Annotated in this window: 52 protein-coding genes and 1 tRNA gene (1 of these 53 running past the window's edge); 24 read left to right on the forward strand and 29 right to left on the reverse strand. The window is 41.2% G+C overall.

The window, feature by feature from the left end:
- Positions 1 to 508 precede the first annotated feature (508 nt).
- Genes gpmM through AN393_RS09260 form a run of 4 tightly spaced genes read left to right on the forward strand, consistent with a single transcriptional unit; the run spans position 509 to position 5294 of the window.
- Positions 509 to 2053, forward strand: coding sequence for a 2,3-bisphosphoglycerate-independent phosphoglycerate mutase (gene gpmM / locus AN393_RS09245; protein WP_055017926.1), 1545 nt, complete (start codon positions 509 to 511; stop codon positions 2051 to 2053).
- Between the two features lie 3 nt (positions 2054 to 2056).
- On the forward strand, positions 2057 to 3196 hold the full coding sequence (locus tag AN393_RS09250; RefSeq protein WP_055017927.1) for a murein hydrolase activator EnvC: 1140 nt from the start codon (positions 2057 to 2059) through the stop codon (positions 3194 to 3196).
- Between the two features lie 36 nt (positions 3197 to 3232).
- Entirely contained in the window at positions 3233 to 4498 is a 1266-nt protein-coding gene (locus tag AN393_RS09255; protein ID WP_055014735.1) for a S41 family peptidase, read from the forward strand.
- 40 nt (positions 4499 to 4538) lie between these two features.
- Positions 4539 to 5294, forward strand: a complete 756-nt coding sequence (locus AN393_RS09260) for a divergent polysaccharide deacetylase family protein (RefSeq protein ID WP_055017928.1) — start codon at positions 4539 to 4541, stop codon at positions 5292 to 5294.
- Positions 5295 to 5433: 139 nt separating this feature from the next.
- On the opposite strand, the gene rpoH is transcribed toward AN393_RS09260, so the two are convergent.
- From rpoH to ftsY, 4 genes are all read right to left on the reverse strand, one after another.
- On the reverse strand, positions 5434 to 6297 hold the full coding sequence (rpoH, locus tag AN393_RS09265) for an RNA polymerase sigma factor RpoH (protein ID WP_055014733.1): 864 nt from the start codon (positions 6295 to 6297) through the stop codon (positions 5434 to 5436).
- Between the two features lie 259 nt (positions 6298 to 6556).
- On the reverse strand, positions 6557 to 7543 hold the full coding sequence (gene ftsX, locus AN393_RS09270) for a permease-like cell division protein FtsX (protein WP_055014732.1): 987 nt from the start codon (positions 7541 to 7543) through the stop codon (positions 6557 to 6559).
- Positions 7540 to 8217, reverse strand: a complete 678-nt coding sequence (gene ftsE, locus AN393_RS09275) for a cell division ATP-binding protein FtsE (protein WP_055014731.1) — start codon at positions 8215 to 8217, stop codon at positions 7540 to 7542. Before ftsE ends, ftsX begins: the two co-directional genes overlap by 4 nt.
- A 75-nt stretch (positions 8218 to 8292) precedes the next feature.
- Positions 8293 to 10182, reverse strand: coding sequence for a signal recognition particle-docking protein FtsY (gene ftsY, locus AN393_RS09280; protein WP_055017929.1), 1890 nt, complete (start codon positions 10180 to 10182; stop codon positions 8293 to 8295).
- Positions 10183 to 10389: 207 nt separating this feature from the next.
- Between ftsY and rsmD the strand changes: the two genes are divergently transcribed.
- The 14 genes from rsmD (at position 10390) to AN393_RS09350 (ending at position 26381) form a co-directional block, all read left to right on the forward strand.
- Positions 10390 to 10995, forward strand: coding sequence for a 16S rRNA (guanine(966)-N(2))-methyltransferase RsmD (gene rsmD / locus AN393_RS09285; protein WP_055017930.1), 606 nt, complete (start codon positions 10390 to 10392; stop codon positions 10993 to 10995).
- Positions 10996 to 11140: 145 nt separating this feature from the next.
- Positions 11141 to 11356, forward strand: a complete 216-nt coding sequence (gene rpsU / locus AN393_RS09290) for a 30S ribosomal protein S21 (protein WP_002957797.1) — start codon at positions 11141 to 11143, stop codon at positions 11354 to 11356.
- Positions 11357 to 11376: 20 nt separating this feature from the next.
- A complete protein-coding gene (locus AN393_RS09295) occupies positions 11377 to 11823 on the forward strand; it encodes a GatB/YqeY domain-containing protein (protein ID WP_055017931.1) in 447 nt (148 codons plus the stop codon).
- Positions 11824 to 12002: 179 nt separating this feature from the next.
- Complete coding sequence (dnaG, locus tag AN393_RS09300) at positions 12003 to 13754, forward strand: DNA primase (protein ID WP_055014728.1); 1752 nt, start codon at positions 12003 to 12005, stop codon at positions 13752 to 13754.
- Positions 13755 to 13877: 123 nt separating this feature from the next.
- Positions 13878 to 15725: an RNA polymerase sigma factor RpoD gene (rpoD, locus tag AN393_RS09305; RefSeq protein ID WP_055014727.1), complete on the forward strand. Its 1848-nt coding sequence runs from the start codon at positions 13878 to 13880 to the stop codon at positions 15723 to 15725.
- A 66-nt stretch (positions 15726 to 15791) separates the two neighbouring features.
- Positions 15792 to 16673 (forward strand): 50S ribosomal protein L11 methyltransferase, encoded by an 882-nt coding sequence (prmA, locus tag AN393_RS09310; protein ID WP_055014726.1) that lies wholly within the window; start codon positions 15792 to 15794, stop codon positions 16671 to 16673.
- 282 nt (positions 16674 to 16955) lie between these two features.
- Entirely contained in the window at positions 16956 to 17927 is a 972-nt protein-coding gene (gene dusB / locus AN393_RS09315) for a tRNA dihydrouridine synthase DusB (RefSeq protein WP_171037620.1), read from the forward strand.
- Positions 17928 to 17946: 19 nt separating this feature from the next.
- The gene (gene fis, locus AN393_RS09320; RefSeq protein ID WP_002957804.1) at positions 17947 to 18237 is read left to right on the forward strand and encodes a DNA-binding transcriptional regulator Fis; all 291 of its coding nucleotides are present in this window, start codon (positions 17947 to 17949) and stop codon (positions 18235 to 18237) included.
- Between the two features lie 324 nt (positions 18238 to 18561).
- The gene (gene purH / locus AN393_RS09325; protein ID WP_055017932.1) at positions 18562 to 20148 is read left to right on the forward strand and encodes a bifunctional phosphoribosylaminoimidazolecarboxamide formyltransferase/IMP cyclohydrolase; all 1587 of its coding nucleotides are present in this window, start codon (positions 18562 to 18564) and stop codon (positions 20146 to 20148) included.
- Between the two features lie 97 nt (positions 20149 to 20245).
- Positions 20246 to 21067: a class I SAM-dependent methyltransferase gene (locus AN393_RS09330; protein ID WP_055014723.1), complete on the forward strand. Its 822-nt coding sequence runs from the start codon at positions 20246 to 20248 to the stop codon at positions 21065 to 21067.
- A 16-nt stretch (positions 21068 to 21083) separates the two neighbouring features.
- Positions 21084 to 22367: a phosphoribosylamine--glycine ligase gene (purD, locus tag AN393_RS09335; RefSeq protein WP_055017933.1), complete on the forward strand. Its 1284-nt coding sequence runs from the start codon at positions 21084 to 21086 to the stop codon at positions 22365 to 22367.
- Positions 22368 to 22706: 339 nt separating this feature from the next.
- Positions 22707 to 25247, forward strand: a complete 2541-nt coding sequence (locus AN393_RS09340) for an EAL domain-containing protein (RefSeq protein ID WP_055017934.1) — start codon at positions 22707 to 22709, stop codon at positions 25245 to 25247.
- A gap of 28 nt (positions 25248 to 25275) precedes the next feature.
- Entirely contained in the window at positions 25276 to 26085 is an 810-nt protein-coding gene (locus AN393_RS09345) for a DUF2797 domain-containing protein (protein WP_055014720.1), read from the forward strand.
- A gap of 2 nt (positions 26086 to 26087) precedes the next feature.
- Positions 26088 to 26381 (forward strand): hypothetical protein, encoded by a 294-nt coding sequence (locus tag AN393_RS09350; protein WP_055017935.1) that lies wholly within the window; start codon positions 26088 to 26090, stop codon positions 26379 to 26381.
- Positions 26382 to 26435: 54 nt separating this feature from the next.
- Here AN393_RS09350 and AN393_RS09355 read toward each other — a convergent pair whose 3' ends face one another.
- From AN393_RS09355 to AN393_RS09380, 6 genes are all read right to left on the reverse strand, one after another.
- Positions 26436 to 27353, reverse strand: coding sequence for a histone deacetylase family protein (locus AN393_RS09355; RefSeq protein WP_055014718.1), 918 nt, complete (start codon positions 27351 to 27353; stop codon positions 26436 to 26438).
- Between the two features lie 76 nt (positions 27354 to 27429).
- Positions 27430 to 28971 (reverse strand): serine hydrolase, encoded by a 1542-nt coding sequence (locus tag AN393_RS09360; protein WP_055017936.1) that lies wholly within the window; start codon positions 28969 to 28971, stop codon positions 27430 to 27432.
- Between the two features lie 11 nt (positions 28972 to 28982).
- Positions 28983 to 29477, reverse strand: coding sequence for a gamma-glutamylcyclotransferase family protein (locus AN393_RS09365; protein WP_055017937.1), 495 nt, complete (start codon positions 29475 to 29477; stop codon positions 28983 to 28985).
- 15 nt (positions 29478 to 29492) lie between these two features.
- Positions 29493 to 30119, reverse strand: a complete 627-nt coding sequence (locus AN393_RS09370) for a LysE family translocator (RefSeq protein WP_055014715.1) — start codon at positions 30117 to 30119, stop codon at positions 29493 to 29495.
- Positions 30120 to 30130: 11 nt separating this feature from the next.
- Positions 30131 to 30904: a hypothetical protein gene (locus AN393_RS09375; RefSeq protein ID WP_055014714.1), complete on the reverse strand. Its 774-nt coding sequence runs from the start codon at positions 30902 to 30904 to the stop codon at positions 30131 to 30133.
- A gap of 9 nt (positions 30905 to 30913) precedes the next feature.
- A complete protein-coding gene (locus tag AN393_RS09380; RefSeq protein WP_055014713.1) occupies positions 30914 to 31396 on the reverse strand; it encodes a CreA family protein in 483 nt (160 codons plus the stop codon).
- Between the two features lie 167 nt (positions 31397 to 31563).
- On the opposite strand from AN393_RS09380, the gene AN393_RS09385 reads away from it, so the two are divergent.
- The gene (locus AN393_RS09385) at positions 31564 to 31893 is read left to right on the forward strand and encodes a 5-carboxymethyl-2-hydroxymuconate Delta-isomerase (RefSeq protein ID WP_004588643.1); all 330 of its coding nucleotides are present in this window, start codon (positions 31564 to 31566) and stop codon (positions 31891 to 31893) included.
- 61 nt (positions 31894 to 31954) lie between these two features.
- On the opposite strand, the gene AN393_RS09390 is transcribed toward AN393_RS09385, so the two are convergent.
- Both AN393_RS09390 and AN393_RS09395 read right to left on the reverse strand, forming a co-directional pair.
- On the reverse strand, positions 31955 to 33835 hold the full coding sequence (locus tag AN393_RS09390) for a methyl-accepting chemotaxis protein (RefSeq protein ID WP_055017938.1): 1881 nt from the start codon (positions 33833 to 33835) through the stop codon (positions 31955 to 31957).
- A 197-nt stretch (positions 33836 to 34032) separates the two neighbouring features.
- Positions 34033 to 34986: a LysR family transcriptional regulator gene (locus tag AN393_RS09395; protein WP_055014711.1), complete on the reverse strand. Its 954-nt coding sequence runs from the start codon at positions 34984 to 34986 to the stop codon at positions 34033 to 34035.
- Positions 34987 to 35129: 143 nt separating this feature from the next.
- On the opposite strand from AN393_RS09395, the gene AN393_RS09400 reads away from it, so the two are divergent.
- On the forward strand, positions 35130 to 35951 hold the full coding sequence (locus AN393_RS09400) for a DUF4437 domain-containing protein (RefSeq protein ID WP_055014710.1): 822 nt from the start codon (positions 35130 to 35132) through the stop codon (positions 35949 to 35951).
- 296 nt (positions 35952 to 36247) lie between these two features.
- On the opposite strand, the gene AN393_RS09405 is transcribed toward AN393_RS09400, so the two are convergent.
- The 3 genes from AN393_RS09405 to AN393_RS09410 all read right to left on the reverse strand — a co-directional run bounded on the left by AN393_RS09405 (position 36248) and on the right by AN393_RS09410 (position 37383).
- Positions 36248 to 36324 (reverse strand) — tRNA-Ile (locus tag AN393_RS09405).
- Between the two features lie 269 nt (positions 36325 to 36593).
- Positions 36594 to 36752, reverse strand: coding sequence for a YqaE/Pmp3 family membrane protein (locus AN393_RS20055; protein WP_004587604.1), 159 nt, complete (start codon positions 36750 to 36752; stop codon positions 36594 to 36596).
- A 64-nt stretch (positions 36753 to 36816) separates the two neighbouring features.
- The gene (locus tag AN393_RS09410; RefSeq protein ID WP_055014709.1) at positions 36817 to 37383 is read right to left on the reverse strand and encodes a BON domain-containing protein; all 567 of its coding nucleotides are present in this window, start codon (positions 37381 to 37383) and stop codon (positions 36817 to 36819) included.
- Positions 37384 to 37700: 317 nt separating this feature from the next.
- On the opposite strand from AN393_RS09410, the gene AN393_RS09415 reads away from it, so the two are divergent.
- The gene (locus AN393_RS09415; RefSeq protein ID WP_055014708.1) at positions 37701 to 38357 is read left to right on the forward strand and encodes a LiaF domain-containing protein; all 657 of its coding nucleotides are present in this window, start codon (positions 37701 to 37703) and stop codon (positions 38355 to 38357) included.
- A 68-nt stretch (positions 38358 to 38425) separates the two neighbouring features.
- Here AN393_RS09415 and AN393_RS09420 read toward each other — a convergent pair whose 3' ends face one another.
- A complete protein-coding gene (locus AN393_RS09420) occupies positions 38426 to 38842 on the reverse strand; it encodes a VOC family protein (RefSeq protein ID WP_055014707.1) in 417 nt (138 codons plus the stop codon).
- Positions 38843 to 39274: 432 nt separating this feature from the next.
- On the opposite strand from AN393_RS09420, the gene suhB reads away from it, so the two are divergent.
- Positions 39275 to 40078, forward strand: a complete 804-nt coding sequence (gene suhB / locus AN393_RS09425; protein WP_055014760.1) for an inositol-1-monophosphatase — start codon at positions 39275 to 39277, stop codon at positions 40076 to 40078.
- A 51-nt stretch (positions 40079 to 40129) separates the two neighbouring features.
- Here suhB and AN393_RS09430 read toward each other — a convergent pair whose 3' ends face one another.
- The 7 genes from AN393_RS09430 to queA all read right to left on the reverse strand — a co-directional run bounded on the left by AN393_RS09430 (position 40130) and on the right by queA (position 48406).
- Positions 40130 to 40939 (reverse strand): ABC transporter substrate-binding protein, encoded by an 810-nt coding sequence (locus AN393_RS09430; RefSeq protein ID WP_055014706.1) that lies wholly within the window; start codon positions 40937 to 40939, stop codon positions 40130 to 40132.
- A 15-nt stretch (positions 40940 to 40954) separates the two neighbouring features.
- Positions 40955 to 42739: a bifunctional diguanylate cyclase/phosphodiesterase gene (locus AN393_RS09435; RefSeq protein ID WP_055017939.1), complete on the reverse strand. Its 1785-nt coding sequence runs from the start codon at positions 42737 to 42739 to the stop codon at positions 40955 to 40957.
- A gap of 138 nt (positions 42740 to 42877) precedes the next feature.
- Positions 42878 to 43825, reverse strand: coding sequence for a protein translocase subunit SecF (secF, locus tag AN393_RS09440; protein ID WP_055014704.1), 948 nt, complete (start codon positions 43823 to 43825; stop codon positions 42878 to 42880).
- Between the two features lie 9 nt (positions 43826 to 43834).
- Positions 43835 to 45694 carry a protein translocase subunit SecD gene (secD, locus tag AN393_RS09445; protein WP_055014759.1) on the reverse strand — a complete coding sequence of 620 codons (1860 nt, stop codon included), beginning with the start codon at positions 45692 to 45694 and terminating at the stop codon, positions 43835 to 43837.
- 19 nt (positions 45695 to 45713) lie between these two features.
- The gene (gene yajC / locus AN393_RS09450; protein WP_055014703.1) at positions 45714 to 46049 is read right to left on the reverse strand and encodes a preprotein translocase subunit YajC; all 336 of its coding nucleotides are present in this window, start codon (positions 46047 to 46049) and stop codon (positions 45714 to 45716) included.
- Between the two features lie 25 nt (positions 46050 to 46074).
- Entirely contained in the window at positions 46075 to 47199 is a 1125-nt protein-coding gene (gene tgt / locus AN393_RS09455; RefSeq protein WP_055014702.1) for a tRNA guanosine(34) transglycosylase Tgt, read from the reverse strand.
- 175 nt (positions 47200 to 47374) lie between these two features.
- Positions 47375 to 48406 (reverse strand): tRNA preQ1(34) S-adenosylmethionine ribosyltransferase-isomerase QueA, encoded by a 1032-nt coding sequence (gene queA, locus AN393_RS09460; RefSeq protein ID WP_055014701.1) that lies wholly within the window; start codon positions 48404 to 48406, stop codon positions 47375 to 47377.
- A gap of 201 nt (positions 48407 to 48607) precedes the next feature.
- On the opposite strand from queA, the gene AN393_RS09465 reads away from it, so the two are divergent.
- Positions 48608 to 51139, forward strand: a complete 2532-nt coding sequence (locus AN393_RS09465; RefSeq protein ID WP_055014700.1) for an EAL domain-containing protein — start codon at positions 48608 to 48610, stop codon at positions 51137 to 51139.
- A 187-nt stretch (positions 51140 to 51326) separates the two neighbouring features.
- Complete coding sequence (locus tag AN393_RS09470; RefSeq protein ID WP_024031438.1) at positions 51327 to 51539, forward strand: hypothetical protein; 213 nt, start codon at positions 51327 to 51329, stop codon at positions 51537 to 51539.
- A gap of 44 nt (positions 51540 to 51583) precedes the next feature.
- Here AN393_RS09470 and AN393_RS09475 read toward each other — a convergent pair whose 3' ends face one another.
- From AN393_RS09475 to pstA, 6 genes are all read right to left on the reverse strand, one after another.
- Entirely contained in the window at positions 51584 to 52504 is a 921-nt protein-coding gene (locus AN393_RS09475) for a hydrogen peroxide-inducible genes activator (protein WP_055014699.1), read from the reverse strand.
- An 82-nt stretch (positions 52505 to 52586) separates the two neighbouring features.
- Positions 52587 to 53855, reverse strand: a complete 1269-nt coding sequence (locus AN393_RS09480; RefSeq protein ID WP_055014698.1) for an inorganic phosphate transporter — start codon at positions 53853 to 53855, stop codon at positions 52587 to 52589.
- Positions 53856 to 53895: 40 nt separating this feature from the next.
- Entirely contained in the window at positions 53896 to 54573 is a 678-nt protein-coding gene (locus tag AN393_RS09485) for a TIGR00153 family protein (RefSeq protein WP_004587620.1), read from the reverse strand.
- Positions 54574 to 54723: 150 nt separating this feature from the next.
- Positions 54724 to 55425 (reverse strand): phosphate signaling complex protein PhoU, encoded by a 702-nt coding sequence (gene phoU, locus AN393_RS09490; RefSeq protein WP_055014697.1) that lies wholly within the window; start codon positions 55423 to 55425, stop codon positions 54724 to 54726.
- Positions 55426 to 55467: 42 nt separating this feature from the next.
- Positions 55468 to 56295: a phosphate ABC transporter ATP-binding protein PstB gene (gene pstB / locus AN393_RS09495; RefSeq protein WP_055014696.1), complete on the reverse strand. Its 828-nt coding sequence runs from the start codon at positions 56293 to 56295 to the stop codon at positions 55468 to 55470.
- A gap of 26 nt (positions 56296 to 56321) precedes the next feature.
- Positions 56322 to 57671, reverse strand: the 3' portion of a protein-coding gene (gene pstA, locus AN393_RS09500) for a phosphate ABC transporter permease PstA (RefSeq protein ID WP_055014695.1). It continues 300 nt past the right edge of the window; only the last 1350 of its 1650 coding nucleotides appear in the window; its start codon lies beyond the right edge, outside the window; the stop codon is at positions 56322 to 56324.

The following is a 57671-nucleotide window of genomic DNA, read 5'->3' on the forward strand; positions in this document are numbered from 1 at the left end:
ATCTAGGGGCGATTAAATCGCGGCGCGAGGTTTGTAACCTAGTGGGCTAAGTAAAAACCGAGCAAAGCTTCCGCGTCCTGCTCACGCCCTTACCTACATCCATGTAGGCAACAAAGAGCTAATAGTCCCTAGAAAGAACCCAACGGGCAGCGCATGTTTGGTATTTATGCTACGTTATCGCCTATTTATGGGAAATAACCACACTTCATAGGCTCTGCCTTACCTAAAAACCAAACATACTGCTGCAAATTCAGCCACCAAAGCGCAACACGCCCTAATATTCTAGGTATTTTGTACTTTAGCCACGCAAGTATACCCAAACCAAGTTAAAATGCGAGTTTGCTGCGGTTTAAAAACACATAAAGCGCCCCATATAAAATAGTATGTAAAAATTTAATATCTTGTTTTCAGTGCTGATCCTATCGCTAAAACACGGTATGCTAAAACTAACCAGATAACCTTTCGGCGCACAGTACCCATCAACAGGTGCTAATTTTCAGGAGCGATTATGACAGAGCATAAAAAACCACTGGTATTAATGATTTTAGACGGTTGGGGTTACCGCGAAGAAGAGCAAAGTAATGCAATTCTTGCAGCAAATACCCCCGTTTTAGACAACCTATGGGCAACCCGCCCACATACATTAATTTCAGGCTCAGGATTAGATGTAGGCTTACCTGAAGGGCAAATGGGTAACTCAGAAGTAGGCCATGTAAACCTAGGTGCTGGCCGCATTGTTTATCAAGACTTTACCCGTATTACCAAAGCGATTAACGATGGCGAGTTTGACTCAACACCTGCACTTGTTGAAAACATCGACAAAGCAATAAATGCAGGTAAAGCAGTACATATTATGGGTTTATTAAGCCCAGGAGGTGTGCACAGCCATGAAGATCATATTGTCGCCAGTATTGAATTAGCAGCTAAGCGTGGTGCAAAAGAAGTGTACTTCCATGGTTTTTTAGATGGCCGTGATACACCACCGCGCAGCGCTAAAGCCTCAATAGAACGTATAGAAGCCCTATTCGCCGATCTAAATTGTGGGCGCTTAGCATCGTTAGTGGGTCGCTATTACGCAATGGACAGAGACAACCGTTGGGACCGCGTAGAAAAAGCCTATAATGTAATGACACTAGGTGAAGGCGAGTTTAACTATGCTGATGGCGTATCGGCATTAGAAGCCGCTTATGAGCGCGACGAAAATGATGAGTTTGTAGCACCAACCACAATCACACCACAAGGTACTGAAGCTGCACAAATTAATGACGGTGACACCGTTATTTTTGCTAACTTTAGAGCCGACCGAGCCCGTGAAATTACCCGCGCTTTTGTAGAGCCTGACTTTGACGGGTTTGAAAAGAAAAAATCACCCCAGCTTAGCGCTTTTGTAATGATGACAGAATATGCAGCCGATATTAATGCCCCTGTCGCATTTGGTCCTACACCACTTGTAAACGTATTAGGCGAATGGCTTGAAAAGAATGGTAAAACGCAACTGCGAATATCGGAAACAGAAAAATACGCTCACGTTACTTTTTTCTTTAGTGGCGGACGCGAAGATGAATTTGAAGGCGAATCGCGTGAATTAATTCCTTCTCCACAGGTTGCAACTTACGACCTACAGCCAGAAATGAACTCAGAAATGTTAACCGATAAACTTATTGAAGCCATTAAAAGCGGTAAGTTTGATGCCATTATTTGTAATTACCCGAATGGCGATATGGTTGGCCACTCTGGCGTATTCGAAGCAGCCGTTAAAGCCTGTGAAGCCGTGGATGCTTGTATAGGTCGAGTAGTAGAGGCGCTAGATGAGTTTGGCGGTGAAGCGCTAATAACGGCCGATCACGGTAATGCTGAGCAAATGGCCAGCCCTACAACTGGGCAAGCACATACAGCACACACCAGCGAACCTGTGCCGTTTATTTATGTAGGACGCGATGCAACACCAAGTGAAGGTAAAGCATTAAGTGATGTTGCCCCTACCATGCTACATCTTATGGGTATGGAGCAACCAAGCGAAATGACTGGCACACCAATCATGACGTTGAAATAACACATGAACAAGCCAGTCAATTGGTTTAGTGTTTATACCTTGGTATTGGTTTCGTTAGTGGTTGCACCTGCATCCGCTAACGAAAACCGCACTAAAAAAGACCTATCCGAAGTGCAATCTGCCTTAGAACAAAGCCAAGCAGAATTTAAAGCACAACAAAAGAAAATTGCTGCACTGCAAAAAAACTTAAAAAAATACGAGCTAGAAATAGCTAAAAATGCCAAAGCCCTCAATATGGCTGAGCAATCGGTAAAAGAGACAGAGCAAAAACAACAAATACAGCAACAAAAAGCACAGCAATTAAAATCCCAGCAGGCAAAATTTCAAGCCGTTTTAGCTGCCCAACTAAAAAGTGCTTACATGGCTGGGGGCGACGACTATCCCAAAATGCTGTTAAACCAGCAAGACACAGCTAAATTTGAGCGTACCTTAAGCTATTACAACTATTTAAATAAAGCACGTATAGAGCAAATTGAAGAGCTTAAAGTACTGCAACAACACATTGCAGATAACCAAGCTGCGCTTGAAAAAACCAAACAAAAGTTAGCCGCTTTATTTGAAGAACAAAAAAGGCGCCAAAATGCGCTAGTAAACGCCCAAAGCGAGCGCCAAACTAATCTTAAAAACCTACAAGCACAGCTCAACAACACCAAAAGCTCGATTAATTACTTAAAAGATAACGAACAAACTTTAATCTCTACTATCAAAGAGCTTGAGCAAGAAAAAAGCCAAAAAATTGAATTACTTGGCCTTAATAAAAGTAAGGGCAAGCTTAATTGGCCCAGCAAAGGAAAGCTAAAGCACACCTTTGGCCAACGTAAACATGGCGGTATAGACTGGAAAGGCGTATTAATCGGCGCCAAAGAAGGCACCAATGTCAACAGTATTAACAATGGCCAAGTTGTATTTGCTGATTGGCTAAAAGGTTTTGGCTGGGTAATTGTGGTTGATCACGGCGAAGGCTTTATGAGCCTGTATGGCCATGCACAAACTTTACTAAAGGATGTAGGCGATATGGTCCGCGAAGGCGAAACACTCGCTTTAGTGGGTCAAAGCGGCGGGCAGTCGAGTTCTGGTCTATACTTTGAAATACGCCACAAAGGACGCGCAGTAAATCCTGTTAAATGGTGCAGACGTATTTAAGTGAATAAAGCAGCTGCACCGCATTAGGAGCAGCTGATGACTCATAAAATACTACAAATCCGATTATTTCCCGCTTCTTGTACGCGCTATTCGTTTTTACTGTGTTCACTTGCCTTTATTGCTTTTTTTTGCTTTAGCAATCCGTTACTTGCTGGCTCAGTTAAAGACCTCAAAAGCCAGCAAATTTCTGAAATACTCTTTAATATTAAAGCCTATTATGTTGATGACCTATCGCTTACAAAAAGTGCGGAGGATGCCTTCAATAATCAACAGGTAGAGATGTTATTAAACCAGCTGGACCCTTACTCCAAATACCTTAATGAAAATGACTTAGACGCCTTATTTAACAATACAAATGGTCAATACACCGGCGTGGGCATAGAAGTAAAAGAGGTTGATGATAACATTACTGTTGTGGGGGTGGTTAAAAACTCCCCAGCCAAAAAAGCGGGTATTTTAGCAGGTGATATTATAGTTAATGTAAATGGTACAAGCACACTAACACGCAGTTTAGAGCAAGTGGCTTCGCTCATAAAAGATGATAGTTTCAGTACTGTTAAACTAACTATAAAGCGTGCGCAGTACAAAAAAACGCTAAGCTTTACAGTCGACCGCAGAGAAATAAATTTAGAAAGCGCCTCTAGCCAATTACTCGATTCGGGCACTGGTTATTTAGCTATTAATAACTTTTCTAATCACACCTTACACGAAGTGGCGCTACAGGTAGCTGCACTTAAAAATGATTATCGCACACCACTTAAAGGGTTAGTGATTGATCTACGCGACAACCCCGGTGGTACTTTACAAAGCGCAGTGGCAGTAGCGGATTTATTTTTACAAAGCGGCACTATAGTCACCACTAAAGGGCGTTATTATGATGCTAACCAAGCTTACTACGCTAAACGGGGCGACATACTCAAAGGTATACCTATTGTGGTACTTATTAATGAAAACTCAGCGTCTGCTGCTGAGATACTTGCTGCAGCTTTAAAAGACAACAAGCGCGCTAAAGTGGTTGGTAATCAGTCTTATGGCAAAGGCTCAGTGCAATCCTTAATACCACTTGGTGATGGCAACACGGCACTAAAATTAACAACCGCCAAATACTTTACACCTGCGGGCATATCAATTGAAGGCGTGGGAGTCACGCCAGATGTAGCAATTGCGCAAGCAACCCTTCCACAATCAAATAAAGCCGTTATAATAAAAAATAAACAGAACAAAAATGCACCACAGTTTGAACATGAAATACTGGGCGACTTGCAGTTAGTAAAAGCTAAACAATTACTTAGTATGCAATAGTAAATCTCAATAAACTAAAAAGATAATAAAAACTATAAACGTGAAAATAATAAAATGGCTGCTGTTGGCTACCTGCTTTATATCTAGCACTGCTTGGGCAAAGCAAATAGCCATCGTAATTGATGATATTGGCTATCATCAGCGAGATTTAGAATTTCTTACCTTACCTGGGCAATTGTCATATTCAATTTTGCCCCACACCCCCTACTCTCAAATTTTTGCAAGCCTTGCTAGCCAAGCAAATAAAGAGCTGTTATTACATGTACCCATGCAAGCCTTAAACGGTAAAGCACTCGGCCCTGGCGGGCTCACAGTTAATATGGATAAAGAACAGCTACAAAAAACCTTAGGCACGGCACTAGCCAGCCTACCCCAAGTAAAAGGGGTCAATAATCATATGGGTTCGGCGCTAACTCAGCACAGCCAAGCCATGAAGTGGACTATGGAAGTACTAAAAAAACGTAATTTATTCTTTTTAGATAGCCGCACTACCGACCTAAGTCAGGCACAAAATGCAGCAAATTTTATCGGGGTTGAAAATATTGGCCGCCATGTGTTTTTAGACAATATAACAACGCATGACCAGCTACAGCTGAGATTAGATGAACTAAAACACAAAGCAACAAAGCACCACTTTGCTATTGCCATTGCTCATCCGTACCCTGAAACCATCGACTTTTTACGTCAAGCCCTGCCTAAGCTCACTCAGCAGGGTTTTGAGTTAGTGCCGGTATCGCAGTTAGTACACAAAAAGTATATTCAATTAGCCCAAGGTAAAGGGATTAACGCCAGGTAGCTGTGGGTGGTATTTTAAATATATTTAAGCCATACAACCAAGCTGATAAAACAATAAAATTGATTGAAATACTTACAGCCACAAAGCAAAAGCCCCGCAGATAATGCAGGGCTTTTTAAAATTTACTATTTTTGCGCTATTAGCTCATAGCACTTTGCAGCTTTTTCATTGCTGTTTTTTCAAGCTGGCGAACACGTTCAGCTGACACACTGTATTTTTCAGCAAGTTCTTGTAGTGTTGCCTTGTCATCAGACAACCAGCGTGCACTAACAATGTCTTGCGAGCGTTCATCTAGCGTTTTAAGCGCGCTGAACAAGCGTGTATGAGATTGCTCTTGCCATTGTTGCTGCTCAATATCGTCAGCTAAATCAGTTGAACCATCTGTTAAGTATTGCACTGGTGAATACGTGCTTGTAGGCGCGTCATCGTTGTCGTCGCCCGTTAAGTCAAAGCCCATGTCTTGGCCGCTCATGCGCGATTCCATTTCACGAACTTCTTTTTCACTCACACCTAGCTCATTGGCTACAGTGCTTACTTCAGCTTGGTTAAACCAACCTAAACGTTTTTTGTTTTTACGAAGATTGAAAAACAATTTACGTTGCGCTTTAGTGGTCGCTACTTTTACGATGCGCCAATTTTTAAGCACAAACTCATGAATCTCTGCTTTAATCCAATGAACAGCAAACGACACTAAACGTACGCCCACACTAGGGTTGAAACGCTTAACCGCTTTCATCAGGCCTATGTTGCCCTCTTGGATTAAGTCTGCTTGTGGTAAACCATAACCCGAGTAGCTTTTAGCAATATGTGCTACAAAGCGTAAATGCGACATAATGAGTTGCTTTGCAGCACTAAGATCGCCTTCTTCTTGAAGTCGTGTTGCTAGCTCTTTCTCTTGCTCAGCTTTAAGCATAGGAATAGTACTAACCGCTTGAAGGTAGCCGTCCATACTTGCGCTTTGTTGCCCAACTGTAAGTGCCATTGCGTATAAATCTTTACTCATTTTTCACCTCGGTGATAAACATTTGAAACCATCTTAGCACTCTTTCTCTAAGAGTGCTAACCCCAATTTAAAACTTTTTTTAAGCGTAAATCAAGCGGTTTTTTAGTGTATGTTAAGTCTACTACATGCGACTGAATAAGTGATGAACTAAGGGATTGCAGAGATTAGCGTAAACATAACAGCACATTTACAACTAATCTCTTTTAAGGATAATAATATACAAAAATGACAATTTTGAGTCAGCCATTAGCAGGCGTTGTTATACTTTGTCTGGCTCAATCTCTTTAATATACCGGTTAACTGATAAATAAGAACCGACAAAGCCTAAGCTGGTTGCTAATAATACCAATGCTCCAAACTCATTAAGTGTTAACCCAATTAACGAAAAACTTGTTTGATACACGCCAGCAACACTACTTACTGCACTTGTTAACCACCACATCATTAGGGCAATACAAATAAAGGCAAATAAACCACCTATTACACCATACCAAATACCCGTCCATAAAAATGGGGCATGTATAAACGTATTGGTAGCCCCTACCAACTTCATTACCTGTATTTCTTCTTTTTTATCCATAATAGATAAACGAATCGTGTTACCAATTATAAGGGTGACAGAGGTAAGAAGTAACAGCGCAATTGTTATAACACTTTCTTTCAATAAGTCTAACAAAGCATTCAGGCGCTCAAGCCATGCAATATCAAGCTTACCAAAATCTACCTCTCGCTCGTTTTCAAGTTTTGTAAGCAGTGCTTTAGCTGCATTGGGCTGGCGATGTCGTTTAGTAGGTGTAACCAATACAACATCGGGAAGTGGATTGCTATCTAGGTATTCTAAAGCTTGCCCAAACCCCGACACGTCTTTAAATTCAGTTAGCGCTTGTTGCTTAGAAATAAATTCAACACTGTCCACCTCGGCGTAAAGTGCTAAACGCTTTACTAAGGTTTGTGTTTCTTGCTCACTCATGCTTTCTTTTACAAAAAGTGATATTTCGCTAGCTTCTTCAAACCCGCTACTGACTTGCTGTACATTTTTTACAACTAAATACAGGGTTGCAGGTAATGTTAAACTTAGGCCAAGTACAGCAATTGTCATTAATGATGCAAGTGGTGTACGCCACATTTCACCTAAACTGTGTACGCCTTGGCGAAAAATATTAATAATAAAAAAATAACCGCCTGCAATCGCTGATTTTTTTTGTTTATCGTTGGAGTTTTGTCGCCCTTTAAATAACAAGCTCACAGTGCTACCTCCGCAAGTGGGTCTTCAAGCATACGGCCATCTTTTAAAGTCAGACTACGGTATTTCAAACGAGAAACAAGACCAAGATCGTGCGTTGCTATAAGTACGGTGGTACCGTGTTTATTAAAATCTTCAAACAGCCTTAATATTTCCATAGATAATTCTGGGTCAAGGTTACCCGTTGGTTCGTCAGCTAATAAAATAGGCGGAGAATTTACAATCGCCCTGGCAATACCTACCCGCTGCTGCTCACCACCTGAGAGCGTAGAAGGATGGCATTTCACTTTATCTAATAGCCCGACTTTATCTAACGCCCCATGTACCCGCTTAGCAATATACTTATGGTGTGTACCTTCAATGATCAACGGCAATGCAACGTTATCAAAAACGGTGTAGCGTTCTAACAAACGATGATTTTGAAAAATAATTCCAATATCGCGGCGCGCATAAGGAATTTGCCGAGAATTTACTTTATTTAAATCAACACCGTTAATTGAAACGCTTCCAGCAGAAGGGCGTTCCATCAAGCTAATGAGCTTTAATAAGGTGCTTTTACCCGCACCACTGTGACCTGTTAAAAAGGCCAGTTCGCCAGGCTTAATATGAAATGTAACTTTTTCGAGAGCACGATGTCCCCCCGGATAGGTTTTACTTACTTGCTGAAAATTTATCATTTTTATTATGCCAGTCCCAAATTTGTAAAATGGAATTCCTTGCAATTAAAAAGGGAGTAAGCTCCCTTTTATTTATTAAACGTCGTCCTCATCTTGGCTAAATAAAGCATCAATAAAGTCATCGCTTTTAAATGCGCGCAAATCATCAATACCTTCACCCACACCAATGTAACGAATAGGAATATTAAACTTGTCTGCAACAGCAAATATAACCCCACCTTTAGCTGTACCATCAAGTTTTGAAAGGGTAATACCGGTTAAACCAACACACTGATTAAATAGGTTGACTTGGCTGATTGCATTTTGACCTGTACCAGCATCAATAGTTAGCATAACTTCATGCGGCGCATCAGGGTCAATTTTCTTCATTACGCGGGCTATTTTTTCAAGCTCTTGCATAAGGTTATCTTTATTTTGCAACCGCCCTGCTGTATCAGCGATTAACACATCAACATTGCGTGCTTTAGCGGCTTGAAATGCGTCAAACACTACTGAAGCACTATCTGCGCCAGTATGCTGGGCAATCACAGGAATGCTGTTACGCTCTCCCCACACTTGCAGCTGCTCTACTGCTGCTGCACGGAACGTATCACCTGCGGCCAACATAACTGACTTACCTTCATTTTGAAACTGCTTAGCCAACTTACCAATAGTGGTTGTTTTACCTACGCCGTTTACCCCTACCATTAATATAACAAATGGTTTTTTATCTGTGTTTACAACAAGCGGTTGCTCTGCTGTTTTAAGCATGGTGGCCATTTCTTGCTTCATAAGCTCATAAAGCGCATCGCCATCTTTAAGCTGTTTTCGATCGGCGGCATCAGTTAGGCTATCAATCAGCTTCATGGTGGTATCAACACCTAAGTCGGCGGTAAGAAGCTGTGTTTCTAGATCTTCAAATAGATCGTCATCTATTTTTTTACCACTAAAAATAGAGGCAAAGCCAGAGCCTATATTTACACGGGTTTTTAATAGCCCTTTTTTAAGACGTGAAAAAAATCCCTCTTTTTTAGGCTTTTCAGCAAGTTTAGCCTCTTCTTTTGCAAGCTCTGCCGTAATACGTTCTTGCTCTATACGCTCAGCCTCTGCTTGCTCTGCTGCAATACGTTCATGCTCCAAACGTTCAGCTTCGGCCTCTGCAGCAATACGCGCTTGCTCTAAGCACTCCGCCTCTGCTTGCTCTGCTGCAATACGTTCTTGCTCTAAACGCTCAGCTTCTGCTTGTTCTGCTGCAATACGTTCTTGCTCTAAACGCTCAACTTCGGCCTCTGCAGCTATACGCTCTTGCTCTAAGCGCTCAGCCTTTGCTTGTTCTGCAGCAATACGTTCTTGCTCTAAGCGCTCAGCTTCTGCTTGTTCTGCTGCAATACGTTCTTGCTCTGCACGTTCAGCTTCTGCCTGTTCTTGTGCAATACGCTGTTGTTCTAGGCGTTCAGCTTCTACCTGCTCTGCAGCTATACGTTCTTGCTCTAAACGCATTTGCGCTTCTTGCTCTGCTAAACGAGCTTCTTGGGCTTGTTGTTGCGCCTGTGCTTCAGCTTGCTCTTTGGCAAGTAACTCAGCGTTGGCTTTTTCAATTGCTAATTTTTCATCTTGCTCAGCTTGCTCGCGCTCTTGGTTTAGACGTTGCTGCTCTGCGCGCTGAGCAGCTACACGCTCTTGCTCTAAGCGCATTTGCGCTTCTTGCTCTGCTAAACGTGCAGCGTGTGCTTGTTGTTGCGCCTGTGCCTCAGCTTGCTCTTTTGCAAGCAACTCAGCGTTCGCTTTTTCAATAGCCAAACGCTCTTCTTGGGCTTTTTCAGCAGCGATACGCGCTTGTTCTTCACGCTCTGCCTCGGCCTTTTCTGCCGCTAAGCGCTCAGCTTCTTGTTGCTGAGCTAATGCCTGTTGTTTATCAGCTTCTGCTTGTTTTTTATCTGACTTACCAAAACCGAGCCAAGACATGAATTTACTTTTTTTTGCCATACTTGCTAATAACCACTTATAAAAATCTGATAAACTAAAATTTGAAATAGCTTGGTGTGGCTCAGCAACACGTGCCGGCCAATCAACCGTTCAAAACGTAAGTGCTAAATAGTAACACTTTTAATGCGGTTGAAAAATGAAGCTAAACGTAAACTACGTACAATATTATCTGAGCTAGATCCCATATACCATTTTTTAGTGACCTAAATGAGAAAAAAAGCAGCGAAAAATAAAGCAATTAGCAAATCTACTGACGGCTTTATTAGAGTAATTAGCGGGCAGTTTCGTGGCCGTAAACTACCGGTAAAAAATGTAGAAGGGCTTCGCCCAACAACAGACCGTATTAAAGAAACCGTGTTTAATTGGTTAATGCAAGATACACGCGATGCAACTGTGTTAGACTGCTATGCAGGCTCAGGCGGATTAGGCTTTGAAGCATTGTCTCGATTTGCTAAAAACACGACTTTTATCGAATTAGACGCATTAGCTGCGAAGCAAATTGAACAAAACATTTGCACATTAGACCTTAACAACGCTCAGGTAGTACAAACCAACTCGCTCTCATATTTAGCGCAAAAGAACATAAATCAACCATTCGATTTAGTTTTTGTTGACCCACCATTTCGTAAAAATTTAGCGCAAAGTAGCTGTGATTTATTAGAAAATAACCAATGGCTTAGTCAAGATGCACTTATTTATGTTGAGGTAGAAATAGAGCTAAGCAACTTTTCACCCCCAAATAACTGGTTGTTAATAAAAGAAAAAAAAGCTGGGCAAGTGTTCTGCCGGTTATACCAACGCCAGTCAAATTAACAGTATTTAAGCCGCTGCATTTCTGTTAATATTATCCTTTACATATGGTGCTGCTTCGGATTACAATACCGCACCATTTTTGAACCACTTGATCAATGTTTGATCAACTTGAGCAACGCTCATAATTTAGGTAGGTGAATTTTTAATGCCAGTAATTAAAGTAAGAGAGAACGAACCGTTTGACGTAGCACTTCGTCGCTTCAAGCGTTCATGTGAAAAAGCAGGTATCCTTTCAGAAGTTCGTCGTCGCGAGCACTATGAAAAGCCAACAGCTGAGCGTAAGCGTAAAAAAGCTGCAGCGGTTAAGCGTCACATGAAGAAGCTTTCTCGCGATAACGCACGTCGCGTTAAATTATACTAATCGTATTTGGTCTTGTATAAATGAGCCTTTTAATAACGCTAAAAGATGCGCAAAAAGATGCGATGAGAGCAAAAGACAAACAACGTCTTAACCCTATTCGCATGGTGCTTGCCGCAATTAAGCAACGTGAAATTGACGAGCAAATAACACTCGACGACGCAGGTATTACCTCCGTTATAGTGAAGCTTGTTAAACAACGTCGTGACTCTTACACTCAGTACAAAGATGCTGGGCGTGAAGATTTAGCCGAAATTGAAGCCAATGAGATCGCAGCACTAGAAACTTTTTTACCTCAACAACTGAGTGAAGAAGAAATTGTTGCCCTTATTGATGCGGCTATTGCTGATACTAATGCAGCAGGTATGCAAGACATGGGTAAAGTAATGGGCATAATCAAAAGCAAAGCCGAAGGACGTGCCGATATGGGCAAGCTTTCTGGTTTAATTAAGCACCGATTAACAGCCTAATACCCCCACATACATAAAGTATGATTCAAGTAAACCGAGCCCTGTGCTCGGTTTCTTCGTTTATAGAGCTAGCACTCATTTTAGAGTGAGCAATACTTTAAACACACTATACCTCTTTTATAAATGCACGCATTGTGTTGAAATTACACCTCACCAATTGTTAGGACTACTTACAAAACATGGCTGGAAAGATCCCACGAAATTTTATTGACGATTTACTCGCCAGAACAGATATTGTAGAGCTAATAGACTCTAAGGTTGGTCTTAAAAAAGCAGGCAAAGACTACCAAGCTTGCTGCCCTTTCCATAACGAGAAGTCTCCCTCGTTTACTGTTTCTCAAGATAAACAGTTTTACCACTGCTTTGGCTGTGGTGCTAATGGCAATGCTATTTCGTTTGTTATGGAGTACGACAAGCTTGAGTTTGTTGATGCCATAGAAGAGCTCGCTAGCCTTTTAAATTTAGATGTGCCTCGAGAGAATGGCAACAGCTCAGCCCCAGAGCGCACGGCAGCACAAAAACGCTCAGACTACGATTTAATGTTACACGCAGCACGCTTTTACCAGCACCAATTAAAGCACCATAGCAACTCTGCTACGGTAATTGATTACGTAAAAGGACGTGGTTTAAGCGGCGAAACAGTTAAAAAGTTTATGATTGGTTATGCGCCGAGCGAATGGGAAGCGCTTTGCCAGCAACTTGGCCGAACAAAAGAACAAAAAGAGCAATTAGTTGAGCTTAAGCTTGCCTCTGAAAAGACACCAGGCAGGCAGTTTGATTTTTTCCGCGACCGTTTAATGTTTCCTATTCGTGATAAACGTGGCCGTGTTATCGCCTTTGGTGGGCGTGTTATGCAAGCCGACCAAGGGCCAAAATACCTAAACTCACCAGAGACCCGTATTTTTCATAAGGGTTTTGAGCTCTATGGTCTTTATGAGGCAAAACAAGCGCATAAAAAACTTGAACATGTACTCATTGTAGAAGGTTACATGGATGTAGTTGCGCTTGCTGAGCAAGGAATAGAATACGCAGTGGCAGCTCTTGGTACAGCTACGACAAGCGAGCATATGCATACGCTATTTAGGACCACCGACAAGGTTATTTGTTGTTACGATGGTGACCGAGCGGGCCGCGATGCAGCTTGGCGAGCACTTGAAAACGCCTTGCCCTATTTAAACGATGGCAAAGCCCTGCATTTTGTATTTTTACCCGATGGCGAAGACCCAGATTCACTAGTACAACAAGAAGGTAAAACACAGTTTGAGCAACGCTTAAGCCAAGCAGATGACTTCACTAAAGTGCTGTTTAATAAACTTAGCCAAGAAGTAGACCTAACACTCGACTCTGGGAAAGCTAAATTATTGAGTGCTGCATTGCCGTTAATTGAAAAAATTCCGAGTGAATTTTACCAAGAGAATATTTTAGAGCAATTAGGTCGTTTAATTGGCCGTACGCGTGAGCAATTAAACAGCCGATTAAAAACCCCTAAACAGCAACAAGCGGTTGAGCGTAAATTTAAAATTACCCCTATGCGACAGGCTATTGGTATTTTAATTCAGCACCCACAGTTAGCTAAAAGTGTGCCTTACTTACCAGAGCTTGCTCAAATGAACATAGCCGGCATAGGTTTGCTACTGCGCTTACAAGAGCGCGCACTGCAAAAAGATAATGCAAACACAGCAGTTTTACTCGAATCATTTAGAGATTCCGAGGATTACGAACCGCTAGTAAAGCTTGCCACATGGCAGCACCAAATTAGTGATGAGCGTTTAGAGACTGTTTTTCAAAATACTTTTAAATTTATTGAAGATCAGTGTTTAAATTATCGACTAGAGACCCTATTAATAAAGGACAAGACACAGGGCTTATCAAGTGATGAAAAACTCGAATGTCATTTACTTATGACAGCGCTAAAAGCGAGTAACGGCTAGTCAGACTTGATTTAAACTGTTATACTGTGCTATTCACTGCGTCACATTATTAAAGTTAGTTAAAGGCTAATTCTATGATGACGCCTGTTGTATCAACTTATCAGAGTGGAAGAAACAATCTCTATGGATCCAACTCCTCAGTCACAATTAAAACTTCTGATTCAAAAAGGTAAAGAGCAAGGCTACTTAACTTTTGCTGAAGTAAATGATCACCTTCCACAAGACATAATCGACTCAGATCAAGTAGAAGATATCATTAGCATGATTAATGACATGGGTATTAAGGTTAGCGAAAATGCGCCTGATGCTGATGAATTAATGATGCAAGAAACCACGACAGACGAAGACGCAGCAGAAGCTGCTGCTGCAGCCCTTGCAACTGTAGAAAAAGAAATTGGCCGTACTACTGACCCAGTGCGCATGTACATGCGTGAAATGGGTACTGTGGAACTTCTTACTCGTGAAGGCGAAATTGTAATCGCTAAACGCATTGAAGAAGGTATCAACCAGGTACAAATTTCTGTTGCCGAATACCCAGAAGCAATCACTTACCTACTCGAGCAGTGGGATAAGTTCGAAGCAGAAGAAATGCGCCTAAGCGACATTATTTCTGGCTTTTTCGATCCTAACGAAGACGAAGCACAAATCTCTGCGACACACATTGGTTCTGAATTAAGTGAAGAGCAACTTGATGAAGACGATGATGAAGATGACAAAGACAGCGATGATGATGAAGACGAAGAAGAAGTAGATACAGGCCCTGATCCAGAGGAAGCCCGTGTTCACTTTGAAAACTTACGTGATTTATACATTAAGGCTCGTACTACATTTGATGAAAAAGGGCGTTCGCACCCAGATTCTCAAGCCGCTATTTTTGAGATTGGCGAGCTTTTCAGAACCTTTAAATTAGTACCAAAACAGTTTGATCGCATGGTAAATAACATGCGAGAAATGATGGACAGAGTGCGTGTTCAAGAACGCCTTATCATGAAACAAGCTGTACAAATAGCTAAGCTACCTAAGAAAACGTTTATTAAGCATTTTGCTAATAACGAGACAGACACAGCATGGCTAGACCTAGAAATTGCTGCTAACGAAAAACACTCAGCTAAACTTGAGCAAGTGAAGCCTGAAATTATTCGTTGCATTCAAAAGCTATGTGTTATTGAAGAAAGCACAGGCTTAAGCATTGAGCGTATTAAAGACATAAACCGTCGTATGAGCATTGGTGAAGCAAAAGCGCGCCGTGCGAAAAAAGAGATGGTTGAAGCTAACTTACGTCTTGTAATCTCAATTGCTAAAAAATACACAAACCGTGGTTTACAATTCTTAGATCTAATCCAAGAAGGTAACATTGGCTTGATGAAAGCGGTAGATAAGTTTGAATACCGCCGTGGTTATAAGTTCTCAACTTACGCTACGTGGTGGATTCGCCAAGCGATTACTCGCTCAATTGCTGACCAAGCAAGAACAATCCGTATTCCGGTACATATGATAGAAACGATTAATAAACTTAACCGTATTTCTCGTCAAATGTTACAAGAAATGGGTCGTGAGCCAAATCCAGAAGAATTAGCAGAACGCATGATGATGCCTGAGGATAAAATCCGTAAGGTACTTAAAATTGCCAAAGAGCCAATTTCAATGGAAACCCCAATCGGTGATGATGAAGATTCGCACTTAGGTGACTTTATCGAAGATACTACTATTGATTCGCCTATCGACTCGGCAACAATGGAGTCTCTTCGTGGCGCGACAAACGATGTGTTAGCGGGCTTAACAGCACGTGAAGCTAAAGTATTACGTATGCGTTTTGGTATTGATATGAATACCGACCACACCTTAGAAGAAGTAGGTAAACAGTTTGACGTAACCCGTGAGCGTATTCGTCAAATAGAAGCGAAAGCACTGCGTAAATTACGCCACCCTTCTCGCTCAGACTTACTAAAAAGCTTTTTAGACGCTAAATAATTTAGCGCTTCTTATAAACTAAAAAGGCCGCTGTAGCGGCCTTTTTTCTATTTAAAGGAAACAACCATGGCTTGGATCCAAATCCGTATCAATGCCAATGCTGCAACCGCAGATGCAGTGAGTGACTTATTAATGGAAGCAGGCAGTGCCTCTGTTACTTTTATTGACGCTAAAGATACACCTATTTATGAGCCTAAAATTGGCACCGTTGAGTTTTGGGCCGATACCACTGTAATTGGTCTTTTTGAAGCCAATCATGATATGAACAGCGTAATTGCACTACTTAAACGTCATGATGAAATTAAAGACACGCTAGTATACAAAATTGAGCAACTTGAAGATAAAGACTGGGAGCGTGAGTGGATGGATAACTTTCACCCCATCCAGTTCGGTGAAAAACTGTGGATATGCCCAAGCTGGCGCGAAATTCCAGACCCAGATGCAGTCAATGTATTGCTCGACCCAGGCCTTGCGTTTGGTACGGGTACACATGCAACAACAGCACTATGCCTAAAATGGCTAGAAAGCCAAGATTTAAGCGGTAAAACAGTGGTTGATTTTGGGTGTGGATCGGGAATCTTAGGCATTGCAGCCATCAAACTTGGTGCAGAGCGCATGATAGGTATTGATATCGACCCGCAAGCGCTTGAAGCAAGCTTAGATAACGCACAACGTAATGGCGTAGCCGATAAGCTTGAGGTATACCTGCCAGAAAACCAGCCTGAGTTTAGTGCTGATATTGTAGTAGCTAATATTTTAGCGCAGCCGCTGCGTGAGCTTCACAGTGTAATTTTGGGTTTACTAAAGCCTGGTGGCAAAATTGCTATGTCGGGCATATTAGAAGAACAAGCTCAATCCGTTGCCGATATTTACGCACCGTTTATTAAGCTTGATGATATTGCACTAGAGGGTGATTGGACCCGTGTAAGCGGTACAAAAAATAGCTAGCCTCATACATTTATAAATTTAGAGTTTTAACTCAAAACTTGCATGTAAAGCCTGTATTTAACAGGCTTTACTATTTTTTTACAGTTAAAAAATTAGCCCGCATCATTTGGCAAAATTATTTTTTGCTTAAATTTCAAACAAATCAACCCGCTTGTCATGCGGTTATCAAAAGTCAATACGAAAAGGGCAAAAAAAAGTCACTTTTGTTCAATTTATAGCCTTTGATTTTTCCTAAAAAAACCGTAAACTTAGCGCCCCTTGAAAAGAGGCCTATTGAATACAGTGCGTATCGGTTCATACCAACTTGAGAATAATGTAATAGTCGCGCCAATGGCAGGTATTACAGACAGACCATTTAGACAGCTTTGCCGCCGCTTAGGCGCAGGCTTGGCCGTGTCTGAAATGTTATCGTCAAACCCGAAGGTTTGGAAGACTGAAAAATCGATGAACCGTATGGATCACAGCGGCGAATCGGGTATACGCGCGGTGCAAATTGCAGGAGCAGATCCTGAGCTTATGGCGCAGGCCGCACAATTCAATGTTGCAAACGGTGCACAGATCATAGATATCAATATGGGGTGCCCAGCAAAAAAAGTGAACAAGAAACTCGCAGGCTCTGCCTTATTACAGTTTCCTGAACTTGTGGAAGAGATAATTGATGCAGTAGTAAATGCTGTTGATATCCCGGTCACACTTAAAATCCGAACAGGATGGGATCAGGATAACCGTAATGGTGTAGAGATTGCGAGAATAGCTGAGCGTTATGGCATTGCATCACTTGCTGTACATGGGCGCACGCGCGCATGTATGTACAAAGGTGAAGCAGAATATGCCACGATTAGGGATATAAAACGCTCAGTGTCGATACCTGTGGTTGCTAATGGTGATATTACATCACCAGAGAAGGCAAAGCAGGTTTTGGACTATACGGGTGCAGATGCCATTATGATTGGCCGAGCCGCCCAAGGTCGCCCTTGGATATTTAGGGAGATAGACCACTATTTGCGAACTGGAGAACACTTACCACCACCTGCTATTTCAGAGGTGCGAAGTATTTTAATGGAGCATTTAGATAACCTCCATGCGTTTTACGGCGAGCCAATGGGAGCGCGAATCGCTCGCAAACATGTATCTTGGTATTTGCAAACCCATGACAGTGACGGTCAGTTTAGGCGAGTATTTAATGCGCTCGACAACCCAAAAGCACAAGTTGACGCATTAACGCAATACTTTAAAACACTAGCAGCTAACTAAGAAAGAAAGAGATTAAATAATGTTCGAACAAAACGTGACTTCTCCATTTATCACAAACCCTCATGTTCAGTCACACGAGAAACCGCAGCCATTGCGTGATGCAGTAAAAAAAGCTGTTCACCACTATTTAAAGCAGCTTAACGGTCAAGATGTGCAAGACGTTTACGACCTTGTTCTTTCAGAGCTAGAAGCGCCATTACTTGAAGAAGTAATGACATACACACGTGGTAACCAAACTCGTGCGGCAATTTTACTAGGTATCAACCGCGGTACTTTACGTAAAAAGCTTAAAAAATACGGCATGAACTAATACCAATGATATTGAAAGCGTAAGCATTCTAACGAGCTAAACAAGCCCATAATGGCGTTAAAAATTTCTTATGTAGAATAACTACACTGTAAAATTTTTGCCTTGTTATAGACTTGTTTTTCTATCGTTATAACTGCTTAGTAATCAAATACAATTGGTATCATGCAAAAAAGCACCTTTGGGTGCTTTTTTTATACCTGTAATTCATTAACCAAATTGCAAAATGCTCACGCTTATTGGCGCTTTATAAGTCGTTTTTTGAGTAGTAATCAGTTAAAATGCCCGCTTCTAAGCTAGCTCATTAACTGAGGAAATCAAACTACAATGGATACTCATCGTCCTATTCGTCGCGCACTTTTAAGTGTGTCTGATAAAACTGGTATTGTTGAATTTGCCCGCGCTCTAGAAGCGCAAGGTGTTGATATTTTATCAACTGGCGGTACCTGCAAACTACTTGCTGATAACGGCATAAAAGTGACTGAAGTATCAGATCACACAGGTCATCCTGAAATTATGGATGGTCGCGTAAAAACTCTTCACCCTAAAATTCACGGCGGCATATTGGCGCGTCGCGGACAAGATGAAGGTGTAATGGCAGATAATAACATTTCAGCTATCGATATTGTTGTAGTTAACTTATACCCCTTTGCGAATACTGTCGCTCAAGAAAACTGCAGCCTTGAAGATGCCATTGAAAATATTGATATTGGTGGGCCTACAATGGTTCGTGCAGCCGCTAAAAACCACAAAGATGTAACGATTGTGGTAAACGCGAGCGATTACGACCGTGTTATTAGCGAAATGCAAAACAATAATGGTTCAACTACATATAAAACACGTTTTGACTTAGCCATTGCAGCGTATGAGCACACTGCTCAGTACGATGGCATGATTGCTAACTACTTTGGCAAAATGGTGCCTGATTACACAGAAGAAGCCGCCGAAGAGTCTAAATTCCCTCGTACTATCAATATGCAGTTCACTAAAAAGCAAGATATGCGTTACGGTGAAAACTCGCACCAAGATGCTGCTTTTTACGTTGAAAACGATGTAAGCGAAGCATCCGTTGCAACAGCTACTCAGCTACAAGGTAAAGCCCTGTCGTTTAATAACATTGCAGATACCGACGCCGCACTTGAGTGTGTTAAAGAATTCGATGTACCTGCGTGTGTTATTGTTAAACACGCAAACCCGTGTGGCGTTTCAATTGGCGAAGATATTCTTAGTGCTTACGACCGCGCCTTTAAAACAGATCCAACCTCAGCGTTTGGTGGCATTATTGCCTTTAACCGCGAGCTTGATGCAAAAACAGCACAAGCCATTGTTGATCGCCAGTTTGTTGAAGTAATTATTGCCCCTAGCATTTCAAGCGAAGCGGCAAAAATTGTTGAAGCTAAAAAGAATGTACGTTTATTAGCGTGTGGACAATGGAGTGGCAAAGCAACAGGCCACGACATTAAACGCGTAAACGGCGGTGTTTTAGTACAAGACCGCGACCTAGGCATGGTTACTCAAGGCGACTTAAAAGTTGTGTCTAAACGTCAGCCTTCTGAGCAAGAACTTAAAGATTTACTGTTTTGCTGGAAAGTGGCTAAGTTTGTTAAATCAAACGCGATTGTATATGCCCGCGACGGAATGACCATTGGCGTAGGCGCAGGTCAAATGAGCCGTGTTTACTCCGCTAAAATAGCAGGTATTAAAGCCGCTGATGAAAACCTAGAAGTACCTGGTTCAGTGATGGCGTCGGATGCATTCTTCCCGTTCCGTGACGGCATAGATGCAGCTGCAGCGGCCGGTATTACAGCCGTAATACAACCAGGTGGCTCAATGCGCGATGAAGAAGTTATCGCCGCTGCTGACGAAGCTGGCATGGCAATGGTATTTACCGGCATGCGCCACTTCCGCCACTAATCACACAAAGGGTTAAACACAGCGTTTAGCCCTTTTTGTTTGCAATCAATTCACGTATTCTGATTCAACACCTATATAAAATGTTAAGGAACAAACGATGAAATTTGCACTAAAGTCACTACTTGTTGCCTCGCTTGCGCTTACATCAACTATGGCACTTAGCCATAACCATGAGTCAAGCCTTAGCCATGCTATTCAATCAAGTGAGCGCAGCGCTAAAAATAGCGCCCGCGATGAATACCGTCACCCTGAGCAAACTCTGGCATTTTTTGGTTTTAAACCAACAATGACCGTGGTTGAAATTGCGCCAGGCGGTGGGTGGTACAGTGAAATATTAGCACCAGCACTTAAAGAGCAAGGCCTATATTACGCTGCGCACTTTCCGAGTGATTCATCGGTGGGATATTACCAACGCTCACTGGCCAACTTTAAGAAAAAAGTGGCCGAAGATGAGCGTTTTAGCAAAGTAAAAATTTCTGAATTTGCTCCTCTAACGCACACTGATATTGCCCCAGCCGGTACTGCCGACATGGTACTAACCTTTCGCAATGTACATAACTGGTACATGGGTAAAGACACTGAAGGTGCATTAAGCGCGTTTAAATCTTTTTATAAAGCGTTAAAACCAGGTGGCGTATTAGGTGTAGTTGAACACCGCTTAGATGAGAGCCGTGCTGATGAGGATCAAAAATCAACTGGCTACATGAAGCAAAGCTACGTCATCGATTTAGCTAAAAAAGCTGGGTTTGAATTAGTTGCAACAAGTGAGATTAACGCGAATCCAAAAGATACAGCCGATCACCCTAAAGGGGTATGGACGCTTCCACCAAGCTTACGCCTTGGCGAGCAAGATGCCGATAAATACAAAGCTATTGGTGAAAGCGACCGTATGACGCTGAAATTTAAAAAACCGCTTTAAATAGGAATATTTCGCCATGAATGTATTAGTCATTGGCAGTGGCGGCCGTGAACACGCACTTGCGTTTAAGGCCGCTCAAAACAGTAAAGTAAACACCGTATTTGTAGCACCAGGTAATGCTGGTACTGCACTTGAGCCAAAATTAGAGAACGTTGCAATTAACGTTGAAGACCTAGATGGCCTATTACACTTTGCGCAACAAAACAATGTAGTACTTACTATTGTGGGCCCTGAAGTTCCGCTTGTACTGGGTGTAGTAGATAAGTTCCGTGAACACGGTCTCGCTATTTTTGGCCCAACAGCCGGCGCAGCACAGCTAGAAGGCTCTAAGTCGTTTACTAAAGACTTTTTAGCTCGCCATGCAATCCCAACCGCTGATTACCAAACGTTTGAACAAATTGACCCTGCCCTTGCTTATTTAAAAGAAAAAGGCGCGCCAATTGTAATAAAAGCAGATGGCCTAGCGGCTGGTAAAGGTGTGATTGTAGCAATGAACGAGCGTGAAGCTGAAGACGCTATTCGCGATATGCTGGCAGGTAATGCGTTTGGCGAAGCTGGCAGCCGTGTTGTAATCGAAGAGTTTTTAGAAGGCGAAGAAGCTTCTTTTATTGTTATGGTTGATGGTAAAAATATTTTGCCATTTGCAACAAGCCAAGATCATAAACGCGCCTACAATGGTGACAAAGGGCCAAATACTGGCGGCATGGGCGCGTACTCACCGGCACCTGTCGTAACCGACGAGATCCACCAGCGTATTATGAACGAAGTCATCGTTCCTACCGTTGAAGGAATGGCAAGCGAAGGCCACCCTTACACTGGTTTTTTATACGCAGGTTTAATGATTGATGCCCAGGGCACACCTAAAGTGATTGAGTACAACTGCCGCTTTGGAGACCCTGAAACACAACCTATGATGCTTCGTCTTAAATCAGACTTAGTTGAGCTTGTTGAAGCGGCTAACCGCGAAGAGCTTGATAAAACAACCATTGAGTTTGACCCGCGCGCAGCCGTAGGTGTTGTACTTGCCGCTAAAGGCTACCCAGGTGATTACCCTAAAGGTGATGCAATATCAGGCCTTAAAGTTAACTACCCTGCCGATGAAAAAGTATTTCATGCAGGTACTAAGCAAGCGGGCGAAAACGTTGTCACCGCAGGTGGACGTGTATTATGTGCAACGGCACTTGGCAATACCGTTACCGAGGCGCAGCAACGTGCATACGAGCTTGTAAAACAAATTAGCTGGGAAGGTATGGAGTACCGCACCGATATAGCTTACAGAGCAATTGCTCGCGAGCAGTAGCCTGTAACTAAATTATTGGTTTAACTTAGAGCTTGCTTATCTTTATAGGTTAAATTTGCAGCAGCATGTTTGGTATTTAGGCAAGGCAGCGCCTATGTAATGTGGTTATTCCCCATAAATAGGCGATAACGAGGAATAAATGCCAAACATGCGCTGCCCAAAGGGTTTGACTTAATCCACTAGGTTACAAACCTCACGCCGCGATTAAATTATCTCTAGGATAAACAAATTTTAATCCTGAAAGGTCAGCAGGCCCTAAAAATTTAACTAAAAAAGCGCAGTTTATATGCGCTTTTTTAGTGCTACACTAATTAAAAGAGTTATTACAAGTATACAACGTTGGAAACGAAAACTTTACGTTATCATGCCACGGCCTTAGCCATACTGATTTTCATATTATATATTATTAGCACACTCGCTTCTAACCTAGTAGTGCCGACTCGTTATACCATCGATAAAACCACACCTGTATATTTAGACTTTGCTTACTATATAGATGAGAGTAAATCTCACACGCTAAACGATATTATTTTAAATCCTAATTTGCTCACCCACCAATCGCTGAGCGATATTCCGTGGAGCTTTAAGCAGCAAAACTATTGGCTATTTATAGACCTTGAAAATAAAAGTTTAGATACTCAAGACATTGTTGCTCATTTTGATAACCCCATGGTTGATCACTTAAGCGTGTATCGATTAAATAAAAGAAATGAGCTTATAGAAAGCTATAAATTAGGTGATAAAGTAAAGTCTCTCACGCTTTTCCAATATAGCGTACCGCATATACGTTTTGCACTTGAGAGTAAAACAACAGAGCGCTTAGCCATTAAAATTGATACAACGGGGATTAGCAAAACCCCTATTAATTTGTATCGCCATAAAGAATTTGTTGATTTAGTTCGCTCGCAAACCGGTATTTGGGGCATATTTGCAGGCGTGCTACTAATGGCCGCCCTGTATAATTTAGTGCTTTATTTTGGAATTAAAGACCGCGTTTATTTAGTTTATATAGGCTATATCATTAGTGCGCTGTGTTTAATGGGCATTGTAATGGGCTTTGGCTTTTATTTATGGCCCCTAGAGTGGCAATTGTATCTGCACGAAAAAGTAATTTTTTCAAACTACTCAATGGCCTTCTTTACCCTCGCCTTTTGCACCATGTTTTTACGCTACCACAAAGATAAATGTTGGCGCTATAAAATGAGTAAAGCGCTACTTACTCTAATATTTTTATTAGCATTAATTACATTATTCATACCCGAGTACATTGCAGCGCCGCTGTTTTTTTGTGTGCTAAGCCTGTTGTACATCATGTGCGCTATTTTGATTTACAATAAACTACGCACGGGCTTTAGGTGGGCGAAGTTTTATGTTTTTTCGTGGGTTCCTCTCATTGTTGGCGCAGCAATACAGCCATTAGAGTTAACCGGCTTTTTGGATTATAGTTTTGCGATTCGTCACGCGTTTTTAGTGGCAATTTTGTGTGAAGTTATTTTAATGGCTATGGCGCTTGCCGATAGAGTGCGCTATCAGCGCGAGCGCGCGCTTTATCATGCTACACATACTCAGCAAACTAAATTACTTAACAGTGCCAAATTAAAACAAGCGTTTATGAGCTTACAAGCACAAGGGCGTAATACCACCCTATGCTTGATTAAAATTCGCCACTTTAATTCGCTCAACACAATAATTACCCCATCACAGGGCTACACGTTAATAAAGCACGTGGCTAAGCAAATAGAGTTAGAGCTTAGCCATGAGCGGGAATTTACCAGCCTCGACATAGACTTTAATAACAGTCCCCGCTTAGCCGATCTAGGCAGCGGGATATTTGCCTGCATATCGACTAAGAACCAAAATCAGCAATCTCTTGAAGGGGCTTTAATTAAAGTGATTAATAGCCTGCCAAAGCAATACGAAATTCAAGGGCTAAACTTACAACTGACCTATAACATAGGCATTAGTAATGCTGCCAAAAATGACGATTTTGAATATTGGACAAAACGGGGTTATTTAGCGCTTAAAAAAGCCAAGAGTAGTAACGATTTAGTCGTCAGCGCCTCTAATAACAGTAATATATTAATGGATGTAGCATTAGCGGCTAAATTACAAAAAGCGATTAAAGACAACCAACTAGCGCTATATTACCAACCCCAAATAGGGCTTAAATTCAATCAAGTCAGTGGCGCCGAAGCGTTGCTGCGTTGGCCTGATCCCGCTTTTAAAGGTGTCTCTATAGAGGAGCTAATTACCCTTGCTGAACACACAGGTATAATTAATGAGCTCACCTTATGGGTTATTGAGCAGGCCTGTAAAGATATTATTAAACTAACGGAGCAAGGCTATAAAGACCACCCTATTAGCGTAAACTTAAGTGCTAAAAACCTGTCAATTAAAAACCTAGCTGAAAAAGTAGAAAACATTCTTATAAAATACCAAGTTCCGCCACAGTTACTTAAGTTTGAGTTAACGGAGTCGGCTCTCGTTGATAGCCACGAAGCGCTTATTTCATTAGTTAATGAACTATCAGATTTAGGGGTACGGGTAGTGCTTGATGACTTTGGCACTGGCTATTCATCATTAAGCTATTTGGTAAATTACCGCTTTACAGAGCTTAAAGTAGATAAATCATTTGTATTTGATTTAACAAATAACACCGCCAATAAAGTGATTGTGCAAACCGCTATAGACATGGCACATAACCTAGGGCTATCTATCACCATGGAAGGCATAGAAACCCAAGATGTACACCACTTATTAAAAGAGATGGGCGCAGACAGAGCACAGGGTTACTTATACGCAAAACCCCTGCCCTATGATGACTATTTACACTTCTTAAAAAGCCAATACAGTTTAAAGATGTTAAACTCCACGTTTTAATATCAACATCTTTAGGGGCCAAGTAAAGATGCAAGGCACTTTGCGTAAACTAAAATCGAGCTTAACAGAACCGGTTCAATATCACCTTCCTGTGGGCGACAACTTAATCGACCTAAACGCACTCATTGGTAAAGAGTTAACGCTTACATTTAGCGGTACTATTTTATGCTCAAACTGTGGCAAAAAAACTAAAAAGAGTTACTCGCAAGGCCACTGTTTTGTATGTATGCGTAAGCTTGCTAGCTGCGATATGTGTATTATGAAGCCAGAAACCTGCCATTACGATCAAGGCACTTGTCGCGAGCCGCAGTGGGGCGAAGAAAACTGCATGATTCCTCACTACGTTTATTTAGCCAATACCTCTGGCCTTAAAGTAGGTATTACCCGTCATACTCAAATACCGACACGTTGGGTTGATCAGGGTGCCACTCAAGCCTTACCTATTTTTAAAGTACAAACACGTTTGCAATCAGGCTTAGTGGAGGTGGCTTTGGCTGAGTTTATCGCCGACAAAACCAATTGGCGTAATATGCTAAAAGGCCAAAACGAAGAAATTGACTTAAAAGCCGCTGCGGCTGAGCTTATCCCGCAAATTAGCGATAAATTAAATGAGTTAAGCGAGTTATTTGGTGCCACAGCTATAGAGCAACTTGATGAAGACGTGGTTGACTTAAACTTTCCGGTGACAGAGTACCCCACTAAAATTAGCTCGTTTAATTTTGATAAAAACCCAGTAGTAAGCGGTGTGCTCCAAGGTATAAAAGGTCAGTACTTAATTTTTGATACAGGCGTAATTAATGTACGTAAATTTACTTCATATGAGGTAACAGTAGGGTAACTATGCTAAACAGCTTTCCACAGTTATTAATTGTTTATAATGAGCTTGAAATAGCACGCGATAAACAAGAGCAACAAGCGTGTTTGCACAGCGTAACACAAAGTGAGCTTAGTAATGTGCGTGTGCTGAATAAGCAAGGCGAATACGTTGACCTACAAGGCGCTGCATGTAAGCCCCTTAATGAAGAGCAACTTGCGCAGCTGGTAACCACTTATTTGTTAAATGAAGGGCAATGCTGCCTTGGCAAAATTAAAACCCTTAATACCAAGCAGGCGTTTGATTTACTAGGTTTATAACCCTCAGCCTTTGTTATACCAATTCGCTTAATTATTAATTATTTCAAATTGGTATTAGTACTCACTAAGCACTTTTATATGCGCTACAGCACTTCTTCCTAATGCTGATAGCGCATAGCCGCCTTCAAGGTAAGATATAACACCTTTACAGCCACTCTCTTTTGCAACGTCGCATAATTGCTCAGTAAGCCAGCTGTAGTCATCTTCTACAAACTTTAAACTGGCCATGTCATCTTCTAGGTGTGCATCAAACCCTGCACTTATAAATAGCAGCTCTGGCTTAAAGGCTTTTAATTTAGGCAACCACTGAGTATTAAACACCTCTTTTAAATCATCGCCATTACTGGCTATTGGCAAAGGGGAATTAACTATGTGGCTGTTATTTTTTACGGCTGTATTTGGATAAAATGGATATTGAAATAACGAACAAAGTAATACATTGTCGTCATCCAAAAATATGTCTTGTGTACCATTACCGTGGTGTACGTCAAAATCAGCTATGGCTATACGTTTAACGCCTTTGCTTTGAGCATACTTAACCGCTATAGCTAAATTATTAAATACACAAAATCCAGATGAAGCATGTGCATTGGCATGATGCCCAGGCGGGCGTACAGCGCAAAAGGCGGCATCGAGTTTATCTGCGAGTATTTCATCTACAGCCAACAGCCCTGCCCCTACGGCGCGCTCTATTGCTTTTAATGAATCAGGGCATAGCCAAGTGTCGCCATCAAGGTTATTTAACCCCTCATTAGGGAGCAAACGCTCCACAAGATTAACTAACGACTCGTCATGTGCTAACAAGTAATGTTCACGGTGCGCTTTAGGTGCTTGTAAATGCGTTAAGCCGATATCTATACCACTTGCCAGAAGTCTATCGGCAATGGCGTCAAGGCGCTGTGGGCACTCAGGATGATCGTCAATCATTTTATGTTTACGGCAATGGGGGTGTGAAATAACAGCAGTACGCATAAACGCTCCTTTCCTTTGAGTCTAAATATAACAAAGCCACCTTAAGGTGGCTTTGCGACTTTGGTGTATAGCATTACTACTTAGCTTTTAAATTAAGGTTTCTAAAATCAAAACTAAAGTCTGTTACCGCTGTTGATACCGCACGCATTTTAGCGCTATTTACACGATTATTTTCGCCCATATCAAAACGAATAAACGCATCGGCCTCAAGTAGTTTTTCATCCCATTTAACAATAAACGTATTACCTGTGTAATGCTCAAGGGTGCCTTTTAAGCGTTTGGTATGGGTAAAATCAATACGTAGTTTGCCATCTAACTGCTCAATAATTACATCGCCATACCAATCGTCATGTAGCGTGCCGGTGTAATTTATAGTAGGTAATTGTGGCTGATAATCTGCTGGGGTGTCGGGTTTTGCATTTGCGTAGGCTTTTTGTTTACTCGCAAAATGCTTTTTAGCTAACTCTTCAACCCAGTCTTTATCTTCAAGATCAAGGGCGTCTTCTAACACTTCGTGGGTAACCGCAGAAAGCGCACTAAATGCTTGCTGATTAGATAAAATAACTATGCCAAGCTTTTTCTCAGGCAGTAATGTAACTTGCGACACCATACCTAAAATGCCCCCGCCGTGGCCTAGCTTTTTAAAGCCGTGGTAATCTTCAATACTCCAACCTAGCCCATAGCCTCTAAATTGCTGATGATAGGCCTCATACGCACTTTTAGACGCCATAGAGGTAATATGCGGGTGCCACATTTGCGCTTGCTGTTTCTCACTAAAGAGTTGCTCACCGCTTGGCATTTTACCGCCAGCTAACTGCGTAAGTAACCATTGGCTCATATCGTTTACGCTCGATGCAATAGCCCCTGCGCCTCTAAAGTCCTCTAGGTAGTTAACAAAGAATGGATTAAGCTTGCCATCCATAGGAATATGGCCAATTGCCCAGTTTTTATTGCTTTTAGGAATACGCGAAAAACCCGCACGAGAGTTATCCATGTGCAAAGGCTGTAATATATTTTTTTCGATGTAATCGTTCCAGCTCATACCAGATACACGTGCCACCACTTCGCCTGCGGTTACAAACATTAAATTGTTATAGGCATACTGGCTACGAAAACTGCTGGCTGGCTTTAAATATTGTAGGCCGGCTAAAATATCTGCTATAGATTTATCAGTACTTGGCCAAATCATTAAATCGCCTTGGCCAAGCCCTAAGCCACTGCGATGGCTTAATAAATCACGGATACGCATTTCGCGGGTGACGTATGAGTCGTACAGCCTAAACTCAGGTAAGTGGTCAATTACTCTGTCATCCCAACTTAACTTACCTTCATCAATCAACTTAGCCAGTGCTGCACTGGTAAACGCCTTTGTATTTGAGGCAATACCAAAAAGTGTGTCTTTATTTACTTTTGCATTTGTATTGAGATTACTTGTGCCAAAGCCTTTAGCAAATACCACTTTATCGTCTTGCACAACCGCTACTGCCATACCCGATACGTCAAAGCGTGCCATTGAGGTATTAATCACCTCTTCTAAGTGCGTGGTATTAATTTGTGCCCAACTATTAAAAGTGGCACTGGCAAGCAACGCTAAACTGGCTAATTTGGTGAGTTTCATGATTATCCTTATTATTTTTGGTGTACTGCAAATTCTATTTCAGCACGCGCCTTATTTGTATCGGGCTTGTGCGGCCGATTAAGTATTGCATCACTGTATTCTTTTGGTACGCCCGCCTCAAGCGCGCCGCGATGAACGTGCTGAATATACCAGTCGTATGGCAGCACATCGTTATCGTGCGTATTGGCTATATAACAATGCGCCTCTATTTGCTCACCATCTAACAGAGTGGGGTTAACAGCAACACAGTCGTAGCCTGGGCCCTCTATGGTGTCTAAAATTGCTTTTTCAGCTTCATCAAGCTCATACACCACGCCGTATACCAGGGCGTTTTTATCATCACTCTTTTGAATACTGCACTTACCCGAGCCATCTTTAAATAACATATTAAACGTAAGCTCGTAGCCTTTTAATACAGCCGTGCCAACTCGCTTTGCTTTTGGTAAACGCGCAAGCAAGCGGTTAGAAGACATATTCGATCCAAACGAAAAATTATAAATAGGCATGACTTCCTCCTAGAGTTAAATGACAACACGAATGGCTAGAGCAATTAAAATAACACCTATCCCTCGGTCAAACCAATAGCCACTTTTTTGAAAAAACGCCCTTACACTGGGTTTTGACAACACTAAAGAAAGCATAGAAAACCACACCCAAGTAGCTAAAGCCATATAAACCCCATACACAACTTGCACGCTGGTAGGTGTAGTTACACTAATAACTAAGGTAAATAACGACATAAAAAAGAGGGTTGCTTTAGGATTAAGTGCATTGGTTAAAAAGCCGCGCCTAAATGCATGCCATACGCTTTCTTGTGGGGCTGTTTTGCTTTCAATGTTATCTGTTTTATTTACCGGTGGTTTGGCAGCCCTTAATGCTTGTACGCCTAAATAGGCTAAATACGCGCCCGCAACGTACTTTAGTGCCATAAATAAAGTAGGCGATTGCGTTAAAATTAGCGCAACCCCTAATACGCAGTATCCTACGTGTAATAAAATAGCCGCGCCTACGCCAGCGCTTGTCCATAGGGCGTTACGCCTGCCCTGCTGTATACTTTGTTTGAGCACCACAGCAAAATCGGGGCCTGGGCTGGCTACAGCAAAAAAATGGGCAATGGCAATTAGTAAAAATTCGTCTAAGTAGTTCACAAGTATCCGGTTTAAGTGGGTGCATAGGCAAGCAATAGTGGATTAGCAGAGTTTTCAACTAATGCTTTGATCTCTTTTTGGGCTTTTTTAAATTGGCTGCGCAAATGTGGCTTTAAATGTTTTTTAGAGACACTGTCGTTTTTAAAATAACTAATTAGCGCGTGCATAAATACAGTATGGGTTTCGCTTAACTTAGCCTCACGATTAGCATACGGGTTATAGCACGAGCCACACCCGCCTTTAAATTGATACACAGTGTTGCTCATCATTACCCCAAACCCTAAAAAACAGGCCAGCGCATCTGCCGCTTGTGGTAAGTAGTCTTTACCGCCTGGCGGTAACACCCCAACATGATGTATTAATACAGTCGCCAGCGTGCCAGCAAAGCTGGCCACTAAATCTTGCGGCTGATTAATTTGATTAGGGTTAAACGAGATATTAATCGTATGGCTTGGGGGTACTATAAGCTGGCTTTGCTCTCCCCTTATATGTTCAGCAAATTCAAAGTGTGGGAATACTTGTGGTTGTAACTGCTGTGGTGCAACCAACTGTATTGGCCACGCATTCATACCTGCGTAATCGCGTACTCGCACAAAAACCTTAGTAGCCATTTCCTCAATGCTCGATACCGAATCAGGAAAGTGCTCAACGGTTGGTAATATTATTTGCGTATGCTTGGTAAAAAATTCGGCATCAAAGTGCTCTACCGCCCAAATAAAGGTATCAATCAGCCACTGCTGCTCAGCTTGTTCTAGCAACGGCTTTGATTTAAATAACGCTAACATAATGTGCTCTTATTTTTGTTCAAGTGCCCAGTTCCAGGCCTGTGTCTTATATAAAGGCACTGTTGAAAGTGCATGGTGATGGCTGCCGCTCGACTCTTTAGTCGAGTACGATAAGTACAGTAATGTACGATTTTGTGCATCGTAAATACGGCGCACTTTTAGCGATTTAAATAAAATACTTTTTGATGACTTAAACACCACTTCGCCCGACTTACTGCGATCTATTGCTTGTAACATATCGGCTGTAATTGGCCCAGTTTGACGACACGCAATAGACATATCAGAGGGATCTGAAAAATCTAAATCGGCCTCTATATGGCTAATATGGCACGTAACCCCTTTTACTAGCGGGTCTTGCTGCGAATTTACCACTACATCTTTAGTAGTAAACAGCCCTAAACTCACCGACGCAACGTCATCTGAGCAGGCACTTAATGTAACCACTGCACCTAAGAGCACAGCTAAACGTTTAAAGCGGTATGGTAATTTCATATTAATCCTTAATTTTGCTTATAAGCGAAGGTTCACGTGACTGTTTTTATACTACCATCAAAAATTAATACAACTAAATTTAGACTATTCAGGGGTTAGCGCGCAGTTCAGGCTTTGGTACAATGACGCGCACGCCCACGTAGTAACTCATAATAGGAAACGCGTAAATGCCGCACATTATTATTGAACACTCTGAAGATCTTCCTGTATTACCGCAAGTGCTTGTTGAAAAAGTACACAACGCGACTTTTCAAAGTGGTTTGTTTGACCTAGAAACCATTAAAACCCGCGCAATTGCTTATCAGCAATATCAGCTAGGTGAAGGAAAAGAAGGGTTTATTCATATTGCGGCGCATATCATGGCTGGGCGCTCGATTGAACAAAAACAAATGTTGAGTGAGAGCTTGCTTGAATGTCTAAAAACCTACTGTCGAGACTCTGATAGTTTAAGCGTTAATATTTACGACATTCAACACGAGATTTACCGAAAGAACTAAGTGTTATAAAACGCGCTGTTACCAAATTACAGCGCGCTTTTCACTGAAACCTATTACTTTGCTAAAGCGTAAACTTACCTAGTAATTCTTTTAATATATTTGACTCTTCATTTAGCCCGCTGCATAACTCCTCTGAGGTTTTCATATTTTGCTTTGTTTGCTGCGCAGAGTCAGAAATCATTACTACATTTTGGCTAATTTCTGAGGTCGCCAATGTTTGCTCGCGGGTGGCTGTAGCCACCGAGCTATTTAGTTCACTTAGCGTAACAATTTCTTGAGAAATACCCGTTAAGGTACTGCCAGTTACTTTTAAGCGCTCAGCATTTTCTAAGGTATTCTTACTCCCCAGCTCTATATCCGACACCGTGCTAGACGCCTTAGAGTTTAACGTGTCTATCATTTCGTTAATTTGCTCGGTCGACTCTGCAGTACGCATAGCAAGGGTTCTTACTTCATCGGCTACAACCGCAAAACCACGGCCGTGTTCACCTGCCCGTGCAGCTTCTATGGCAGCATTGAGCGCCAGTAAGTTAGTTTGCTCCGATATTGCTTTAATAACATCAAGCACCTGTGTAATTGATTTTATTTCCCCTGAAAGCTCAGTTACCGAGGCAACCGAGGTAGCCATGGCGTTTTCTAACTGCTCCATTTGCTTTATCGTACTATTTACAAACTCAACCCCTTTGTGGGTCGCTTCCTCTGTTGAAGAAGCAATGTCAGAGGCATTACTGGCACTATTTGAAATATCTTGTACGGTGACTTCCATCTCGTTAACGGCTGCCGCAACAGTTTGCGTACTAGATGATTGCACCTCGGCCAAATTGGCGGCTCCTTGTACTTGTACTAACACATCCTCTGAAATACTTTTTACGTGAGTTGCTGAGTCCGAAACCTGCTTAAACATGCCATGCAACTGCTCTAAAAATAAATTAAAGTTAGCGGCAAGTTCTGATATTTCGTTGTTATCGTTAGTGGGCAGCCTTACAGTTAAATCGCCGTCTTTTTTAGTTAACGCGCTCACAGCAGCGGTTATATTTTCAATGGGTTTAAATATTTGCGACACTAAAACTCTGGCTAGGGCAAAGCCAATAATGGCAATGATCACACCAAATAATAAATTGCTATTAATGGCACTGTTTATTGGCCCGTATAGCTGCTGCTCGGGTACTTCTGCTACTAAGTGCCAGCCTAATGATTCAATAGGTGTACTCGATACAACATAATCTTCACCGGCCATTGTTTTACTAATAATGGCGCCATTTTTAATATCGTTAATATTAATTTTTTGGCCCATTTTACTTCTATCACTGTGAAGCATTACCTCACCTTTATCAGAAACCAAATACACTACACCGGCCTCGCCAATACGGTATTCATTAATTAAGTTGATCATAGAATCAAGCGAGCGTCCTACGCCCGTAATGGCGGTACGCTCGCCATTAATTTGTAGCGCATAGTTAATAAAAACCACCATGCTATTTGTGGTTTTATCTATGTCCAGTGCTATTTCAAAGGGTCTGTTAGAGGATAAAAACTGATCAAACCATACATCTTCATTTCTATCTATCTTTCTAGATATGCCAGTATCTGTGTAATAGTTGTTACTGTTTTTAGAAATTATATAAGCAATAACTGCGTTGTTATCTTTTTTAATGCTGGCTAAATAATTAATATAATCGGCACTTGCTTGCTCACTCTCACCGTTACTTAGCCATTGTTTAACAAAGCTGTTTTGCGCAATCTCTTTAGCAACAATAATGGGAGTGGCAAGTTCAAGCTCAATTTTGCTTTTAACTTCACTCAGCGCGGTAGGTAAATCAACCTTTGCGAGCTTTTCATCGGTATGATTTTGAATACTATTTGAAAATAAAAACGTAGAAACCGCTAATGGCACAACAATAGCTAAAATAAGACTAATATAAACTTTTTGTTTAAGTAACATACGATACCTGTAAATGGATAAAGGGCTTAACTAACACCTGCTTAGAATAAATATAGGATCAGCTGAGCAATAAGCCCAATAATTAGAAAAAATAGAACATAAAAGAAGAGCGTATATTTTAATTTAATCCACCGCTGGAAAGCGAATTGAACTTTAAAGGCGCAAGGCTAGCTAAAACTAACCTCACGTAAAGTAAACTAAGGTGAGTCGGGCCACTCTTGCTCGTTGATTATCCCTTGCGCAATCAAGTTTTTTCTTAATTGGCTAATAGTGTGTTTTAACTCATCACGAATAAGTCTAATGGCGGGCGTTATTAGCTGGCGGCTAGGTAGTACTAACCACATTTCAGTTAGGGGGATTTTGTAATCAGGCATTAATCTTTTTAGCCTACCAGTCAATAAGTCTTCTGCTACATCAATGGCCGATTTTTTAGCAATCCCGGTGCCATCAATACACCAACGTCTAACTATATCGCCATCGTTAACAGCGCGGTCGCTGTTCATTTTAACCTTATATTTTTGGTTATCGTTATAAAACTCCCACCCATCATGCACTACCTCGTAAAGCTTATATAACAGCGCATTGTGATTCACTAAATCCTCTGGGGCTGAAGGCTCACCATGCTTGTTAATATAATCAGGCGAGGCACACAGCACATGTGCAATGTTACAAATTTTAAACCCATATAAATTTAAATCCTGTGCAGCCTCTTTGGTCAAGGCCCGCAGCGCAACATCAACACCATCGCGGTAAAAGTCTGCGCGGCTGTCGCTTGCTTGCAAGCGCAGCGTCACTTCGCTGTGTTTATCCATCACGTTATTAAGTAACACCCGCATAAGGTTGCGCCCCATTTCGGATGACACGGCGATTCGTACTTCACCACTAATTGATTGCTGCTCTTCATGAATAAGTACTTGCCCTTGCTGCAACAAATCCAGCGCCTGTTGGCAAAGAGGTAAATAGCGCTCCCCTTCAGGTGTAAGGCGTATTTGCCTTGTTGTGCGCACAAATAATTGTGCACCAAGCGACTGCTCTATCCGCTTTAAAGAAACGCTAGCAGCAGATGAGCTCATGTCCAATTGATTTGCAGCAGCAGTAATGGATTGCAGCTCAGCCACTTTCAATAATACCTGTAGATCGGCTATTTTCATCACGCCCTCTTGTTACGTTCACAGCTTGCATAACTATAACGTTATTATCCACGTTTTTGCGAAAGTGTATTTAATATATGCTCATTTATTGACTGAATTTTAGGTCTTACTATATACGGCATACCAATTCAACGGAGCTTTTAATGAAATTATCACTTAATGTATCAACCCTTGCACTGGTTGCCACACTCATATCAACGCCAGCTTTAGCACAGCAAAGCGCATCAAAAGTAGTTGCCGCTAGCAATATTGATTGGGGTTATTTAAACCCACTACGTGGAGATAAAAGCCCAGGCGCTGCAGATTTATGGGGAAATCGCACAACCAATACTGCTACAGGCATGTTAGTACGGTTTAAAAAAGGCTTTGAATCTCCACCACACATTCACAACATTACCTACCGCGGTATCGTTATTGAAGGACAAATGCATAATGACGACCCAACAGCTGAAAAAATGTGGATGCCAGCGGGTTCATTTTGGACACAACCTGCAGGTGAAAACCACACTACAGCAGCTAATAGCAAAACTAACTTAATTTACCTAGAAATAGACTCAGGCCCTTATTTGGTAAAGCCCACAAAAGAGCAGTTTGATAATGGCGAGCGCCCGCTAAACCTACATGCAGACAACATGGTGTGGTTAAACAGCAGCGATTTAAACAACATTAACGCCCAAGGCGTGCAAACAACCTACCTTTGGGGAAATACAGCTGACATGAACGGCTCAATGATTAAACTTCCTGCCGGCTTTAAAGGTGAAATAAAAACAGATGCAAGCGAATTTCGTGCTGTTGTTATAGCCGGCGCCGTTGAGTACAACTCAAGCGAGCAAGATAAAGCGCAAAACCTAAGCGCAGGCAGCTATGTAGAATCAACCGGTAACTTTACCCACTCGCTTGAAAATAACAGCGACAAACCTGCAACTATCTACATTCGTACTAACAGTAAGTACCAAGTTAATTAGAAGCTACTTATAAAAAGTAAATTGCATAAAAAAGCGCACTGTTTAGTGCGCTTTTTCATTTATTAATACTTAAAAGCTATAACGAGCAGTTTTTGAAAAAGCCGCAGGACTTATAATAACAGCTGTCGCTAGCAAGATAACTACCTTCTTGATTGCAGAATATAAAATAGAGGGATAAATCTAAATTACAGTTCTAGCTTGTTGCCTAAAATGCTAAATGATTAGTTATCTTAAAGATATTGGCTAAGTAGCTATAAGCCATTGAATGAAATGTTATTACTATAGGATATTTAAAATGGTGGCCCCTCCCAGACTCGAACTGGGGACCTAACGATTATGAGTCGTGTGCTCTAACCAACTGAGCTAAGGGGCCAACTTTGTATAACTACGCGGTAGTTAATTTTTGAAGCGTTTAGCCACTGAGCGACTAAAGCGGGTTGCAGTATAAAAAGTTTTTTAAGGCTTGTCACTAGCAAAAACCTTTATTTTAACAATCAGTAAGCCGACTGCTTAAATAGTAATCTTTTTGCGTGCGAATAGGCAGGAAATAGTGGGAAAATAAATGCAGAAGTATGCAAGCCGCTTTTTTACAATTTTAATAATTATAAAAAAGTGGCCGGCTCACATTGAACACACCACACATTATTTTTTAGCGATAATGTAAATAGCGTGAATTAAACCAGGGAAGTAACCCAGTAAAGTTAGTAAAATATTTAGCCAAAAGTGCATACCTAAACCAACTTGTAAAAATACACCCAGTGGCGGTAATAAAATCGACAATATTATACGAATGATATCCATAATGTAGCTCCTTTAAAAATGACAAGCAAAAAGCCCAGCTAAGCTGGGCTTTTAGTATAGTGCATTATTCAGCAACGATAGTTAGTTCATCTACTACGTCACGAACGTCTTCAGCATTTTTAGCAATTTTTACTGCTAGCTGCTTTTCAGCTTCAGATTCAACTGAACCTTTAAGCTTTACTATACCGTTGTCGGTATCAACGTCGATATCTGTACCGTCAACCTCTGAGTCAAATAAGAAACGTGTTGTAATTACTGTGGTGATTTTAGCGTCAGTTAAGTCGTTATCGTCATCATCCATAGTGTTACGATCTTTGTCGTCCATATCCATGTTTTTCACAACAGTTAGGTTGTTTTCTACATCAGATACGCCATCTAGGCTAATTACAAGCTCTTCAGCTAGCTCTTTATCAAGGTCGCTGTTTACTTTACCTGTAAGTACTACCTTGCCATTTTTTACATCAGTGTTAATGTCAAAGTTGTTTAGATTAGTGTTCATAAGAAGCACTGTTTCTGCCTTACCATCAATCCAAGCATCTTTACTTTCATTTTCCCACGTGCCCGCTTGAGCACCCATAGCTGTAGTACCTAAAACTAAAGCCGCAATCATAGATTTGTTAAATGTTTTCATAATCTTTCTCCTTTTGATTAAAGACACTTTTATATATGCGAGCTTTAGGCCAACTTTATTTATTAATTAAATTCATGCACTTAGACGTTTCATGAGCTATAAATAGAAATACAGCTGAGTAAACATTTACAGGCTATTAGGTAAAACTTTCTTAAGTGGTAAAAATAACGATTATATTGCTGTTTTGGTTAATTTATCGTTAATATAGTAAAACAACGGAACTCGAATAAAGAATAAGTGATTGATATACAATAACTTTAATATTGGTATATGGCTTGCTAATAAAACGATAATGCAAATATAAAAGGATTAATCCCATGTCTGTAAAAATTGAAGACCGCCCAATAGAGCAAGTTCGTGAGCAAGTGATAGATCAACTTATTTATAATTACAGCCATGGTGAGATATCTGCTGAAGCCTTCGAAAGGCGCCTAGACAGCGCTATGGATACAACCGACAACACGGCTCTACTTGGCTTAGTTGAGGATTTAACTCTACATGCCGATACACAGTATACTGCTCAAAAACAAACTCAGTTCGCGCCTAACTACAGTACACAACAAGGCGAAAATGAAAGCCTAACGTTAAAAAGCATTTTGGGCTCAAGCGAACGTAGCGGCCAATGGGTTGTGCCTAAAGATATTTATATCCAAAATTATATGGGGTCAATTGTGCTCGACTTTACCGATGCCATATTCACTCACCAACACGTCACTATTCACGTCAGCTGTTATTTTGGAAGTGAAGAAATATACGTACCAGAGCACGTTAATGTGGTTTCAAAAATGTTTTGTATAATGGGCAGCTTTGAAAATAAAACGGTCTCGCTGAATAAGCGCCAAGGCCCCACAATTCAGATTGAAGGAAGGACTGTATTAGGCTCTGTAGAGGTTAAAGTAAAGCGTACTATAAAAGAAAAGTTTATAAGCTTTGCTAATGACTTAAAAGCGCAGCTTGGCGTGAACAATAAATAGTGCACATAAAGTGTAGGGGATAGAAAAGCCCTATTGAGCGCTTTTCTGTCCTCTTTTTAATACTCTTTTTATAAGTCGTTATTTCGCTCGCTTGGAATGTCACTCATATACTGCACAAACTCAACCTCAAACCCTGCTGGGTCTAAGTAGTATACGTTTTTTCTAAATGGGTTTTCCGCCCCCATTTTATCAGCGCTAAATCCGGCGTTTTTTAAGCGTTGTATAACAGCGTCTAAGTTATTTGTAACGTAGGCAAAATGCGCTAGCCCGACTTGATGCCCTGTCAAATCTCTGTTTTTATGCTCGCCGTTGTCGCTTATAGCCATGTAGTGATTATCGTCACCAAAATGTACCCAGCGCTTAGGTTTGCCATACCACGTGTTGTTACCTTCACTTCTAATTGACCAATACGGAAACGCTGCTCGGTAAAATGTAAGCATTGCGTCTATATCGTTTACTACTAAATGTACGTGTTCTAATTTCATTATTATTTACCTTAGTTAATTGCTTAAAAATAAGATAAAACCTCAAGCTAACTTTAGGTAAAGCACTTTTTTATTTTTTTACCCGTCCCCCGACTAAGATATTTACTAACATAATGAACTATTGTGATGTTTGAATTAATTTTCTTTGGCCAAATATTTACAATGAAAACAAGGCAAATTCACGTATCAAGAGCAGGCCTATTGCAAGTAAAATCAGCACTGTTAGCACTAAAAATAGCAGCTGGAGATAGGTTTATTACCCAAAGCTCAAGTTATTTATAAAATTTTAAATGAATAAATATATAGGTGTTTCAAGGTAGTACAAAAAACACACAAAAGTATTTGGGGTTTATTGTTTACTTTATGGCAAAAGTCGCTAAAATACGCCGGCTTAAATATATAAACGTTCTTTTACAACCCAAAGGTAATACCATGCATCCAATGTTAAACATTGCGGTTCGCGCTGCGCGCAACGCAGGCAAAATTTTACTTCGCGCAAGTGAAGATTTATCAAAAGTTGAAATTCAACAAAAAGGCACTAACGATTTAGTGACCAACATTGATAAAGAAGCCGAAGCCGTAATTCGTGATACAATTTTAAAATCTTACCCAGACCACTGCATTGTTGGTGAGGAGCTAGGTGAGCACAAAGGCAAAGATGCAGATTACCAATGGATTGTTGACCCACTTGATGGCACAACTAACTTCATCAAGGGTATCCCTCATTTCGCGGTTTCTATCGCACTAAAAGTAAAAGGTCGTTTAGACCAAGCTGTAATTTACGATCCAATTCGTGGCGAACTTTTCACTGCATCTCGTGGCCAAGGCGCACAACTAAACAGCAAACGTTTACGGGTGACTAAAACCGTAGAGTTAGCTGGTTCAATTTTAGCAACAGGCTTTCCGTTTAAACAAAAGCATCACTTAGATGCATACTCAGATGCATTTAAAGCTTTATTTGTACACACTGCAGACATTCGCCGTGCAGGCTCTGCTGCCCTTGATATGGCATATGTAGCCGCGGGCCGTGTTGATGGCTTTTTTGAAATTGGTTTAAAACCTTGGGATACAGCAGCTGGCGAGTTACTTGTAAAAGAAGCTGGCGGCATGGTTGTTGATTTTGCAGGTGGTATTAACTACAACCATAGCGGCAACATTATTTGTGGAGCCCCTAAGCTTACTCAAGCAATTATCCGCGAAATTCGCCCGGTATTATCTGAGTCGTTACTTCGCTAATAAAGTGCGGTTAACTGTATAATAAAAGGAGCCTGAGGCTCCTTTTTTGTTTTAAAAGTAAGGGTTATCAAGCTTTAATTCTGTGACGTATCCTTTAGTAAAAGGGAGTGAGTTTATATCTTTTGCAAAATACTCATCAAACAACGCATCAAACTCACCACTGTTTTGCATTTTTTTTAGCCCCCGCTCTATAGCCTGCGCTAAAGCAGGTTTACTACTAACAACAAAGTAATAAATACCCGTGGGGTAACTAATAAATAAATTAGGCACAATAACTAAGTTACTTTGTGCATTAGCAACCAATTCAGAATTAACTTCGATAAATGATCGTGGAAAGTAATCGATTCGTCCCCGGCTGGTAAGCGTAAACATAGCTTGATAGTTACTCAGCGGCCTTACAGGTAAGCCGTTATAGGCCATTATTTTTGTATCTGGCCAATCATGCCCTTGCACTGCAGAGAGCTCCATTAACTGCGCTAAAGTAGTAATACCTTTAAATTTTCCAACATTTTTTTTACTGGTTAGCAAAACGCGCTTACCTATAAACCCTTTAAATAAGGGTATTTTAACCGCTATTGCCCGCGCCTCTCGCTCGGGGCTACTCATGCTCCAATAAATATCTAACCCTGTTTTATCTAACTCAATTAAATCACGTTGTTGCTGCAAGCTCACTGGCTGCATTTTTATATCTACAGGATAATTGGCCCGCTCTAGCGCGCGTGTTAATAGTTCACTTAGGTATTCTTCGCGTGCATTTTGCACACTTTGCTTTTGAGCAACATTAACAACTTCAACCCCATGCGTAAAAAAGCTAATTGCAAATAAAGCAAACCCACCAACGACAATTTTTAATGGCAACATAATAATTACCTATTTTTATACTACCTGTTTATTTTCTGGTGCTAGGCGCACTAGGGCTGGCGCAGGTTTTCTGCGCTTGCATATAAACAAATAACTATGGCGATACCGCTTAGCCTCTTTTTTAGCATCTGTTGCCAACGCTGCAACTTGATGGCTGTTTTTACATTCCTGTAAGTCGGGCTCCACAAGGCCAATTGATAACGTTAGTAAAGGTACAAATTGCTTTTCTCCCTCACGATTTGTAGCCCAGTAACCTTTGCTCTTAATGTGCTCAGGCGTAAAAAAAGTGCGTGATTGCAGTTCAAATTGCTCAATTACGGTATTACAAATATGCACAGCATCTGATTGAGCAAACACCACCATAAAGTCATCACCACCTATATGTCCTACAAAGTTAGCACTGTTTTCGCAGGCTTGCACAATTACATCTGCCAATAACTTGATCACACTATCTCCACTGGCATAGCCGTATAAATCATTAAATTGCTTAAAATGATTAAGATCTATATAAGCCAGCGAAAACGCACTTTGAGAGCGTAGCCGTTGCTCTATTGCCTCATTAATCGCCACATTTCCAGGGAGCATGGTTAACGGATTAGCATGCTGGGCATGACGAATTTTTTCTTCTGTTATGTGTTTTAAAATATCACGTAAGGGGGCAAGCCCAAGGTAACGTCTATCACGCGTGATCACAATGTGGCGACGAATATCAAAGTCTTGCTCTGTAATTTGCTGGCTCACAGCGTCGAGAAGCTGATTTTCATCCACCACTAAAGGCTGTTTATCCATAAAATCGGTGACGGGGCACTTGTCGTAAAGAGCATGGCCATAAGGCGCGGCAAACACTTCTGTAAGCTGATCTTTATGGAGTAATCCAACAGGCTGGCCAGTTTTATTTAACACCGCTAGGCTCATCACAGACTTGTCTTTTTCAAATAGCGTATGGGCATCTTTGCAACGGGTTTCGCTGCCTATTGCTTCTTGTGTAATAGCAAGCCAACCAATCGCCATTGATTGATCAAATGTATTATTTGACTGCTTAAAGTTTAATGCGTGTAATTGCGCTGAGCTGTAATCAAGGCTGGGGGTTGTGTTTGGTTTTTCCAGTAAAAACCCTTGTACATTTGCTATTCCTAAGCTTTTAACATAGGCAAGCTCTTCCACTCTTTCTATGCCTTCGGCTATGACCGCGGTGTTTGTTGCTTTTGCTAGTACCGTAATCGATTTCAAAAATTCTTTTTTAACTTCGCTTTCATCACAATGATCAATAAAGTAACGATCTATTTTTACAAAGTCGGGGCAGAGTTCAGACCATTGCTTTAACCCCGAGTAACCAGCACCTAAGTCATCAATGGCAATGGTAAAACCCAGCTCCCGGTAATGTGCAATTGTTTTTAATAATAAAAAGCCATCGTCGACCTTTTCTTGCTCTGTTACCTCAATTACTACGCGGTTTGCTGCTAAGCCAAATTGCTCTGTTAAGTGAAGAGTTTCACCCTTTGGGTGGCAAGGGTCGAGCAACGTTTTAGGACTTACATTTAAAAATAACTTACCGCTTAAGTTAAGCTTTACAAAATTTTCAATTGCTTTTGAGCGACACAATAGCTCAAGTTCTGAAATTAAAGCGTGCTCGCTGGCTGCTGAAAATAATCGGTTAGGCATTTCTAAAGGGCTGTTTTTGGGCCCACGGCTTAGCGCTTCGTAACCTATAATTGCTTGATTAGCTATATCAAAAATAGGCTGAAATAACGTGGTTATTTCACCATTAATTAAAATATAGTCTAGTACTTTGCGCTGCATTGCCACTGCAAAACCTGATTGTTGTTTAATTGGGGCATTAAAGTAGCAAGCCTGTATGACAATTTTATTGCATGTGTATTAAGTACCACGCAATAAAAAACCGCTCAATTGAGCGGTTTTTTTTAAGCGTTGACTCTATTACGGCAATGCGTCTAGGTCGGCGCCTTCTTTTTCTACCACTTCGGGTATTAAATCTTCTTTACTTACGCCCATGGTAATCGCTACCGAGCTTGCAACGTAAACTGAAGAATAAGTACCAATAAACACACCAAATAACAAGGCAGTAGCAAAACCGTGAATGGTTTGTCCGCCCCACACAAATAGCGCAATCAATACCAAAATGGTGGTGATTGACGTTACAAGTGTACGATTAAGTGTTTGCGTTAACGACATGTCGATAATTTCAATCGTGTCGTCGATGCGTACTTTACGGAAGTTTTCACGAATACGGTCAGATACCACAATAGTATCGTTAAGTGAGTAACCAATTACCGCCAATATGGCCGCTAAAATAGTTAAGTCAAACTCTAACCCTAATACAGAAAACAAGCCAACAGTAATAATTACATCGTGTAGTAATGCCCCCACTGCGCCCACAGCAAAACGCCACTCAAAGCGAAATGCCACGTAAATCAAAATACAAATAAGCGCAGTTAACATGGCAAGGCCACCCTGCTCTTTTAAGTCTTCCCCTACGCTTGGACCTACAAACTCAATACGGCGCATTACTACGCTTTCATCAGCTTGCTTTAAGGCAGTAATCACTTGATTACCAATAACTTCGGCTTTTACTTCACTGCCGCGCGGCGCTAAACGCACCAAAATATCTTGGCTAGAACCAAACAGCTGCACTGAGGCATCGGCAAAACCGTTTTCAGCTAATACTGAGCGTACTTTTTTCAAATCTGCAGGTTGCGAAAAACCAACCTCTACAGCAGTACCGCCAGTAAAATCTAAACCAAAGTTTAAACCTTTGATAAAAATTGAGGCAAACGACGCTAAAATTAATAGCGTAGAAAAACCCATTGCCACTTTACGAAGTGACATGAAACGTAGGGTTTTACCACCCAAACTTAAAATTTGCATGTCCGCTCCTTAAATTGAAAGTTTATCAATGCGCTTACCACCAATAAATAAGTTAATTACCGCACGGGTACCAACTATGGCTGTAAACATTGAAGTTAAAATACCAATTGCCAGCGTTACGGCAAAACCTGCAATTGGGCCGGTGCCCACTGCAAATAATATAATGGCCGCAATTAGTGTGGTGATATTGGCATCAAATATAGTACTAAAGGCGCTATCGTAACCAAAATGAACGGCTTGTTGCGGGCTACGACCATCGGCCAGCTCTTCACGAATACGCTCAAAAATAAGTACGTTAGCATCTACTGCCATACCTACGGTTAATACAATACCGGCAATACCTGGCAGCGTTAATGTAGCACCTGGAATTAACGACATTACACCTACAATAAGTACTAAGTTAGCGGCAAGTGCTATGTTGGCAACTAAACCAAACCCTTTGTAGTAAATAAGCATAAAGGCAAGCACAAACGCAAAACCAAGAGCTACAGCTGTCATACCCGCTTCTATGTTTTCTTGGCCTAGGCTTGGGCCTACTGTGCGCTCTTCAACAATTTGAATTGGCGCAACTAGTGCTCCGGCGCGTAATAGCAAGCTTAAGTTGTGAGCTTCGGCTGGGTTATCAATACCTGTAATACGGAATGAGCGGTCAAGACGAGCTTGAATAGTCGCAACGTTAATAACCTCTTCTACCTTAATAGGTGGAAGTGCTTTACCGTCAGCGTCTTTTTTGCCCGATGGCTTGTACTCTATAAATACCGTGGCCATGCGCTTACCAATAGCGCGTTTGGTAAAGGCATTCATTTTTGCCCCGCCTTTGCTATCTAAGGTAATGCTCACTTGTGGGCGCTGGTATTCATCGTTGCCTGATTGCGCACCTGTGATATGGCTCCCTTCAAGAATGACACGCTTTTTAAGTACCACAGGGTAACCATCGCGACTCATGATCATTTCTGTGCCTGCGGGAATACGCCCTTGAGCAGCCGCACTTGGGTCAGCATTTTCGTCTACTTCACGAAATTCAAGCGTGGCCGTTGCCCCTAAAATTTCTTTAGCGCGTGCTGTATCTTGTACACCTGGTAGTTGCACAATAATACGCTCAGCACCTTGGCGCTGTACGTTAGGCTCTGCAACACCAATTTGGTTAATACGATTACGAATAATGGTTTCGTTTTGCTTAATAGCGTAGTCACGTATTTCTTTAAGCTTTTGCTCACTCATAGTGGCAAAAAATGCGCGATCGTTACTGCTATCATCAATGTATACGTTTAGTGGGTAGCGCGATGCTAAGAAGCGTTCAGCCGCCTCTTTATCTTCTTCGGTACGCATTTCTACACGCATACGCTCAGACCCTGCTACACGGCGAACACTACGGTAACGAAGTTTTTCTTCGCGTAGGTCGCTACGAAAATCTTGTTCCATTTGCTCTAGCTGATTATCTACCGCGGTTGCCATGTCGATTTCCATGGTGAAGTGAACACCACCACTTAAATCAAGACCTAGCTTCATCGGGTTACCACCCAATGATTTTAACCATGCTGGTTGAGCGGGTGCCATATTAATAGCAGAAATATAATCGTCGCTAAGAGAATTACGCAGTAAGTCTTGCGCTTTTAGCTGTTCTTCAACATTTTTAAAACGCACTAATACTTGGCCGCCTTCAAGCACGGTAGACTTAGCTGTTACATTATGTTGTTTGAGGGTTGCGTTTACTTTGTCTACTACACTGAGATCGACATCTGCACCTTTTGCCCCCGAAACTTGTATAGCCGGATCGCGGCCATACAAGTTTGGAGAAGCATATAAAAGGCCAATGGCTACCACAGCTAAAACAAGTAAATACTTCCAAATTGGAAACTTGTTTAACACAGGCATGTCCTTTTTATTTTTATAGTGACTTCATTGTGCCTTTAGGCAATACAGCAGATACTGCCGATTTTTGTACTGTAACTTCAGCTTGCTCATTTAAAGAAATCACGATGAAATCTTTATCTTCAGCAATTTTTACGATTTTGCCAACTAAACCGCCTTGGGTAAGTACTTCATCACCTTTAGCCATCGCACTCATTAAGCTTTTATGTTCTTTAACGCGCTTAGCTTGTGGGCGGTAAATTAAAAAGTAAAAAACCAAACCGAAAATAGCTAACATAATTAGCATTTCCCAACCACCACCTGCAGCAGGTTGACCAGCAGCGGCGTGTGCGTTTGAAATAAATAAACTCATAATACTTCCTCTATATTTTTAAATTTTAATTTATATCTGCAAGCTCTGGCACTTCTTGGCCACGGCGAGCATAAAAATCACTAACAAATTCTTCTAGTTTACCTTCACTAATAGCATTGCGTAGGCCTTCCATAACACGCTGATAGTATCGTAAGTTATGGATTGTGTTTAGTCGTGCGCCTAAAATTTCGTTACATTTATCAAGGTGATGTAAATAAGCACGCGAGTAATTTTTACAAGTATGGCAATCACACTCAGGATCAAGCGGACCAGTGTCTGTTTTATGCACTGCGTTACGAATTTTAATTGTGCCTGTAGTAATAAATAAATGACCATTACGTGCATTACGCGTAGGCATTACACAGTCAAACATATCAATACCACGGCGTACAGACTCAACTAAATCCTCAGGTTTACCTACACCCATTAAGTAGCGTGGTTTATCCTCTGGCATTTTGTACGCACAATGATCAAGAATATTCATCATTTCGTTTTTAGGCTCACCCACTGATAGGCCACCTAATGCGTAACCATCAAAGCCAATTTCTTCTAGGCCTTTTTGTGATTGTGCACGTAACTCAGGGTACATACCACCTTGAATAATACCAAATAAAGCTGATGGGTTGTCGCCGTGGCCTTCTTTAGAGCGCTTAGCCCAACGAAGCGATAGCTCCATAGACTCTTTAGCTTCTTTTTCAGTGGCTGGGTATGGCGTACATTCGTCAAAAATCATCACGATGTCTGAGCCTAAATCACGCTGTACTTCCATTGATTTTTCAGGCGACATCATAATTTGGTCACCATTTACCGGCGATTGGAACAACACGCCTTCTTCGGTAATTTTACGCATAGCGCCAAGGCTAAATACTTGGAAACCACCCGAGTCAGTTAAAATTGGAAAGTCCCAATTCATAAAGTCGTGTAAATCACCGTGTTGCTTAATGATTTCAGTACCTGGGCGTAACATTAAATGAAAGGTGTTACCCAAACAAATTTGTGCCCCTGTGGCTTTAACTTCATCTGGGGTCATGCCCTTAACAGTACCGTAAGTACCTACTGGCATAAATGCAGGCGTTTCTATTACACCACGGTCAAAAATCAAGCGGCCGCGGCGCGCTTTTCCGTCGGTGCGGTCTAATTCAAATTTCATATCATCCTCAATGTCGGAAAAACAGTCCAACAAGCTATAATTTAACCGCTCGATTCTACCCTTTTTGCCCCGCTATTACTATTAGCTGCGCTAAATTCACTACGTATTAGCACAGGCAAATAAAAACCCAGCGTTTGCGCTGGGTTGTTAGTAAGTGTACCGATTATAAAGGTGTTTATTTACGCGTTAAAAACATCGCATCACCATAGCTAAAAAAGCGATACTTTTGTTCAATAGCGGTGTTGTACGCACCCATAATGTTATCTTGGCCGCTAAAGGCACTTACTAGCATAATTAGGGTTGATTCAGGCAAGTGAAAATTAGTCACCATGGCATCAACTACATTAAACTGATAACCCGGAAAAATAAAAATATCGGTGTCGCCAAAATAGCTATCTAATTTACCGCCGTGTATTTTTGCTGCCGACTCTAGCGAACGCACTGAAGTTGTTCCTACTGCAATTACACGCCCGCCATTTGCCTTAGTTTGTGCAACAGCCTGTACCACGCTGTCAGGCACCTCAATGTATTCTGAGTGCATTACATGCTCATCTACACTTTCTACACGCACCGGCTGAAACGTACCCGCGCCTACATGTAGCGTAACAAACGCCATGTTTACGCCTTTTTGTTTTAGTGCCGCCATTAACTTATCGTCAAAATGCAGCCCTGCCGTAGGCGCTGCTACGGCTCCAGGTTTTTCACCATAAACGGTTTGATAACGCTCGCGGTCAGCCTCGGTGTCAGGGCGGTCAATATAAGGAGGTAAAGGCATGTGACCAATATCGTTTAGAATATCGAGTACATTTTGACTACGATCGAATTCAAGCTCAAATAACGTATCGTGACGCGCAATCATGGTCGCTTTTGCTTTGCCTTCTAAAATAACTTCGTTACCCGGCTTTAACGACTTACTAGCTCTTACATGGGCAAGTACGCGGTGTTCATCAACTACACGCTCTACAAGCACTTCAACTTTTCCGCCAGAGGCTTTTTGACCAAACATACGGGCAGGAATAACGCGGGTATTATTAAATACTAATAAGTCACCTTCGTTAACTAAATCAAGTAGGTCGCTAAACACTTTGTGTTCAACGTTGCCAGTTGAGCCATCTAGGGTTAGTAAACGGCTGCTGGTTCTGTCTTGTTTAGGAAAACGAGCAATTAATTCATCAGGTAAGTCAAAGCTAAAGTCAGCCACGCGCATAGTCGGTATTCCACATCAATAAAATCGCGCCAAGTGTATATCTATCCTGGGCTAAGCTCAAGATATCTACAACAGTTGAGAGGATTCACCCTATTTTAGATACATTTGAGTAACTACTTTAAATAATCTTGTTCTTATTAGTAAATATCATTATTCTTACTGCCTTTGATAATAATGGTTTAGTTTTGGGGTTATAAAAAAGTGGCAGATAAGCTGAAGTTGCTCATTCTAAACGCAAGTAGCGAAGAACGCCGAACTATACGCGCCACTTTAGAATACTTAAACGTATTTGAATTCATAGAAGCCGCAGATAGCCAAGATGCGCTCACCCTATTAAAAAAACAGCCCGTAAACATGATTATCACTGGTTTAAGCGTAGGGAAAATAGATGGCTGGCGCTTTTCTCGCATGATCCGCTCAGGCTTACTTAAAACACCTAAAAATACCCCTATTTTACTTATTCCGCCAATCTACTGTGAGCGTATAGCAGAAACCACCGCACGGAGTTACGGCATAGACGCTGTACTGCCCTTTGAGCACCAAGACATGTTGCCGCAGGTGTTGGCAAATGTATTATCTACACATTTAGAAAAAAGTAGCCGTCTTAATTTACTCTTACTAGAACCAATAGCGCAAAAAGCCGATGAAATAGCGCAGCAACTTAAGCTCAATTTTGCTATTACCCATGTTACATCAAGCCAAAGTGCTTTAAATGCTTACAACCAACAACAATTTGCTATTGTATTGCTTGATGCAACCGCGTCGCGCGCTGATACTTCAAGTCTTTTAGTCGAAGAAATACTACAACATAACCCTAAACAAGCCATTGTCACTATTATTGACAATAACGATGCAGACTATGCAGAGCAATTACTGTTGTCAGGTGTGACTGACTTTATAAGAGCGCCGTACGACCCGTCGTTTTTAAATAAGGTGTGTGACCATGCTGCGCGTCGTGAAGACTTTATGGTGAGTTATGCTGAGTTTGCACAAAAGGTTGAGCAGCTAAGTATTAGCGAAGTTCGCTACAAGGAGCTGTTTTCGGCGCACCAACGTATTTTACTGCATTTAAACACGGTGGTATTAGAGCTCGACCAACGAGGTAAAATTCGCTTTATAAACCCCGCTTGGGAAACACTAAGTGGCTTTGGGGTTAAATCGTCTTTGCAAAAGTCTTTAATCGACTATTGCTCAGATGAATGCCAAGTAAAACTAAATACGACCATTAACGATATTCTTAATGGCGGCACACAACAGCAGCAAGTTGAAATTCAACTTAATCATAAAAATGGCAATCAGATTTGGGTTGAATGCCGGTTACAGCTAATAAAAAACAGCAGTAATAATGCCACTATTACTGCCACAATCGACAACATACATGAGCGAAAACAAGCCGAGTTAAAACTGCGCCACTTAGCACTGCATGATACGCTCACCGGCTTACATAATCGTTATTATTTTGATCAACAACTTAATAAAATATGCCAAACCAAGCATACCTATGGTGGTGTAGAGCACGCACTTATTTATATCGATTTAGATCATTTTAAAATAATTAACGATAGTAAAGGCCATCAACAAGGCGATATAGTACTAAAAGATGTTGCCCAATTATTTGAAGCGAACATTAGCGCTAAACATTTAGTTTGTAGAATAGGCGGTGACGAATTTGCAGTTATTTTAAAAAATACGCAGTTGCTAGATGCTCACCTAATTGCAGAGAGTATTTGTAGCGCGATTGAACAACACGAGTTTAAATCAGAAGACCAAGTTTACTCAATTAGTTGCTCTATTGGCTTAACGCAAATAACGGCTCAAAATTGTGATCCGAGTGAATGCCTTAAGCAAGCCGACATTGCCCTATATATTGCTAAAAGTTTAGGCCGTAACCTAGTGCATTGCTACTCAAAAGAAGATGCGCAGAATAACACTCTGCAAACAGGACTTGAGTGGGGGCATGAGATCCGACAGGCGCTTCAACAGGACAACGTGGAACTACACTATCAGCCGATATGGGACTTTAAGGCCAATAAAGTGGCTTATTTTGAAGCGTTGCTACGTCTTAAAATAGACGATAAGCTTATTTTTCCTAATCAATTTATTCCCTCCCTTGAGCTACTTAACGATACTTTTTTGATGGACCAATGTGTTATTCGTAATGCTATTGCGAGCGTTGCTGAACACCCAGATTTAAATCAAGTGGCTATTAACCTTTCTGCTCAATCGTTTTTAGATGAACGCTTATTGCCACATATAGAATCGAGCCTAGAAAAATACCACGTACCGCCTTCGCGTATTATTTTTGAAATTACCGAGTCGGCCTCAGTCAACAACTTAAAAGCTACCCGTAAAATGATAGAAAAGCTAAACAGTTTAGGCTGTCATTTTTCTATTGATGACTTTGGTACAGGCTTTAGCACATTTAACTATTTAAAACAGTTACCTGCGCAGCATGTTAAAATAGACGGCTCGTTTGTGCGTGACATGATTAACGACCCAATCGACTTAGCACTCGTTAAGGCTATTAACGATATAAGCCGCTCTCTTGATAAGCGCTCAGTAGCTGAATACGTAGAGAGCGAAGAGATATTTTTTGCCCTAAAAAAGATTGGTGTTGACTACGGACAAGGCTATTTTATTGCCCGACCCGTCCCTGTAGAAAAAGTACAATCGACGCTTAAAATTATTTACCAGAAGAAACCTTTTACCCAACAACAGCCTAGCGTCAGCTAAACATTTTTAAACAGTTTTAAGCATTTTATTACTATCATTATTGCACTTATTGCCTATACTTTACGTACCACTTAGTAAATGTCTTGTTGTTTTGATGATTTAACAATAAAAACATGACATTACCTATAAACATACATGGCTAGCAATTACATAGAGGTTAAAGCTTGTCAGGTTTAAGGAGGAAGGTATGGCGCAGTTGATTATTTTACTTCTCGTAATACATTGTGTAATTGCGTATCAGTGCTATCGATACGCGCAGCTAAAGGGCTACCCAGTAGGCGTATTTGCTACTTTAGGCCTACTCCCGTATTTTAATGTAGTTGTGTGGATTTATTTACTTTTTCTACCCGAGCTAGAACCCTTTGAAAGCCAAACACATAGCAAACAGCAGCCGTTATAGGCTGCTGTTTTTTTGCTTTAATTTACTCTTGAAAGTAATTAGGATTAACCCTCAAAGTCCAGGCTGCATTGGCGAGCTAAAAACACTTCCAACTGCTGGCTGAATAATTTAAAGTCGCGAATTCTTCCAGTGGTTTTTCGCCACAATATGCCTATATCTCGGTAAGCATCACCTTGCGAGGGAGTTGCTATCATATTTTTATCTTTAAGAATGCCCGCATTAATCGCCATTTGCGGTAAAAATGTAACCCCTAGCTGATGCTCTACCATACTGAGTAAAGTATGTAGACTTGCAGCTTCAAACGGATTAATACAGCTTGAACGATTTAAGTGACACGCACTCAAGGCATGCCCTGTCATACAGTGCTCTCGCTCTAATAAAAATACACTCGCCTCAGGTAGTAAATTAAAGTCTTCAACGCCTTTAGCTGGGCTGTAATCTTTGTGGTGCACTAAACTAAAGTGATCTTTAGCCAATACTTGGGTATGAAACTTCTCTGTTTGATAAGGCAGAGCTAACAACGCTAAATCAATATGGCCGTGTTCAAGCTTATCTAATAACTTATCGCTGGTATCTTCAACAAGTACCAGTTCTAAATCACAAAAGGTTTGCTTACAAAAATGATACAAAGGCGCTGCTATGAAGCTTGCAATAGTAGGTATAACCCCTACCACTAACTTGCCACTGAGTGGCGTTAGAAAGCTTTTGGTTAACTCTTTTAAACTAATTGTATCGTTGATAATTTTACGAGAGCGTTCAACAACTTCTTCACCAATACTGGTAAACATGAGGCTACGATTCTCTCGCTCTATTAGCTGACAACCGAGTGTTTCTTCAAGGTTTTGAATTGCACTGCTTAAAGTAGATTGCCCAATAAAGCACGCACTTGCTGCACGGCCAAAATGCTGGTGCTGATGTACAGCTAATAAATACTGCAGCTGTTTAATACTTGGTAGGTTGGTCATTTTTTCTTTCCACAAATAAAAAGACCCCAACACCAAAGGCGTTGAGATCTTTTCAAGCTAAAAGTCTTTGAGTACTTTTTTGTTAAACCCCAAACGCGGTTCTTAGTACGTAGAAAATAACAATAGCAAGGGCAGCGCCAACTGGCAATGTAATTACCCAAGAAACTACAATGTTTCTGATAACACCCATGTTAAGAGCAGCAATACCGCGTGCCATACCTACACCTAATACCGCACCAACTAAGGTTTGTGTAGTAGAGATTGGCATACCAGTACCTGATGCAATAACAACGGTTGATGCAGCCGCAAGTTCTGCAGCAAAGCCACGGCTAGGCGTTAAATGTGTAATACCTTCACCTATTGTTTTAATTACTTTTTTACCTAAAATAGCAAGACCCGCAACAATACCAAAACCACCGAGTGGTAAAATCCACCATGCGATAGCCGCTTTTTTAGCGATTTCACCGTTGCTTTCAACAATGTTCACAACCGCAGCTAGTGGGCCAATTGCATTCGCTACGTCGTTTGAGCCATGCGCAAACGCCATACAACACGCTGTTAATACCATTAATACCGCAAATACTTTTTCTACGTTATTAAATTGCATTTGTTTATCAGCTTTAGGGTCGATATTTAAACGTGAAATCGCAATTTTACCAATAATAGCTACAATCACAGCAATCGCGATAGCAATTAAGTAGCCCTCTGTAGCACCTAGATTAATACCTATATGCTTTAAGCCTTTCTTAATTGTTACTAGCGCCATAATAAAACCCGCTAAACCCATGTACAGAGGTACAAAGCGCTTCGCGTTTTTAAGCGGTGCATCGGTATCAAAAATTAGCTTTTGCGCACTCATAAATATTAAGTAAGCAATAAAGCCTGAAATTGCCGGTGTTATAATCCAACTACCTACAATACCTCCAACTTTATTCCACTGAATAGCCTCTGTACCCACTGCAACTAATGCAAAACCTATGATTGCACCAATAATTGAGTGAGTAGTTGAAACAGGCCAACCTAAAAATGAGGCGATTAATAGCCAAGTACCCGCTGCAAAAAGCGCAGAGATCATACCTAAAACCATTAAATCAGGCAGCGCTGCAAAAGGAGCTGCATCAATAATACCTTTACGAATTGTTGATGTAACCTCACCCCCCGCTAAATAAGCACCAGCAAATTCAAAAACCATCGCAATAATAATTGCTTGTTTTATTGTTAACGCTTTAGAACCTACCGAAGTACCCATCGCATTAGCGACGTCGTTCGCGCCAATACCATAAGCCATAAAAAAGCCGACTGCTGCGGCAATTAAAACTAATACCGTGCCGTAAGATGCAATGATATCCATTGTGTAACCTTAATCTTTCGTTTGAACTGATTTGTATAAATTAACGAGCTAACATCAGCTCAAGACGTGATCCTACGCGCTCTGCAATATCTGCAAGCTCGCCAACCCATTCAATTATTTTGTATAAAAACATAACATCAATTGGGTTTAGCTCGCTTTCTACATCACGCAGTTGGCGGCGTACTTTAATTTGCATTTCATCCGTGTCTTGTTCTATGGCATCCAATTCTACGAGCATTTTTTCAACTAAGGTAACCTCGCGACCTTTAAAACCCGTTTCTAATAACTCTTCTAACTCATTAATTGCTTTTGATGCTTGTTTAGTCGCATCAACACAACGTGTTAGATAAGCTAAAAAGTCTGCCTGCATAGCGCTAGGAATAGTCATTTCACGACCAATTACGCGCCCTGCAATATCTTTTGCTTTATTTGCTATTTTATCTTGTTGAGTTACGAGTTCGAGCAGATCTGTACGCTCTACCGGCATAAATAAACCACGCGGTAATTGTAAGCGTATATCTCTTTTCATATCATCAGCTTCACGCTCTAAATTACGAATAGTTAAACGAAGCTCTTCTGCTTGCTGCCATTCTTCTTTAAATACGTGATTAAAGAAAGGTATCAAAGCTTTGCTTGCTTGATGAACTTTCTTGATGTGTTCTTCCATTGGTTTGATAGGAGATTTTGCAAATACCCCTAAAAACGCGTTTGTAGGCATAACTGACCCTTTAATCAAATTGATATGCTTTGCAGCATGAATTTTACAGTATTAGCCGCGATTGTGAACGCTTTTTATTATTTCACCGCAGCTAACAATGCATGAAGCGGCATTAAGCCGCTTTAATAAAAAAGAATGATAGAAAAAATATTACAACGATTTTTCTATATCCTCTTGAGATGTATGACGAATATCTTTTCCGTTAACAAAATATATAATGTATTCCGCAATATTTTGGCAACGGTCCCCAATACGCTCTAATGAACGTACAGACCATACTAAATCCATAATTTTTGGGATTGAGCGTGGATCTTCCATCATATAAGTCATAATTTGGCGCGTAATTGCTTCATATTCACGGTCAACTTTTGAATCTTCTTTATGTACTTCAAAGGCGCGTTGTACATCCATACGCGCAAATGCATCAAGTACATCATGTAGCATTTTTAATACTTGGCGTCCCATATTTTCAATATTCACTAATAAATCTTGCTGATCTTTAGTAAATGAGTCCAAAGCTACTTTAGCAATACGCTCAGCTTCATCGCCAATACGCTCTAAATCGGCAATTGTTTTAGCAATAGCAACAACCAAGCGCAAATCGCTTGCTGCGGGCTGGCGACGAGCAATAATGCGTGTACACTCATCGTCGATGCTTACTTCCATTGCATTCACTTTGTAATCGTTTTGGCGTACTTTTTGTGCTAGTTCAGCATCGTTACGGCTTACTGCGTCAAGTGCACTGCTTAGCTGTTGCTCAACTAAGCCACCCATGTTTAGTACATGGTTACGAACATTTTCTAGTTCTTGATTAAAGCGACCAGATATATGTTTGTTTATATTATGTTCCATAATTACCTTCTCTTAAATTCGTTCACAATAACCAAGCAAGGACTAGCCGTAACGGCCTGTAATGTAGTCTTCTGTTTTCTTTTTGCTAGGCGTTGTAAATAAGGTATTAGTATCTGAGTATTCGATTAATTCGCCCATGTACATAAAGGCCGTTTGATCAGATACACGTGCAGCTTGTTGCATGTTGTGCGTAACAATGACTACGGTAAATTTATTTTTTAAATCGTTAATTAGCTCTTCAATAACCAATGTAGAAATTGGGTCAAGTGCCGACGTTGGTTCATCAAGTAATAGTACTTCAGGCTCAATTGCAATTGAACGGGCAATAACTAAACGCTGTTGCTGACCACCCGATAGCCCAAATGCGCTATCATGTAATCTGTCTTTTACTTCATCCCATAGTGCCGCACCACGAAGTGATTGCTCTACTACTTCATCTAGCTTACGCTTTTCTTTAATACCCTGTAAGCGTAGGCCATAAACCACATTTTCATAAATCGATTTAGGAAATGGGTTAGGACGTTGAAACACCATACCTACGTTACGACGAAGCGCGGCCACATCGACCTTTTTATCGTAAATGTTTTGACCATGAAGTAATATTTCACCTTCAATACGACACACATCGACTAAATCGTTCATGCGGTTAATGCATCGCAATAGGGTTGATTTACCACAACCCGATGGGCCGATAAACGCGGTTACCTGACCTTTAGGAATATTCATATTCACTTTGCTAAGCGCTTGCTTTTCACCATAGTAAAGATCAAGGTCCTTAATCTCTAACGCTTTTTGGTCATCAGTTAAGTTTTCTAAGTCTAACTTTAAGCCTGTATTAGCTTGGTTTACTTGTGGAGCGACTGTAATCATGTTTGTTACCTATAATTCTTTACTAATTAGTGTTCAAGCGATCTGAATTTTTCACGTAAATGATTACGTATGCCTATCGCTGTTATGTTGAGGGTAATAATCACCGACACCAATAAGAAGGCCGTTGCGTATACCAGCGGGCGCGCCGCTTCAACATTAGGGCTTTGAAAGCCTACATCATAAATATGAAAGCCTAAGTGCATGAACTTTCTATCTAAGTGAAAATATGGGAAGTTACCGTCAAGGGGTAACGTAGGGGCCATTTTTACAACACCTACCAACATTAATGGTGCAACTTCACCGGCCGCTCTCGCAACAGCAAGTATTAAACCTGTCATGATTGCAGGGCTTGCCATAGGAATAATAATTCGCCATAAGGTTTCAACCTTGGTGGCACCAAGCGCTAATGAACCATCGCGTACTGTACTTGGAATACGTGATAAGCCTTCCTCAGTTGATACAATAACAACCGGTAATGTAAGAATAGCTAATGTAAGTGCCGACCACATTACACCGGGTGTACCAAATACTGGTGTTGGTGCGGCTTCGGGGTAGAATAATTGGTCCAGACTTCCCCCAAGCATGTATACAAAAAAGCCCAGTCCAAATACGCCATAAACAATAGACGGGACACCGGCAAGGTTTATTACCGCAATACGAATCATCTTAGTTACTGCATTTTTAGCTGCGTATTCATGCAAGTAAATTGCAGCAACTACGCCAAATGGAGTCACAATAACAGCCATCAGCATTACCATAAATACAGTACCAAATATTGCAGGAAATACGCCGCCTTCGGTGTTAGCTTCACGTGGGTCGTCTGATACAAACTTACCCAATTGAACAAAGTAATGGCCTAGTTTTGAGAAAAAGCCCATGTCGTTCGGCAGCCAAACATCAAGTACTTGATACAGTGGAATGGTGACCACTTCACCGCGCATATCTTTAACTAATACTTGGTCACGCTTGGCTTTTTTACGCAGTGAAAATAGCTCTTTTTCAAGTACTGCGTATTCATTACGTAACTCGGCACGTGCCTGGGCAAGCTCAGCAACACGCTCATCAGTTAGCTCGTCATCAAGTAGGTAGGCTTTTTCTTGTAGGCGTAAACGCTCAAGCTCGTAGTTAATATGACCAATTTCGCCATTTTGTAAATCAAGCGCTTCATCGTTTAAATCAACCGCACGTTCTACTAACTCATGTAAGGTTTCGATTTTATCGCCAGTAACCGGCTTTCCATCTTTAATTACACCTTCGATGTAACCATAAAAGTTACCGTTTTTACTACGCTCAAATACAGCAAGCGTAGCCGGTGTACTTTGCTCAGTAATATCAGTTTCTAATATCCAGCGAAAATCTAAATCTACAAATTCGCG

The sequence above is a fragment of the Pseudoalteromonas sp. P1-25 genome (assembly GCF_001401805.1).
Taxonomy (GTDB): Bacteria; Pseudomonadota; Gammaproteobacteria; order Enterobacterales; family Alteromonadaceae; genus Pseudoalteromonas.

Excerpts from the sequence above, each read along its gene's own strand:
- rpoH (WP_055014733.1), bottom strand. The coding sequence starts at position 6,297 with ATGAGTAAAGATTTATACGCAATGGCACTTACAGTTGGGCAACAAAGC.
- AN393_RS09395 (WP_055014711.1), bottom strand. The coding sequence starts at position 34,986 with ATGAAAATAGCCGATCTACAGGTATTATTGAAAGTGGCTGAGCTGCAA.
- phoU (WP_055014697.1), bottom strand. The coding sequence starts at position 55,425 with ATGGAACATAATATAAACAAACATATATCTGGTCGCTTTAATCAAGAA.
- AN393_RS09435 (WP_055017939.1), bottom strand. The coding sequence starts at position 42,739 with ATGCAGCGCAAAGTACTAGACTATATTTTAATTAATGGTGAAATAACC.
- gpmM (WP_055017926.1), top strand. The coding sequence starts at position 509 with ATGACAGAGCATAAAAAACCACTGGTATTAATGATTTTAGACGGTTGG.
- AN393_RS09475 (WP_055014699.1), bottom strand. The coding sequence starts at position 52,504 with ATGACCAACCTACCAAGTATTAAACAGCTGCAGTATTTATTAGCTGTA.
- AN393_RS09485 (WP_004587620.1), bottom strand. The coding sequence starts at position 54,573 with ATGCCTACAAACGCGTTTTTAGGGGTATTTGCAAAATCTCCTATCAAA.
- ftsE (WP_055014731.1), bottom strand. The coding sequence starts at position 8,217 with ATGATAAATTTTCAGCAAGTAAGTAAAACCTATCCGGGGGGACATCGT.
- yajC (WP_055014703.1), bottom strand. The coding sequence starts at position 46,049 with ATGAGTTTATTTATTTCAAACGCACACGCCGCTGCTGGTCAACCTGCT.
- purH (WP_055017932.1), top strand. The coding sequence starts at position 18,562 with ATGGATACTCATCGTCCTATTCGTCGCGCACTTTTAAGTGTGTCTGAT.
- dnaG (WP_055014728.1), top strand. The coding sequence starts at position 12,003 with ATGGCTGGAAAGATCCCACGAAATTTTATTGACGATTTACTCGCCAGA.
- AN393_RS09400 (WP_055014710.1), top strand. The coding sequence starts at position 35,130 with ATGAAATTATCACTTAATGTATCAACCCTTGCACTGGTTGCCACACTC.
- fis (WP_002957804.1), top strand. The coding sequence starts at position 17,947 with ATGTTCGAACAAAACGTGACTTCTCCATTTATCACAAACCCTCATGTT.
- ftsY (WP_055017929.1), bottom strand. The coding sequence starts at position 10,182 with ATGGCAAAAAAAAGTAAATTCATGTCTTGGCTCGGTTTTGGTAAGTCA.
- AN393_RS09375 (WP_055014714.1), bottom strand. The coding sequence starts at position 30,904 with ATGTTAGCGTTATTTAAATCAAAGCCGTTGCTAGAACAAGCTGAGCAG.
- AN393_RS09385 (WP_004588643.1), top strand. The coding sequence starts at position 31,564 with ATGCCGCACATTATTATTGAACACTCTGAAGATCTTCCTGTATTACCG.
- AN393_RS09430 (WP_055014706.1), bottom strand. The coding sequence starts at position 40,939 with ATGTTGCCATTAAAAATTGTCGTTGGTGGGTTTGCTTTATTTGCAATT.
- AN393_RS09470 (WP_024031438.1), top strand. The coding sequence starts at position 51,327 with ATGGCGCAGTTGATTATTTTACTTCTCGTAATACATTGTGTAATTGCG.
- AN393_RS09250 (WP_055017927.1), top strand. The coding sequence starts at position 2,057 with ATGAACAAGCCAGTCAATTGGTTTAGTGTTTATACCTTGGTATTGGTT.
- purD (WP_055017933.1), top strand. The coding sequence starts at position 21,084 with ATGAATGTATTAGTCATTGGCAGTGGCGGCCGTGAACACGCACTTGCG.
- queA (WP_055014701.1), bottom strand. The coding sequence starts at position 48,406 with ATGCGCGTGGCTGACTTTAGCTTTGACTTACCTGATGAATTAATTGCT.
- AN393_RS09360 (WP_055017936.1), bottom strand. The coding sequence starts at position 28,971 with ATGAAACTCACCAAATTAGCCAGTTTAGCGTTGCTTGCCAGTGCCACT.
- AN393_RS09350 (WP_055017935.1), top strand. The coding sequence starts at position 26,088 with ATGCTAAACAGCTTTCCACAGTTATTAATTGTTTATAATGAGCTTGAA.
- AN393_RS09345 (WP_055014720.1), top strand. The coding sequence starts at position 25,276 with ATGCAAGGCACTTTGCGTAAACTAAAATCGAGCTTAACAGAACCGGTT.
- AN393_RS09255 (WP_055014735.1), top strand. The coding sequence starts at position 3,233 with ATGACTCATAAAATACTACAAATCCGATTATTTCCCGCTTCTTGTACG.
- pstB (WP_055014696.1), bottom strand. The coding sequence starts at position 56,295 with ATGATTACAGTCGCTCCACAAGTAAACCAAGCTAATACAGGCTTAAAG.
- AN393_RS20055 (WP_004587604.1), bottom strand. The coding sequence starts at position 36,752 with ATGGATATCATTCGTATAATATTGTCGATTTTATTACCGCCACTGGGT.
- rpoD (WP_055014727.1), top strand. The coding sequence starts at position 13,878 with ATGGATCCAACTCCTCAGTCACAATTAAAACTTCTGATTCAAAAAGGT.
- secF (WP_055014704.1), bottom strand. The coding sequence starts at position 43,825 with ATGCAAATTTTAAGTTTGGGTGGTAAAACCCTACGTTTCATGTCACTT.
- prmA (WP_055014726.1), top strand. The coding sequence starts at position 15,792 with ATGGCTTGGATCCAAATCCGTATCAATGCCAATGCTGCAACCGCAGAT.
- AN393_RS09480 (WP_055014698.1), bottom strand. The coding sequence starts at position 53,855 with ATGGATATCATTGCATCTTACGGCACGGTATTAGTTTTAATTGCCGCA.
- AN393_RS09365 (WP_055017937.1), bottom strand. The coding sequence starts at position 29,477 with ATGCCTATTTATAATTTTTCGTTTGGATCGAATATGTCTTCTAACCGC.
- AN393_RS09410 (WP_055014709.1), bottom strand. The coding sequence starts at position 37,383 with ATGAAAACATTTAACAAATCTATGATTGCGGCTTTAGTTTTAGGTACT.
- suhB (WP_055014760.1), top strand. The coding sequence starts at position 39,275 with ATGCATCCAATGTTAAACATTGCGGTTCGCGCTGCGCGCAACGCAGGC.
- tgt (WP_055014702.1), bottom strand. The coding sequence starts at position 47,199 with ATGAAATTTGAATTAGACCGCACCGACGGAAAAGCGCGCCGCGGCCGC.
- AN393_RS09295 (WP_055017931.1), top strand. The coding sequence starts at position 11,377 with ATGAGCCTTTTAATAACGCTAAAAGATGCGCAAAAAGATGCGATGAGA.
- rpsU (WP_002957797.1), top strand. The coding sequence starts at position 11,141 with ATGCCAGTAATTAAAGTAAGAGAGAACGAACCGTTTGACGTAGCACTT.
- AN393_RS09330 (WP_055014723.1), top strand. The coding sequence starts at position 20,246 with ATGAAATTTGCACTAAAGTCACTACTTGTTGCCTCGCTTGCGCTTACA.
- AN393_RS09390 (WP_055017938.1), bottom strand. The coding sequence starts at position 33,835 with ATGTTACTTAAACAAAAAGTTTATATTAGTCTTATTTTAGCTATTGTT.
- AN393_RS09355 (WP_055014718.1), bottom strand. The coding sequence starts at position 27,353 with ATGCGTACTGCTGTTATTTCACACCCCCATTGCCGTAAACATAAAATG.
- AN393_RS09380 (WP_055014713.1), bottom strand. The coding sequence starts at position 31,396 with ATGAAATTACCATACCGCTTTAAACGTTTAGCTGTGCTCTTAGGTGCA.
- AN393_RS09420 (WP_055014707.1), bottom strand. The coding sequence starts at position 38,842 with ATGAAATTAGAACACGTACATTTAGTAGTAAACGATATAGACGCAATG.
- AN393_RS09415 (WP_055014708.1), top strand. The coding sequence starts at position 37,701 with ATGTCTGTAAAAATTGAAGACCGCCCAATAGAGCAAGTTCGTGAGCAA.
- rsmD (WP_055017930.1), top strand. The coding sequence starts at position 10,390 with ATGAGAAAAAAAGCAGCGAAAAATAAAGCAATTAGCAAATCTACTGAC.